Annotated in this window: 53 protein-coding genes; 22 read left to right on the top strand and 31 right to left on the bottom strand. The window is 44.5% G+C overall.

What is annotated here, in order from left to right; translation table 11 throughout:
- Nucleotides 1–260: 260 nt before the first annotated feature.
- Nucleotides 261–710: an Hsp20/alpha crystallin family protein gene (locus AB840_RS08515; RefSeq protein WP_048514408.1), complete on the bottom strand. Its 450-nt coding sequence runs from the start codon at nt 708–710 to the stop codon at nt 261–263.
- Nucleotides 711–1416: 706 nt separating this feature from the next.
- Here AB840_RS08515 and AB840_RS08510 point away from each other — a divergent pair.
- From AB840_RS08510 to arsB, 4 genes are all read left to right on the top strand, one after another.
- The gene (locus AB840_RS08510) at nt 1417–1758 is read left to right on the top strand and encodes an ArsR/SmtB family transcription factor (RefSeq protein WP_048514407.1); all 342 of its coding nucleotides are present in this window, start codon (nt 1417–1419) and stop codon (nt 1756–1758) included.
- Nucleotides 1759–1777: 19 nt separating this feature from the next.
- Entirely contained in the window at nt 1778–2158 is a 381-nt protein-coding gene (arsD, locus tag AB840_RS08505) for an arsenite efflux transporter metallochaperone ArsD (protein ID WP_048514406.1), read from the top strand.
- Nucleotides 2159–2172: 14 nt separating this feature from the next.
- Nucleotides 2173–3924, top strand: coding sequence for an arsenical pump-driving ATPase (gene arsA, locus AB840_RS08500; RefSeq protein WP_143742722.1), 1752 nt, complete (start codon nt 2173–2175; stop codon nt 3922–3924).
- A 76-nt stretch (nt 3925–4000) separates the two neighbouring features.
- Nucleotides 4001–5056, top strand: a complete 1056-nt coding sequence (gene arsB, locus AB840_RS08495; protein WP_048514405.1) for an ACR3 family arsenite efflux transporter — start codon at nt 4001–4003, stop codon at nt 5054–5056.
- A gap of 32 nt (nt 5057–5088) precedes the next feature.
- Here arsB and AB840_RS08490 read toward each other — a convergent pair whose 3' ends face one another.
- The 29 genes from AB840_RS08490 to AB840_RS08350 form a co-directional block, all read right to left on the bottom strand.
- Nucleotides 5089–6654, bottom strand: a complete 1566-nt coding sequence (locus AB840_RS08490; protein WP_048514404.1) for a recombinase family protein — start codon at nt 6652–6654, stop codon at nt 5089–5091.
- Nucleotides 6587–7072 carry a serine integrase family protein gene (locus tag AB840_RS08485; RefSeq protein WP_072061803.1) on the bottom strand — a complete coding sequence of 162 codons (486 nt, stop codon included), beginning with the start codon at nt 7070–7072 and terminating at the stop codon, nt 6587–6589. Before AB840_RS08485 ends, AB840_RS08490 begins: the two co-directional genes overlap by 68 nt.
- 3 nt (nt 7073–7075) lie before the next feature.
- Nucleotides 7076–8635, bottom strand: a complete 1560-nt coding sequence (locus AB840_RS08480; RefSeq protein WP_048514403.1) for a recombinase family protein — start codon at nt 8633–8635, stop codon at nt 7076–7078.
- Between the two features lie 51 nt (nt 8636–8686).
- Nucleotides 8687–8920: an SHOCT domain-containing protein gene (locus tag AB840_RS08475; protein WP_048514402.1), complete on the bottom strand. Its 234-nt coding sequence runs from the start codon at nt 8918–8920 to the stop codon at nt 8687–8689.
- Nucleotides 8921–9089: 169 nt separating this feature from the next.
- On the bottom strand, nt 9090–9476 hold the full coding sequence (locus tag AB840_RS08470; protein WP_456085503.1) for a phage holin family protein: 387 nt from the start codon (nt 9474–9476) through the stop codon (nt 9090–9092).
- 5 nt (nt 9477–9481) lie between these two features.
- Nucleotides 9482–9799, bottom strand: coding sequence for a phage head closure protein (locus tag AB840_RS08465; RefSeq protein ID WP_053078155.1), 318 nt, complete (start codon nt 9797–9799; stop codon nt 9482–9484).
- Nucleotides 9799–10074 carry a head-tail connector protein gene (locus AB840_RS08460; protein WP_022382094.1) on the bottom strand — a complete coding sequence of 92 codons (276 nt, stop codon included), beginning with the start codon at nt 10072–10074 and terminating at the stop codon, nt 9799–9801. The genes AB840_RS08465 and AB840_RS08460 overlap by 1 nt, the downstream gene beginning before the upstream one ends.
- Before the next feature lie 18 nt (nt 10075–10092).
- Complete coding sequence (locus AB840_RS08455; protein WP_048514400.1) at nt 10093–11289, bottom strand: phage major capsid protein; 1197 nt, start codon at nt 11287–11289, stop codon at nt 10093–10095.
- A gap of 14 nt (nt 11290–11303) precedes the next feature.
- Nucleotides 11304–12023 (bottom strand): head maturation protease, ClpP-related, encoded by a 720-nt coding sequence (locus tag AB840_RS08450; protein ID WP_048514399.1) that lies wholly within the window; start codon nt 12021–12023, stop codon nt 11304–11306.
- On the bottom strand, nt 12020–13273 hold the full coding sequence (locus AB840_RS08445; RefSeq protein WP_048514398.1) for a phage portal protein: 1254 nt from the start codon (nt 13271–13273) through the stop codon (nt 12020–12022). Before AB840_RS08445 ends, AB840_RS08450 begins: the two co-directional genes overlap by 4 nt.
- Nucleotides 13270–14871: a terminase large subunit gene (locus AB840_RS08440; protein ID WP_048514397.1), complete on the bottom strand. Its 1602-nt coding sequence runs from the start codon at nt 14869–14871 to the stop codon at nt 13270–13272. The genes AB840_RS08445 and AB840_RS08440 overlap by 4 nt, the downstream gene beginning before the upstream one ends.
- Before the next feature lie 75 nt (nt 14872–14946).
- Nucleotides 14947–15177 (bottom strand): DUF4314 domain-containing protein, encoded by a 231-nt coding sequence (locus AB840_RS08435; RefSeq protein ID WP_234984900.1) that lies wholly within the window; start codon nt 15175–15177, stop codon nt 14947–14949.
- The gene (locus tag AB840_RS08430; RefSeq protein ID WP_048514396.1) at nt 15158–15868 is read right to left on the bottom strand and encodes a hypothetical protein; all 711 of its coding nucleotides are present in this window, start codon (nt 15866–15868) and stop codon (nt 15158–15160) included. Before AB840_RS08430 ends, AB840_RS08435 begins: the two co-directional genes overlap by 20 nt.
- An 88-nt stretch (nt 15869–15956) precedes the next feature.
- Nucleotides 15957–16232, bottom strand: a complete 276-nt coding sequence (locus tag AB840_RS08425) for a hypothetical protein (RefSeq protein ID WP_048514395.1) — start codon at nt 16230–16232, stop codon at nt 15957–15959.
- A gap of 5 nt (nt 16233–16237) precedes the next feature.
- Complete coding sequence (locus tag AB840_RS08420; protein ID WP_327077818.1) at nt 16238–16786, bottom strand: N-acetylmuramoyl-L-alanine amidase family protein; 549 nt, start codon at nt 16784–16786, stop codon at nt 16238–16240.
- Nucleotides 16783–18012 carry a site-specific DNA-methyltransferase gene (locus AB840_RS08415; protein ID WP_048514393.1) on the bottom strand — a complete coding sequence of 410 codons (1230 nt, stop codon included), beginning with the start codon at nt 18010–18012 and terminating at the stop codon, nt 16783–16785. The genes AB840_RS08420 and AB840_RS08415 overlap by 4 nt, the downstream gene beginning before the upstream one ends.
- A gap of 2 nt (nt 18013–18014) precedes the next feature.
- On the bottom strand, nt 18015–18581 hold the full coding sequence (locus AB840_RS08410; RefSeq protein ID WP_048514392.1) for a P27 family phage terminase small subunit: 567 nt from the start codon (nt 18579–18581) through the stop codon (nt 18015–18017).
- 129 nt (nt 18582–18710) lie between these two features.
- Complete coding sequence (locus tag AB840_RS18465; protein WP_234984901.1) at nt 18711–18893, bottom strand: HNH endonuclease; 183 nt, start codon at nt 18891–18893, stop codon at nt 18711–18713.
- A 476-nt stretch (nt 18894–19369) separates the two neighbouring features.
- A complete protein-coding gene (locus tag AB840_RS08400) occupies nt 19370–19645 on the bottom strand; it encodes a type II toxin-antitoxin system YafQ family toxin (RefSeq protein ID WP_048514390.1) in 276 nt (91 codons plus the stop codon).
- The gene (locus AB840_RS08395) at nt 19642–19914 is read right to left on the bottom strand and encodes a type II toxin-antitoxin system RelB/DinJ family antitoxin (RefSeq protein WP_022381610.1); all 273 of its coding nucleotides are present in this window, start codon (nt 19912–19914) and stop codon (nt 19642–19644) included. The genes AB840_RS08400 and AB840_RS08395 overlap by 4 nt, the downstream gene beginning before the upstream one ends.
- Nucleotides 19915–20095: 181 nt before the next feature.
- Nucleotides 20096–20554: an ArpU family phage packaging/lysis transcriptional regulator gene (locus AB840_RS08390; RefSeq protein ID WP_048514389.1), complete on the bottom strand. Its 459-nt coding sequence runs from the start codon at nt 20552–20554 to the stop codon at nt 20096–20098.
- The gene (locus tag AB840_RS08385; protein WP_048514388.1) at nt 20551–21906 is read right to left on the bottom strand and encodes a DEAD/DEAH box helicase; all 1356 of its coding nucleotides are present in this window, start codon (nt 21904–21906) and stop codon (nt 20551–20553) included. Before AB840_RS08385 ends, AB840_RS08390 begins: the two co-directional genes overlap by 4 nt.
- Nucleotides 21887–22168, bottom strand: a complete 282-nt coding sequence (locus tag AB840_RS08380) for a VRR-NUC domain-containing protein (RefSeq protein ID WP_048514387.1) — start codon at nt 22166–22168, stop codon at nt 21887–21889. The genes AB840_RS08385 and AB840_RS08380 overlap by 20 nt, the downstream gene beginning before the upstream one ends.
- Nucleotides 22169–22313: 145 nt before the next feature.
- Nucleotides 22314–22739 carry a hypothetical protein gene (locus AB840_RS08375; protein WP_048514386.1) on the bottom strand — a complete coding sequence of 142 codons (426 nt, stop codon included), beginning with the start codon at nt 22737–22739 and terminating at the stop codon, nt 22314–22316.
- A gap of 16 nt (nt 22740–22755) precedes the next feature.
- Nucleotides 22756–23001, bottom strand: coding sequence for a hypothetical protein (locus tag AB840_RS08370; protein WP_048514385.1), 246 nt, complete (start codon nt 22999–23001; stop codon nt 22756–22758).
- Nucleotides 23002–23014: 13 nt separating this feature from the next.
- Complete coding sequence (locus AB840_RS08365) at nt 23015–23587, bottom strand: DUF2815 family protein (RefSeq protein ID WP_048514384.1); 573 nt, start codon at nt 23585–23587, stop codon at nt 23015–23017.
- A complete protein-coding gene (locus AB840_RS08360; RefSeq protein WP_048514383.1) occupies nt 23580–24719 on the bottom strand; it encodes a DUF2800 domain-containing protein in 1140 nt (379 codons plus the stop codon). Before AB840_RS08360 ends, AB840_RS08365 begins: the two co-directional genes overlap by 8 nt.
- Nucleotides 24709–25047 (bottom strand): hypothetical protein, encoded by a 339-nt coding sequence (locus tag AB840_RS08355; protein ID WP_048514382.1) that lies wholly within the window; start codon nt 25045–25047, stop codon nt 24709–24711. The genes AB840_RS08360 and AB840_RS08355 overlap by 11 nt, the downstream gene beginning before the upstream one ends.
- A 290-nt stretch (nt 25048–25337) precedes the next feature.
- Nucleotides 25338–25850 (bottom strand): hypothetical protein, encoded by a 513-nt coding sequence (locus AB840_RS08350; RefSeq protein ID WP_048514381.1) that lies wholly within the window; start codon nt 25848–25850, stop codon nt 25338–25340.
- A 413-nt stretch (nt 25851–26263) separates the two neighbouring features.
- On the opposite strand from AB840_RS08350, the gene AB840_RS16470 reads away from it, so the two are divergent.
- The 15 genes from AB840_RS16470 to AB840_RS08285 all read left to right on the top strand — a co-directional run bounded on the left by AB840_RS16470 (nt 26264) and on the right by AB840_RS08285 (nt 42075).
- A complete protein-coding gene (locus AB840_RS16470) occupies nt 26264–27097 on the top strand; it encodes an NBR1-Ig-like domain-containing protein (protein ID WP_048514380.1) in 834 nt (277 codons plus the stop codon).
- 2 nt (nt 27098–27099) lie between these two features.
- Nucleotides 27100–27306: a helix-turn-helix domain-containing protein gene (locus AB840_RS08340; protein WP_268776079.1), complete on the top strand. Its 207-nt coding sequence runs from the start codon at nt 27100–27102 to the stop codon at nt 27304–27306.
- Nucleotides 27307–27395: 89 nt separating this feature from the next.
- A complete protein-coding gene (locus tag AB840_RS08335) occupies nt 27396–28997 on the top strand; it encodes a type I restriction-modification system subunit M (RefSeq protein WP_048514411.1) in 1602 nt (533 codons plus the stop codon).
- Between the two features lie 2 nt (nt 28998–28999).
- Nucleotides 29000–29551, top strand: coding sequence for a restriction endonuclease subunit S (locus AB840_RS08330; RefSeq protein WP_053078154.1), 552 nt, complete (start codon nt 29000–29002; stop codon nt 29549–29551).
- A 33-nt stretch (nt 29552–29584) separates the two neighbouring features.
- Nucleotides 29585–30478: an AbiJ-NTD4 domain-containing protein gene (locus tag AB840_RS08325; RefSeq protein ID WP_048514378.1), complete on the top strand. Its 894-nt coding sequence runs from the start codon at nt 29585–29587 to the stop codon at nt 30476–30478.
- Between the two features lie 19 nt (nt 30479–30497).
- A complete protein-coding gene (locus AB840_RS08320; protein ID WP_048514377.1) occupies nt 30498–33779 on the top strand; it encodes a type I restriction endonuclease subunit R in 3282 nt (1093 codons plus the stop codon).
- Nucleotides 33780–33805: 26 nt separating this feature from the next.
- Nucleotides 33806–34738 carry a HamA C-terminal domain-containing protein gene (locus AB840_RS08315; RefSeq protein ID WP_048514376.1) on the top strand — a complete coding sequence of 311 codons (933 nt, stop codon included), beginning with the start codon at nt 33806–33808 and terminating at the stop codon, nt 34736–34738.
- Nucleotides 34728–37115 (top strand): DEAD/DEAH box helicase, encoded by a 2388-nt coding sequence (locus AB840_RS08310; protein WP_078791753.1) that lies wholly within the window; start codon nt 34728–34730, stop codon nt 37113–37115. Before AB840_RS08315 ends, AB840_RS08310 begins: the two co-directional genes overlap by 11 nt.
- A gap of 13 nt (nt 37116–37128) precedes the next feature.
- The gene (locus tag AB840_RS16465; protein ID WP_048514374.1) at nt 37129–37377 is read left to right on the top strand and encodes a hypothetical protein; all 249 of its coding nucleotides are present in this window, start codon (nt 37129–37131) and stop codon (nt 37375–37377) included.
- A 31-nt stretch (nt 37378–37408) separates the two neighbouring features.
- The gene (locus AB840_RS08300) at nt 37409–39187 is read left to right on the top strand and encodes a GmrSD restriction endonuclease domain-containing protein (protein WP_048514373.1); all 1779 of its coding nucleotides are present in this window, start codon (nt 37409–37411) and stop codon (nt 39185–39187) included.
- 87 nt (nt 39188–39274) lie between these two features.
- The gene (locus tag AB840_RS17110) at nt 39275–39418 is read left to right on the top strand and encodes a hypothetical protein (protein WP_159445818.1); all 144 of its coding nucleotides are present in this window, start codon (nt 39275–39277) and stop codon (nt 39416–39418) included.
- Nucleotides 39419–39598: 180 nt separating this feature from the next.
- Nucleotides 39599–40354 carry a restriction endonuclease gene (locus AB840_RS08295; RefSeq protein ID WP_234984902.1) on the top strand — a complete coding sequence of 252 codons (756 nt, stop codon included), beginning with the start codon at nt 39599–39601 and terminating at the stop codon, nt 40352–40354.
- A gap of 650 nt (nt 40355–41004) precedes the next feature.
- Complete coding sequence (locus AB840_RS08290) at nt 41005–41199, top strand: YwbE family protein (RefSeq protein ID WP_048514371.1); 195 nt, start codon at nt 41005–41007, stop codon at nt 41197–41199.
- 101 nt (nt 41200–41300) lie between these two features.
- Nucleotides 41301–41447 (top strand): transposase, encoded by a 147-nt coding sequence (locus AB840_RS17585; RefSeq protein ID WP_200809962.1) that lies wholly within the window; start codon nt 41301–41303, stop codon nt 41445–41447.
- Nucleotides 41448–41751: 304 nt separating this feature from the next.
- Nucleotides 41752–42075 carry a hypothetical protein gene (locus tag AB840_RS08285; protein ID WP_048514370.1) on the top strand — a complete coding sequence of 108 codons (324 nt, stop codon included), beginning with the start codon at nt 41752–41754 and terminating at the stop codon, nt 42073–42075.
- A 152-nt stretch (nt 42076–42227) separates the two neighbouring features.
- On the opposite strand, the gene AB840_RS16060 is transcribed toward AB840_RS08285, so the two are convergent.
- On the bottom strand, nt 42228–42371 hold the full coding sequence (locus AB840_RS16060; RefSeq protein ID WP_200809963.1) for a hypothetical protein: 144 nt from the start codon (nt 42369–42371) through the stop codon (nt 42228–42230).
- A 704-nt stretch (nt 42372–43075) separates the two neighbouring features.
- On the opposite strand from AB840_RS16060, the gene AB840_RS08275 reads away from it, so the two are divergent.
- From AB840_RS08275 to AB840_RS18275, 3 genes are all read left to right on the top strand, one after another.
- The gene (locus AB840_RS08275; protein WP_048514368.1) at nt 43076–43339 is read left to right on the top strand and encodes an HPr family phosphocarrier protein; all 264 of its coding nucleotides are present in this window, start codon (nt 43076–43078) and stop codon (nt 43337–43339) included.
- A gap of 42 nt (nt 43340–43381) precedes the next feature.
- The gene (locus tag AB840_RS08270; protein WP_048514409.1) at nt 43382–44068 is read left to right on the top strand and encodes a PTS transporter subunit IIC; all 687 of its coding nucleotides are present in this window, start codon (nt 43382–43384) and stop codon (nt 44066–44068) included.
- Between the two features lie 73 nt (nt 44069–44141).
- A partial coding sequence (locus tag AB840_RS18275; RefSeq protein WP_048514193.1) for a transposase occupies nt 44142–44301 on the top strand: 160 nt, incomplete at its 3' end.

Below are 44301 nucleotides of genomic sequence, written 5' to 3'. Positions count from 1 at the left end.
AAGATAGGACCGAACACGTCCTTCAGCGCTATCTGCATGTCTTCCTGCGTCTTCGGCTGGTATTGTTCCATGATGAGCTTGGCGATTGCCTGGCCTTTCTCACTCGGGTTTCTACGTTTCTTCATCAGTGCTGTACTCAATTCCTTTCAACCTGCTTTCTGATAGTGTACCGCACCTCGACAAAAAAATGAAGTGCGTAAGTTAGTAAATTGGTTACCGGTAACTTACACACTTCATTTTACACTCCCCTTTATTTTGCCTTATTCAACATCAATTGTAATGCTGTTGTTTGGCTTTTCTTCTTTAGGAACTACAACTTTAAGTAAACCATTTTCCAGTTTTGCTTTAATACCATCTGGCTTGGCATCTTCCAAATAAATTGAACGACTCATAGAACTATAACGTCTCTCTCTGTGGATGAAATTCTTTTTCTTTGATTCACTGTTTTCATCCCTAGTAATAGAAATCATAAGTTTTCCATCGTTAAGTTCAACATTGATGTCTTTTTTATCTATACCTGGCACTTCAGCCTCAATTAGGTATTCATTGCCATTATCTTCGACATCAACTTTGAAAGTGTCATGTGTGAGGGTTCTTCTCAAAGGCCAGTCATTGGAAAAAAAGTCATCAAGTACGTTGTAGAAGTCCTCAAAGCCAGTGTTTGTAGAGATTTCTTTGTTCTTTTTGTTAAAAGGTACTAATCCAGCCATAAATAACAACTCCTTTTCAATTTATTTTTTGTTAGCACTCTCGATTGTTGAGTGCTAATTATTATATAACACAGAATGTTCCACTTGTCAATATATTTTTGAGAATTTTTTTATTTAAATTTGACTTTGATATTTTTCCATAAACGAGAGTCAATCTTGGATATGTTTCCATTTACGAGCGTGGATATGTTCCTAAGTTCGAGAGTAGGTAAAAATAGAACTAAAACGCCGTTTTGACAGCTATCAAGACCTCTCAAAACACGTCGAGTGCGTAGCTTTGATGTCTAGGGCGGGAAAGTAAAAACGATTGGAAGTGTAGTAAATAAGCAGTTCTCACGATTTTGAGATTAAAAGTGAGAAATTCAAAATCGGAGTTTCATCACCCCATGAGAACATATCGACGAAAGTTATTTTTTGATAGTTTAGACGGTGAGTTGGATAAGGGGTTCACGAGTGTATGAGTTGGATGTTTTGAAAAAAAATCCCCGGTGAGTGAGTAGGTTGGATGTGGAATAAATAGAATGTTCGTGTTATAGAACCACAAATAACCGGTTAAGATGAAATCATATTATCTTAACCGGTTATTGTTTTGCCGCAATGTAAAAATTTTAAACAATTACTTGCAAATTTATGTCGAACAGCGTATCATAATCATATAATCGTTTATGCGATTATATGATTATGATACAGAAAGGAGAAGGAGTACATGGAAACATTGGTAGATGTATTCAAAGCACTATCAGATGAAACTCGTCTGCGAATTTTGAATCTGTTGTATGAGAGGGAATTATGTGTTTGTGATGTGATGGAAACATTGCAAATTACACAGGCAAAAGCATCCCGGCATCTTATCTACCTCAAAAATGCCGGGTTGGTCAAAGATCGCAAGCAGGCACAATGGGCATATTATTCGATGCGGAATGATAACAAACCAAAATTCCTTGATAGTTTGGTGTATGACAGTTTACGGACGATAGAATTATATCAAAAAGATATGAACAATCTGCATATCTGGCTGCATCAGAAAAAAGATACGTGTTGTGATTAGGTTAAAGGAGTGAATGATAATGAAGAAAATTGAAATTTTTGATCCGGCAATGTGTTGTTCGACAGGGGTATGTGGCCCTTCCGTGAATCCCGAGTTGATCCGGGTGGCAGCAGTTGTTGAAAATCTGAAAAAAAGTGGGATCCATATTATAAGACATAATTTGTCTTCCGAACCGCAGGCATTTGTACAAAATACGATCATCAATGCAGCATTGAATGTCAAAGGAACGGAAATACTTCCGGTCACTATGGTGGACGGTGCGATTGTTAAGGAAGGTGGGTATCTTACCAATAAGGAATTTGCGGAATATCTTCAGTTAGATCTTGATGCAGTGCAATCAAAGCCGGATACGACACAGAATTCCACCTGTAACTGTGGTTCGAACGACGGTTGCTGTTAAGGAGGAATGCAGTCATGAACATATCATTATATGATCCGGTAAAAACAGCATCAACTAAATACTTGTTTTTTACAGGGAAAGGCGGTGTTGGGAAAACTTCTATTGCCTGTGCTACAGCGGTAGCATTGGTGGATGCAGGGGAAAAGATACTGCTTGTCAGTACGGATCCGGCCTCTAACCTGCAGGATGTATTCGGTGTGTCGCTGAATGATGCTGGTGTTGCTATTGCAGAAGTTCCCGGGTTAGTCGTAGCAAATCTGGATCCGCTGACTGCTGCTGCAGAATACAGGGAATCAGTGATTGGTGCCTATCGCGGCAAATTACCGGATTCAGCCATTCAAAATGTAGAAGAGCAATTATCCGGTTCTTGTACGGTGGAAATTGCGGCATTTAATGCATTTTCTGAATTTCTGACTAATGCGGAAAAAGCAGAAAAATTCGATCACATTATTTTTGATACGGCACCGACCGGACATACGCTCCGTATGCTCCAGCTCCCGTCTGCATGGAGCGGTTTTATCAGCGAAAGCAAACACGGTGCATCATGCCTTGGGCAGCTGTCCGGCTTAGAAGATAAAAAAGAAATGTATAAAAAAGCGGTTCATACGTTAGCGGACAGCCGTCTTACAACACTTATTCTTGTCACCAGACCGGAAACGGCACCGATCCGGGAAGCACAGCGGGCATCCCATGAATTGGAAGCATTAGAAATTCGCAATCAAGTACTTGTGATCAATGGCCTTCTGGAAACATATGATGTGAATGATGCAGTAGAGACCGCTTTATTTAAAAAACAACAGTCTGCATTGCAAGAGATACCCCATAATTTGGTAAAACAGTCCGTCACGATGGTACCATTGCGCGCGTATAATATTACAGGGTTGGATAATGTCAGACAGCTGCTTTCGTATTCTGGTTATACCACTGCTGTGGCCACATTGCAGCGTCCGGATGCGTACGCGCTTTCGGATGTCGTAGATGAAATTGAAGCGTCAAATAAAAAAGTAATCTTTACCATGGGGAAAGGCGGAGTCGGAAAGACAACGATCGCCGCAGCTATCGCTCTTGGCCTACATCGTAAGGGGAGAAAAGTACGTCTTGCTACCACAGATCCTGCTGATCATTTGAACCTTGTCATAGGGCAGCAAGAAGGCATATCTGTCAGCCATATCGATGAAAAAGGTGAGTTGAGAAAATATCAGGAAGAAGTGCTTACGAAAGCGCGCCAGACTATGCCGGAGGATGATCTGGAATATGTCAAGGAAGATCTTCGGTCGCCATGTACACAGGAAATCGCCGTATTCCGTGCTTTTGCCGATATTGTTGCGAAGAGCCGGGACGAAATCGTTGTACTGGATACAGCGCCTACAGGACACACGATCCTTTTACTGGAATCTACCCAAAATTACAATCAGCAGATAGAAAATTCCGGTGGTGCTGTTTCAGATGCAGAAAAGGACTTGCTTCCCAGATTGAAAGATTCCAATGAAACAGAAGTTATCATCGTAACACTTGCGGAAACCACACCGTTTTATGAAGCAAAGCGGTTATTGGATGATCTAAAGCGTGCAGGACTTGCTGTCAGATGGTGGGTAATTAATGCCAGTTATTCGATGGCGGATACAAAAAGTGATTTTTTGAGGGCAAAAGCAACTGCTGAATTACAATGGATCCATGAAGTCGACAACATATCAGATGGTCAGTATGCAATTATTCCGTGGAAACCATTTGAAGTAAAAGGTAACAAGCTGCTGGAATTGCTATAACTACGGGAGCGTATATTCCACATGTCAGTGGAATAATAGCAGGATTATAGATCATTTGAGTTAGGAGAAGAATGTGATGGTAATACAAAAACATGGGTTATCATTTTTGGATCGATTTCTTACATTGTGGATTTTTATTGCTATGGCATTGGGTGTAACTGGGGGATATGTATTTCCCAAGTTGGCCGAGTCGTTAAGCAGTTTCAGTACAGGCACGATATCCTGGCCGATTGCTATAGGCCTTATCATTATGATGTATCCGCCTCTTGCCAAAGTTAAATATGAAGAAATCGGAAAAGTAGTAAATAACAAAAAAATATTTGCATTTTCACTCTTTCAAAATTGGATTATGGGTCCTATTTTAATGTTTGTTTTAGCGGTATTCTTTTTAAGAGATATGCCTGGTTTTGCTATCGGGTTAATTGTTATTGGATTGGCGCGATGCATTGCAATGGTCATTATCTGGAATACACTGGCTGATGGGGACAATGAATATTGTGCAGCGCTGGTAGCACTAAATTCTATTTTCCAGATCCTGTTATATGCTGCATATATCTATTTATTTGTTACGATTATTCCGGAATGGCTGGGAATATCTTGGGGAGGACAGAATATTACGGTATCCATGACAGATGTGGCTGAAAGTGTGTTAATCTATCTGGGAATTCCGTTTGCTGCAGGTTTTTTGACAAGATTTGGACTCATTCGGACAAAAACGAAACAATGGTATGAACAGGTCTTCATACCTAAAATTTCACCATTGGCTTTAATGGCATTATTATATACCATTATTATTATGTTTATGACTAAAGGAAATGAAATCATTAATAATCCAATCAGTGTTGTTCGTATTGCGGTTCCACTTTTGATCTATTTTACGATTATGTTTTTTGCCAGTTTTTATATTTCCTATAAGGCAAAATTTCAATACGATCAAACGGTTACATTAGCATTCACAGCTGCCAGTAACAATTTTGAATTAGCTATTGCAGTCACTGTTGCGGTATTTGGCATTGCATCGGATGAGGCTTTTACTGCTGTCATTGGTCCATTGATTGAAGTACCGGTTATGATTCTGCTGGTTCATGCGGCAATGTATTTAAGGCGAAAGTATTATAATTTCAATACTTGAATACGATTACGTATCTATATGAAGTGCTGCTTTTATTCTTCCACATCCACTGTCACGCCTGATTTGAATGCTACGGTACAGCTATCCTCAAACACCGTAATGGTCTTAATTAGCTGTCGGACGAGGTGCTCATCAAACTGGGTAATGGCAGTGGATTGTGTTTTTAGGAAGGCAGTCATATCATCTATGCGGCTGCGGATTTCATCCTGATTGGCACTTTTCGCCAGTGCTTGCTGTTTTTGTTCACGCAGGTGGTAGATTTCTTCGGCAACATCGTCGTAGCCAGCCTTGGAACTTGCCAGTTTTACAAGCTGTGTCTGCAGTTTTTCCAGCCGGGTATCGATAGCTGCCAGTGTTTCATCATTGTTATGGCTGAGAACGGTTTCAATATTCTGCTGCAGCATGGTAAGAAAATCCTTCTTCCCGCATAGTACCTGATTGATGGCTGTTAGACAGACCTGCTCGAGTGCAGGCTCAGATATAGTGCGGGCATCGCATTTACCTGTATGGTCTACCCGATTGACGCAGCGCCAGACGATGGATTTTTTTCCTCGGTTGTTCCAGTGTATCCGACGGAATATCTCGCCGCATTTACCGCAGCGTATCCGCTGGGAAAAACAATGGTTGCTGCTGTAGGTCAATTTTCTGCCGTTTTTCAAGTGAATAGAACTTCGCCGTACCATTTCTTCCTGCACCTGCAGGAATATGTCGCGGGGAATGATGGCTTCATGGTTATCTTTTACATAATATTGTGGCATGATACCAGTATTCTTGACGCGCTTTTTGGTAAGAAAATCCACCGTATAGGTTTTCTGCAAGAGGGCATCACCCATATATTTTTCATTCTGCAAAATCTGTCTGATATTACTGTCCCGCCATTTGGTGTGGCCAGCACCATTTTTTAACCCGTCCGCCGTTAAGTTGCGGGCGATTTTTAGCATACTGGCACCATCAAGATACTCTCGGTAAATGCGCTTTACAATTTCTGCTTCCTCCGGAACTACGACCATGTGTTTATTTTCATCCTTGGCATACCCAAGAAAATGATTGCAGTTGATTTGTACTTCGCCACGTTGGTAGCGGTACTGCAGGCCCAGCTTCACATTCTGGCTTAGGGATTGGCTTTCTTGCTGGGCTAGGGATGCCATAATAGTAAGCAGCACCTCGCCTTTAGAGTCCATCGTATTAATATTTTCCTTCTCAAAAAAGACGGGAATGTGCTTGTCCTTTAACTGCCGGATGTATTTTAGGCAGTCCAGCGTGTTGCGGGCAAATCGACTGATGGATTTGGTAATAATCATATCAATCGTACCTGCCATGCAATCTTCGATCATGCGATTAAATTCATCCCGCTTTTTGGTATTGGTACCGGATATCCCATCATCAGCGTAGATCCCGGCTAATTTCCAGTCTGGATGATTTTGGATGTAGGTGGTGTAGTGCTCAATTTGTGTTTCATAACTGGTGGCTTGCTCGTCGCTGTCGGTAGAAACCCGGCAATAAGCAGCCACACGGCATTTTGGCTTTTCTTCAGTATGGTTTCGGTGTAGATAAGTTCGTGCCGGAATGATCGTGACATTCCGCGTCTGTAATTCCATATATGGATTCCTCACTTTCTATTAAACTGTAGGCATATTCAGCTTGCTGAAATGGATCAGTATAGGTTTGCGTTTTTTCTGCAAGGGAGAAGGTGGTGGGGTATAGAACCGGTGACGCTTTTTTAGGTTCCCGGATGCGCCCCAGTTTTTTGGCCCGGCTGGTGATTTCCTTTTGTGCCGCAGTAAACGTATCGGCATCAATAATAGCCGGATAATAATCATCACCGATATAATGCGTCGTTTGCAGGATATGGCGGATACCACTGTGGAAGGCGTGGATCGCTGCCTCTTTCGCAGCCGTAGTCAGTGCAGCCCCGGCAAGATAGGCTTGGAACAGCACTCGTATTTTTTCGGCTTCCTCCACATCCACTATTGCTTTGCCATTTTTAATCCGGTACCCAAACGGTGTATGGCTCATAGCTTACACCAGCCTTTCCCGTAGCGTAATGCCGCATTTTAGCTTAAAGCCGATGTTCGTTCGAGAGTAGACCAGAATTTGTTCTACAAATTGTTGGAATACTGCTTCGTCAAAGCCCGTTAGCATTTTCGCCTTACAAGTATACTGCAGTAATTCTCTCGTTTCATGGACCGTTTTATTATCATCATTCAAAAAATCTACAAGGGAATCTTTTTGGTGCAGCCATTGTTCAGCTTCCTGCAGTAGCTCGTTATTTCCTTTCTGGTACATCGCAGGCTCTAGATATTTTTTCGTCAGCAGGTACGCCAGTGTTTTTTGATGCTCGGCATTTTCCGCCAGCTTTGTGTCTAGATCTTGAATGACTGTGATGCTGTCGTCCGAATGGAGGGTACGCAAACTGGCAAGCAATGGTTTTAAAACAAAGGCATGACCAAAGATGAGCTTATTCATCATCGTAACAAAGGCGTATTTCAGTGCCGTTTCCTTGATGTATTTTAATGAGCATTTTGTGGCATCTGTTAAATGGGTGGCGCAGCACCATGCCACATAGGAATTGCGACCGCCTTGGATACGCCGCTTGAAGGTAGCACCACATTGATGACATCGAATGACACCGGAAAATGGATAACGATTCTGGTACTTTTTATCCTGTGGCAGCGCACCTTTTTCTTTACCACGCTGCCGAATGACCTGCTGGGTTGCTTCAAACATGTCTTTGGTGATGATAGCTTCGTGGTGGTGTTCCACCCGGTATTTATCTTTCTCGCCATGGTTATGATGGCGATTAAAATGCGAATCGGTATAGGTTTTCTGGAAAATAGCATCCCCAGTGTAATTCTCGTTTTTCAATATGCCACGAACGGTTGTTGCAGTCCAATGGGTACCGCGTTTAGCCGGAATTTTCTTTGCATTTAATTCCTTGGCAATGGCATCCGTCCCGATACCGGCGAGCGTTTGATCAAACATGGCTTTTACAATTGTAGCCTGCTCCGGCTGCAGTACCAGTTTTCCTTCTATTACATCATATCCATATGGGGCGTAAGCAAGTTTAAAGGTGCCATTCTGGAAACGGCTCTGTATGGACCAGGTGCTGTTTTTGGCAATCGATACCGACTCGTTTTCTGCCAAGCCGCTCAGAATCGATAGCATGAGCTCGCTTTCCATCGAACCGGTATTTAGGTTTTCCTTTTCAAAATAGATATAAACGGTAAGCTCCAGTAATTTACGGACCAGTTCCAGACAATCGGTGGTGTTGCGGGCAAACCGGCTGATAGACTTTGTCACAATGAAGTCTATTTTTTTATGCTCGCAATCATCTATCAGGCGGAGTAGGGCTGGGCGCTTTTCTTTTTTCGTGCCGGTAATACCTTCATCATAATAAATACCGGCAAACTCCCAGTCTGGATTTGCCGTAATATAGGCTTCATAGTGCTTTCGTTGTGTGGCAAGGCTGACTAATTGCTCCTCGCTATCAGTGGATACCCGGCAGTAGGCCGCTACCCGCAGTTTATGTTTTTGCGTAGGAAATACAAGCTGGCCTCCGATTTTTGTCACCGTTTTCATGGATTTTCACCTCCTTGTAGTGTGACATAGTACCTCTATATGCCGGATATATCAAGGAATAGAGGGCAATATAGCCGCTAATACCGGCGAAAATGTTTTTCGGTTTACTGCCGTTATTTTAGAAAATTCATCAGCAGAAAGCAGCCCTTTATGGAATAGGGACTGCAGTATGTGTTGGGCACGGACATAATCGACTTCGTGCTGCAGTTGTTCCTGTGATATTGACCTTGCTTCGGCTTGTAGCTTATTTGCTTCGAGTGTATGGTTGCTTAGTTGTTCGTTCATGGCAAATCATCTCCTTACAGATAGGCCATGAAATAGGGGAAAGTAAACCTATTTTGTTAGCCCTTATATCTGTAGTCGATAAAACAAACTGCTATTCGAACCCAAGACATAAAAAAAGACCTGCCAGAGTGATGAGACTCCAGCAGGTCCATGGTATATATTCTTGTTTTTATTTCCGTAGCTGCTTCAATGCTTCCTGCAGCCGGTCCGGTATGGGAAGTCCCATCCGCGCGGCATTTTCCACAATGGAAAGTCCTTCATTGGATAAGTAGAATAAGATGGTAGCGGTTCGTAACGCGCTGCCGGACCCGAGCATCGTCGCATCCAGCGTATGGGCCACACCGACGAGCACAAAAAGAAGCACCTTCCGGCAGATGCCCATAAAGCCAATCTCGCTGGATAACTGCCGTTCCCGGCAGGCGCATAACACGCCGGTGATATAATCCAGGCAGACAAACGTCAGCAGGGCATAGAGCAGATTGTCAAATCCGCCGATGAACCAGCCAAGCCAGGCACCGACTGCCGCACACCCGATTCGTATTTCATTCCAGGTCATTCTCATCACCCCGCCAGGGTAGCCTTGATTTCAAGATACTGGTCCCCATATTTTACATTATCGATAAACTGGATATTGTATTTCTGATTGCGGAACTTAATAATCCATTTTTCTAAGATATCCGAACGGTACCGAATGACAAACGACACATCCTTTTCCAGATGAACGGCTGCCGCAAAGAAATACTGCCCGCCGTGGATATTGGTCACTTTGGCCCAGGTACTTCCCTTGCTGACCAGGGTGGTGTCATAACCACCTTGTCCATCAGAGACATTCTCCTCCACCATAAACTCGATCCGCTGCTTCATTTCCCCGATATCCATCAGAACACCTCATCCCGATAGGAAAACAGCATGGCCCGCATGAGCTTGATCATGGCATCGAAGTCCGCCGTATCCCGGTTTTCGTACAGATAGGCCACGCCATACAGGATAGCCGTCTTGATGTCCTCCGGCAATGTTGTGTAGTCGCTTAACGGATGCCGCAGTACATTTTCCACCGTCGTCGTGGAGGACTGGATCAGACTGTCGATTAGGGCATCCTCCACATCATTATCAATACGCAGGTATAATTTAGCTTCGTCCCGTGTTACTGCCATGCTGCCACCTTCCTTCTGTTATTTGCTGGCCTGCTTGAGCGTCTTGATGGCTTCCGGCAGAACGATCTTGGCATCGACACGCTGGGAGCCGAGAAAGCCGACCTGACCGGTAACTGCGTATAATTCATTCAGGCGCTTAAAGGTACGGCCCTGCCTGTCGGCAATCCAGTAGTAGGAGAAGTCACCGAACAGCACCGTCTTGGCGTCGGCTGCCATCTGCGGCATATACCGACTGGTGACGACAGGACAGTTCAGAATCTTATCCGGTACATCGGCACTGACGGAAGGCTGCCAGATGTACTGGCCCTGCGTATCCTTCAGCTTCCGGATGGCCTTGACGGTGCTTTCATGCAGCAGCAATGTAGCCGACTTGCGGTACGGCTCGCGGAGCGAATAGTACAACTCGATCAAATCGTCAAAGGTAATCGCCGTAGCAGAGGCGGCAGTCGAGCCATCCGAAGCACCGGCGGCATCAACGAGGATGCCGGACGGACGATCCGTTCCGGTGCCGGTGAGGAAGGCTTCTTCTTCGGCATTGCCCAGCCTGCGGGCGAACTCCTGCGCCATGTATCCTTCCAGGTCGAAGGCTGAATCATTCAACAGTTCTTCGGATACCTTGACGAGCGTACCCAGCTTATGCGCCCCGATGGACACCTGGCCGAAGGTGGTGTTGCTTTCGGTGTAGGCGGCTTCTTCATCCGTCCATGCAGCGGTTCCTTCGCTGGCAACGACCGGAATCTTATGGTCGCCGCTGGCGGTCTGGATCACATGGGCAAGGGAGCGCAGCACATTTTCCTCAGCCAGCATCTGGATCAGCGTCCGTTCGAACTCGTCCGGTACGAGGTAGCCGCCCTGAGGATCGGCTCCTTCCTTTAAGGTGTTTCGGATTTCCGGACGGGACTTGCCGCGCATGCTGTCCCAAAAGGCAGGGGCATAAGCGTCGCTGAACCTGCCATGCTTAGTTACATCCTGCTTTGCAGGCTGGTTGACGATAGCACTTGAGGTCGGCCTGCTTAATTCGAGATCAATGGCCGCCTGCGTTTTCAGTCTGTCGATTTCCTTGCCCAGCGCCATGACATCGGCTTCCATCTTGTCATAGGTGGCAGCATCTTCGGTGGAGAGTGTATCACCGGCTGCCTGCTTTTCATTCAGGAATGCTTTTGCCTGTTCCCAGATATTAGCGCGTTTTTCCTGCAGTTCTAATAATTTACTCATGTTGGTACCTCCATTTAATGTATTAAGAGCGACAGCCGCTGCTGCAGCGACGCTATGGATATAGTTGTTCGATTTGCTGCCGGTGTTGGCTTGGTCTGCTTGGCGATGGCCTTGTTCAATAATGCATTGGTGACCTGCCGTCGGGAAAAAGAATAGCTTCCCATACTGGCAGCGTCATGCATCTGTGTATTGGCATCGTTCGTCAGTACAGTATCGGCAAAACCAAGCTCGATCGCTTTTCCTGCATTCATCCAGGTCTCGGCATCCATCAGATGGGATAGCTGTGTGCGGGAAAGTCCTGTCTTTAATTCATAGGCATTGATAATGGATTCCTTGACCTCGGATAACATAGAGATGGCCCGCTCCATTTCATCAGTATCGCCCATGGCAATGGTGAACGGATTGTGGATCATCATCAGTGCGGTCGGAGCCATATTGACGGTTGTTCCTGCCATGGCAATCACAGAGGCAGCCGAAGCCGCAATCCCGTCGATATTGACGTGGACCTGTCCGGCATAATCCATCAGCATGGCATAGATCTGACTGGCCGCTACACAGTCGCCGCCGGGCGAGTTCAGCCACAAGGTGACATTGCCCTGCCCGGATGCCAGTTCGTTTTTAAACAGCTTCGGCGTTATCTCGTCATCAAACCAGCTTTCCTCGGCAATGGTACCGTCAATGGTAAGAATGCGTCCGGTATCGGCATCGGTATTCCAGTTCCAAAACTTCTTCATGGGGTTTTTCCCTCGCTTTCGGTATAAAATTGTCCTGCCTTGTCCAGCGGCAGCATATTGCCGTTGACCAGATACGTATCGCCGCCTTGCTCGGTGGGGATGCGGTTCATATCCTCAAGCTCCCGGATGTCGTTGGCGGAGAGCCAGCCGTTCTGCCTGCCGATGGCATACCCGTTCATGCGGCTCTGGTAGTCACCGCGCAGCAGACCGTCCACATTAAACTTCGTAAAGACCTGCGAGCGCTCCGACGGCAGTACCAACTGCTGGTTCATGGCCTGTTCCCAACGGACGCACCAGGGATTCAAGGTATATTTGACAAATTCCAGCGACTGCTGCTCGATATTGGAGAAGGTGGACTTTTCCAGATCCCCGACCATATGCGGCGGCACCCGGAAGATACGGGCGATTTCGTCGATCTGGAACTTCCGCGTTTCGAGGAACTGCGCCTGATCCGGCGGGATGGATAACTGCTGGAAGGTCATGCCTTCCTCCAACACAGCCACATTGTGTCGGTTCGTGCCGGAAAATTGGGCATGCCAGCTTTCCCGCAGCTTGACCGGATCCTTCACGATGCCCGGATGCTCCAAGATACCGCCCGGTGTAGCACCATTGGCAAAGAATAACGCACCGTACTGCTCGGCTGCCAGCGATATGCCGATGGCATTCTTGGCCATAGCAATCGGACTGTAGCCGATGAGTCCGTCAAACCCAAGTCCCGGAACATGCAGCACTTCGTCCTGCGATAAGACAATCTGCTGGCAGCGGTTATCTGCACCGAACTCGTCCGAGTCCTTGGAGTAGGTGTAGATAAGCTGACCGTTGGCAGCCCGGCTGACATCCATCTTGCTGGGAAGCAGCGGGTACAATGCAATCGGCTGCCCGGTACCGTTCCGGATAATCTGTGCGTAGGCATTGCCCCACAAGAGAAGATGACTCATGAGCGTTTCCCGGAAGATAAAGCTCGTCATCTCCGGATTGGGGGCATCATGAAGCAACCTATACAGCGGATGATTGATGGTCTTTTCCTTGCCGCCATCCGGTGTATAACGGTATAGATTAAGCGGCAGTCCGGCGATAGCCTCTGACAACACCCGGACGCAGGCATAAACTGCTGTTGTCTGCATAGCTGTCCGTTCCGTCACCACATTTCCGGAGGAGGTCGGGCCGAACAGGAACGTAAAGGCCGTAGACAGGTAGTTCTTCGGCTTGTCGCGTGACTTTTTTCCCCATATACGTTGGAATATACTCATAAAATCAATAACCCCCTTTGGTCATATACGCTTTCACTGTTGTCATTGCCGCAGCGGATGGCACGATCGAGTGCCATAACCGTAGCTACGACACCGTCGATCTTTTCGGTGGATTTCTCCTTGTCCGGCTTGATATTGCCTGCCGGATCGGATTTGATGAAGATATTGTCCATCATCCAGCGCAGTACCGGATGGCCGCCATGGGCGATCTTCTTTTCCAGTGTCAGCTTCATCAGTTCCTTGGTGGGCGGACTCATATCTTTGAACCCCTGTCCGAACGGTACGACGGTAAATCCCATGCCCTCGAGATTCTGCACCATCTGTACCGCGCCCCAGCGGTCGAAGGCGATCTCGCGGATGTTGTACTGTTCGCCCATCGTTTCGATAAACTTTTCGATGTAGCCGTAGTGGACGACGTTTCCTTCCGTTGTGTGCAGGAATCCCTGTTTCTGCCATACGTCATAGGGGACATGGTCCCGCCGGACGCGAAGGGACACGTTTTCTTCCGGTATCCAGAAGTAGGGAAGCACGACATAGTTGTCTGCTTCATCCTGCGGCGGAAATGCCAGTACGAAGGCCGTAATATCCGTGGTTGAGGATAAGTCCAACCCGCCGTAACAAACACGGCCTTTCAGTTCATCCGGCTGTACAGGAAACGCGCAAGCGTCCCATTTGTCCATCGGCATCCAGCGGATCGCCTGCTTGACCCATTGGTTCAAACGAAGCTGCCGGAAGGCGTTCTCCTCGGCAGGATTCTGTCTGGCGGATTCGCAGGCCGCCTTGACCTTGTCCATGCCGACCGTAATGCCGAGCGAGGGATTGGCCTTCTTCCACACTTTGACATCCGTCCAGTCGTCCGTATCCTTGGCACCGTATATCACAGGATAGAAGGTGGCATCAATCTTACGGCCTGCGATAATATCCAGTGCCTTTTGGTGGGTTTCATAGCAGATGGAATGGGTATCCGTCCCGGCTGTGGTAATGAGAAAGTACAACGGCTGCGTTCGGGCATCGCCGGAACCTTTGGTCATGACATCAAACAACTTCCGGTTCGGCTGCGTGTGCAGCTCATCGAAGATCACACCGCTTACGTTAAAACCGTGCTTGCTGTAGGCATCGGCAGATAGTACCTGATAAAAGCTGTGCGTGGGCAGGTAAATGATTCGCTTCTGCGAAGCCAAGAGTTTCACCCGTTTGGATAAGGCCGGACACATCCGCACCATATCCGCCGCTACTTCAAAGACAATGGATGCCTGCTGGCGGTCGGCAGCGCAGCCATACACTTCGGCGCGCTGTTCTCCGTCGCCGCAGCATAAGAGGAGTGCTACCGCTGCCGCCAGTTCCGACTTGCCCTGCTTCTTGGGAATCTCGATGTAGGCGGTATTGAACTGCCGATAGCCGTTCGGCTTTAAGATGCCGAACACATCACGGATGATCTGCTCCTGCCAGTCGATCAGTTCAAACGGTTTACCGGCCCAGGTGCCCTTGGTATGGCAGAGGCATTCGATAAAGGACACGGCATAGTCCGCCATGGTCTTGTTGTATTTGGAATCTTTGGCCCTGAACTTCGTAGATCGATAGCGTTTCAACTTCCGCAAGCAGCGTCACCTCCTTTGCGGCAACAAAAAAGACCGCCGAAGTGGGCAGTCTTGATATACATATGATATGTGTGATTATTTCTTTCTGATTATAAGGCAGCGGTCTATGCCGTACAATACGTTCAACGTGCTGCCGTTGTCCCAATGCACCAGCAGGCTGCCGGTGTCATCCACACCGGCAACCGTTCCCTTCGTACCGATCGGCGGAGCCTGGGAATCGTCCATTTGCGCCAGTACAATCCGCGTTCCGGCAGGATATGCACCGCGCAGGTATTCCAGCCGTTCCTTATTCGGATATCTCATCATTATGTTCCTTTCTGTTGTTTTTAAAGGCCGAGGAACCGGAAAGGTGCTGCAGGAGCAGCTTCCGTTCGTCCTTGTATTCTTTGCCGATAAAACCAAGCCGGAGCAGAAAGCAGCGGAAATCGTATTTCTCGTTGGTGGATGGGTGCTCCGTTGCCAGCACCCGTTTTTGCTTCTTTGCCAGATGGCAGAGCGCCGTAATGAAATGGGTGCAGGCTTTGACCGTATCGGCATCCAGGCAGCCGGTGAACCAAGGGAATAACACTTTATCCTCTGTTACCTGCATCCGCAGCACATCGATTTGAAAAACTTTTAGCATAAGATTGCTCTTGGCCTGGATCAGTTTCTTTAGGTTTTCCAGTGCCGTATCGGTGAAGAAGGAGCGCGGCATGGCAATCACCAAATCGTCTATGTTCTCCTGCTTAGACGCCGAATCGTCAGGTTCTTTCTCTATTGGTTCGGCTGGATCGGTATGGAATCCCATGCTGTCGAGTTTCTCGAGCAAATCCTCAATTTTCTTCTTGTCAATCATGTCATCAAAATTAAGATTGCCGTTGCGGTCAACTGTAAAACAATCAATTTCATAGGCGTAGCTGGGAATCCCCTGATACACTTTGGCGGCTCCGGTAATGGTGCTGATGGCATCCGCCAGTTCCTTACGTGTTTTTCCTTGTGCATGGTACAAAATTTTCATGGTAGAAAACCCCTTTCTTTTTTGTCATGTACATATATCACTCTAACCGGCAACTATAGCAAGGGGTTTATACCACAAATTACACGTATTATTCTTGTACTACCACCATTTTACCGAGCAACTTTCCGGTCAGCCACAGGCCACCGTCAATGAGCGTCGGAAGGAAGCATTGATCGCGGAACTTGCTCCAGCCGGTTTCCTTACCGGCAGATTCCTGCAAGGCGGCTGTGTAGGCATCCGCCACTTCCTTGGCTGCCGGAAGCACCGTCGTATTCAGCCAGGAAATGGTGGCGTTCTTGACATCCTCCTGCACCGAGTCCAGAATGTGTTCCTTGAGTTCGTTTTTAATCGTTTCAATATCCATTTTTTCTATCTCCCTTCAAAATCTGTTATGCCGCGGGCAATGGCCCGGGCGAAATCATCCGCGTTATTCGTAAGCAGCGCGGCATCATTGTCATTATCAATAAAAGCTGTTTCCACCAGAACGGCGGGCATTGTGGTATCTTTCAGCACGATGAGATTGGGCCGCTCCTTCAGGCCACGATCCACCGTGCCGAGACTCTGCACGATCTGCGACTGGATGCAGGCGGCAAGTTGCGGAGATAGACCGCTATCGTTGGCATAGATAAGCGTTTCTGTACCGCGGGCGTAGCCGCTGTCGGAGTTGCAGTGCAAACTGACGAATACATCAGCAGACCATGCATTTGCCGTATCCACCACGCAAGGCAGATCCGGTGTTTCTCCTGCCAGATTATCGCTTTGCAGGAGCTGCACCTCACAGCCTGCCGTTTCCAGATATGTTTTGACGAGGCTGCCGATTGCAGCCGCCACATCACATTCCCGCAGTCCGGTGTTTGGGTTTACTGCACCGCTGTCCCGTTCCCGGTCATGCCCGGGGTTGATAAATACACGCATCATGTTGCCTCCACTTCAGTATAGGTATACGTTTTTCCATTCCGTGTCACGGTTACCTGTTCGCTCGAGCCGACCTGTTCGATATACCGTTTCACAATGACATCACAGAACTTTTCATCCAGCTCCACCATGTAGCAGCGTCGCTTCGTTTGCTCACAGGCCAGCAGCGTCGAACCGCTGCCGCCGAACGGATCCAGCACAGTGCAGCCGGTCATGCTGGAATTTAGGAGGGGATAGGCTAAAAGCGGTATCGGCTTCATGGTGGGATGGTCCGTATTCTTCTTCGGTTTATCAAACTCCCAGATAGTGGATTCCTTCCGTCCGGTGTACCATTCATGCTTTCCTTTCTTCTTCCAGCCGTACAGCACTGGTTCATGTTGCCACTGGTAAGGCGAACGTCCCAGCACCAACGACTGTTTCTTCCAGATGCAGCAACCGGATAAATAAAAACCGGCATCCGAGAAGGCTTTTCTGAAGTTAAGTCCTTCGGTGTCGGCGTGGAATACATAGATGCTGGCATCGTCTGCCATGACGGTGTGCATGCAGGTAAAAGCGGCGAGCAGGAACTCATAGAATTTGTCGTTCTGCAGATGGTCGTTCTTGATTTTTCCCGCTCGGCCTTCGTAGTTGACGTTGTACGGCGGGTCAGTGACCACCAGATTGACCGGTGCTCCCTGCAGTAATCGCTGGTATGCTTCCGGTTGGGTGCTGTCGCCGCAAAACAATCGGTGTGTTCCCAACTGCCACACATCACCTGTCTTGGAGAATACTGGCTTTTTGAGTTCGGCATCCACATCAAAGTCATCATCATGCACACCATCCTTTATATCGTCCTTGAACAGGTCATCCAGTTCTGCCGGATCAAAGCCGGTAAGCGATACATCAAAGTCGCTGCCCTGCAGATCGGTAATGAGCAGCGCTAATTTATCCGTATCCCAGTCACCGCTGATTTTATTGAGGGCGATGTTTAAGGCTTTCTCCTTTTCGGTGTCCATGTCGATCACGACGCAGTCGATTTCCGAAATACCCTCCTGCTGGAGCACCTTTAAGCGCTGGTGACCGCCGACCACGTTGCCGGTGCGCTTGTTCCAAATGACAGGCTCGACGTAGCCGAACTCGTCCAGCGAACGCTTCAGCTTTTCATATTCCGGATCTCCCGGCTGCAAATCCTTTCTCGGATTATAGGCTGCCGGGATAAGGTCTTGTATGTTCTTTTTGATCAATTCCATAATTATTTTCCTTTCCGTGCCTGCAACAGGTGTTCCATCATCGTATCCTGCGGACTTCCTACAAATGCTGTGGTACAGTTCTGCTTGACGATATCGAAAATCTCATACCAGAGCAGGTTCGCCTGCTTCTGGAATGACTGGCTCATCTGCACAAATGGACTGGTAATCGCACCGCCGGTCGTGGGGTGCTTGCCGAGCAGTCCATAGGTGCTGATGGCTTCTTCGCACTGGATATACCGGGCGAATGCCTGGGCATAGGCTTCCAGCAGCCGGGGATTGACGAGCCGTTCGCAGCCGCGGTCCTTCAGCCATTGCCAGGTCTGGCGAAACAGGTCATCTGCACCGAGCGGCTTGCCGTCCCGCTGCCGGGCCGACAAATAGTCACTGGGATTCGGCATATCCTCGCCGGTGAGATCTGCGGCATCGTTTAACTCGGCACCTTCTAAGGCAGGCGTCGGCAGGTCGATAATGGTGGCTGCTTTTCCCTTGTCGATTTTATCTGCCAGCGCCTCCGGCTTATCTCCGGCGCGGATTCGTCTGCCACCGCGATTAGTTCCGTCCTTGGCCATGGCTGTTCAACTCCTTTCCCATGCGGTAAATCCCCCGTTTGAACCGCAATTTTTGTGCGTGTGACCCCAGCACCGGTCTAGCATTTGGGCGCGCCAGCGATTTTGACCGCCCCTCCTGGAGGAACGTAGTCACTCGTAGCGGTATTCCTTTTTGGCATGATGCCAGCGGTCGTCCATCTCGGCGGTTATCTTCGAGTGGCACGGCTTGCACAGCGCCATAAGGTTATCCTCGTCGTGAGTGCCGCCGCGGGAGAGGGGACGGATATGGTGCACCTCCGTTGCCGGTGTGGTTTTGTGGTTCTTCAGGCACATCTCGCACAAGGGATGCTTTCCAATGTAGCGGTCCCGGATGCGTTTCCATGCTCTGCCGTATCGTTTCTTGCTGACGGTACTGCGCTCGTACGTGTCATAACGTTTGTCCATTAATTTTTGATGCTGCTCGCAGTACCGGTTCACGGTCAGCTCCCTGCAGCCGGGGTAGGCGCACGGCTTTTTGGGTTTCCAAGGCAAAGCACTCATCTCCAGACATAGCAAAAGCCTTCAAGGGATTGCTCCCACGAAGGCTTTTCACATTCTTTCATGCTATTAGTATACCATGTAAAGCAGACAAATGCGTCCGCGATTTTGGACATCAGGCCTTCCCAAATAAAAGCAAGGCAAGGTTCTCATCTCCAGACATAGCAAAAGCCTTCAAAGGATTGCTCCCTCGAAGGCTTCTCTTACACTTTTAGGCTATTAGTATATCACACGTTAAGCAGGTACATGCGTCCGCGATATTACTCATGCTGCTAAAATAATTGGGAATGGCTGCCCAAACGATATAGCAGAAGAACAAGTACATCATCTTTGGTTTCATAAACGAGAAGCCAATCTGGATCAATATGGCATTCCCGGCAACCTTTGTATGTTCCACCTAAATCATGGTCTCTATATTTTTCATCCAATTGTTTTCCTTGGGCCAATTGCTCAATGACAGAGAACAGCACATCTATATCTTTGTTCTGCTTCTTTGCCAATTTCAAATCTTTCTTAAATTGAGTGGTGAATTTTACTTCGTACTTCATTTTTCAAGGGCCACACGCAAATCTGTCATATTGGTATACCCTTTTACTTTTTTATCAATGGCGATTCGTTTGCCTTCTTCAATGGCAGATCTAGTTGTTGCATTAGGAACGTCAAGAGTGAGACGGAAGGGAATGCCATTTTCTCGTATCGTTGTTTTTAAGAATATGTTTACCGCCGTCGTCATATTCATTCCCAGAGCATTGAATATTTTCTCAGCCTGATTTTTGACTTCCTTATCCGTCCGGATATTCAAATTTGTATTTACCATATTCAACACCTCCATTTCTGTCTTGAATATAGCATTATTTTTGGCTGATGTCAACACAATGTCAATATAATAAACACATAGCAAAAGCCTTCAAAGGATCGCTCCCTCGAAGGCCTCTCTCACACTTTCATGCTATTAGTATACCACGTCAAATGAATAAATGCGTCCGCGATTTTGGACATCATGTCTTTCCAAACAAAAGAATGGCAAACTTAGCTAATGCACGATTCTTCCTTTTGTAGGCAGAGGACCGTTCGATGTGAAAATGATCAGCGATGGCATAGACAGCGCTCGTTTGTGCATCCTCATCAGCATAGAAGGTTTGCAGTACATATTGCTCGTCACTGCTTAGTTTCTCCCATGCGGGCTGAAACCATGCCATGTACTCCAACGCCTGCCGGTAACGTTCCTTCAGGATGTCGATGTCTGCCAGACCGGAGATGATATGATCTTCTACGGCATGCGGGTTGCTGGAGTGCGGCATCCCATTGAAACCGGACGGATGCAGGCTGGTCATGGCAGCATATGCCTGCTTGATATCCTCGCTGGTATTTTCGATGATGAACTGCATGCTGTCGTAATCCCGGATGGCATCAATAGCACCGCTTCGTTTATTCAGATACTTCCAGATAACACTCATAGGCTGCCTCCTTGCAAGCTGGCCCGGACTGCATCAATCAGTGCAGCCTGGGTTTTGTTTTTTTCTTTCAATGATTTCATAATGGTTTCATCTATGGTTCCGGCAGTCAGAATGTGATGAATGACGACCGTATCCGTTTGTCCTTGCCGCCAGAGTCTGGCATTCGTTTGTTGGTATAATTTCAAGCTCCAGGTTAGTCCAAACCAGACGAGAGTGGATCCGCCTTGTTGCAGGTTTAGACCATGTCCGGCAGAGGCGGGGTGGAGAATAGCAACAGGAATAACACCAGCGTTCCAATCTGTTATATCTTGTGAAGTCTTGATTTCTCGTACCGTAAACCGTTGCTGGATCCGTAGCAGATCATGCTTGAACCAATACGCAATCAATACGGGTTTGTCATTGGCACCTTCAAGAATATCCTCCAGGGCATCGAGCTTTCGGTCATGAATGGGAATGATTCGTTTTTCCTCATCGTAGACGGCACCATTTGCCATCTGGCATAGCTTGTTTGATAAGGCAGCCGCGTTTACGGCATCAATTTCTTTCCCATCTAGTGAAAGCACAAGCTGGGAACACAAGGTATCATACATGTTTCGTTCCCGCTTCGAGAGTTGTACACTGATTTCATTTCGTACTAATGCTGGCATAGTCAGATACTCCTTGCTTTTCATGGAAATGGTGATGTCTGCGATACGCCGATAGATTTCTTCTTCCGCACCGGGTTTTGGTTTGTAAGAAAAGATCATCTGCTGATTCCGCTTATCCGGTTGGAAGAATTCACTCCGGTAGTGGGTGATAAAGCGACCAAGCCGCTGTCCCATATCCAACAGGCGAAACTCTGCCCAAAGATCCATCAGGCCGTTTGAAGAAGGTGTACCGGTTAGTCCTACGATTCGTTTTACCTTGGGACGAACTCTTAACAAGCTCCGAAACCGTTTTGCTTGATACGATTTAAAAGAGGAAAGCTCATCGATTACCAGCATATCGTAATGAAAGGGGATGCCGGAATCTTCTATCAACCAAGGCACATTCTCACGATTGATAATGTGGATATTGACCTGCTGCAAGAGTGCGGCTTTTCGTTCCGTAGCCGTACCAATAGCAACGGCATACGTTACATCATGCAGATGGTCCCATTTCTGGATTTCTGCTGGCCAAGTATCTCGTGCTACACGCAGGGGTGCAATCACTAATACGCGATGGACGTCAAAACTGTCATAGATTAATTGCTCTATGGCGGTTAAGGTAATGACGCTTTTTCCCAATCCCATATCCAGCAAAATGGCAGCCGCTGGATTTTTTAGGATGAAGTTTGTGGCATAGGTTTGATAATCATGAGGTTTGTATTGCATCCAGCATTCCTCCTAGTTGCGTACTATTGTCGATGCAGTATACCGGAAAACCAAGTGCTTCTAACTGGCGCTTCCGATGTACCTGTAGCGGACGCATTTTCTTTCCGGGTGCTTTAAGCTCCACAAAGGCAATGCGTCCATGGGGCAGCAGCACCAATCTATCCGGCATCCCGTCATATCCGGGGGAGACGAATTTGGGACAGATACCACCTTTATGTTTTACAGCATGTACAAGCTGCTGTTCGATTATTTTTTCTCGCATGATTTCCTCCGTCAGGGTGTTTAGTATCGACTTTTCATCAAGATGTGTGACACCCCCGACACCTGGTTACTATAACTTCCTATAGGGGTTAATTTTTAAGGGCCTATAGAGACTTTAGGGTAGGAGGTGTCGGAGGTGTCACGCTTTAGTTTAAAATGGCTTTTTCTGTCAGCCGTATTCCGCGAACAAACCGGCCTTGGCGATTTCTGAACCGTACGATTCCGGCTTGTTCAATGGCAGTATAAAAATCGGCAGAATTTCGCACATAATCACCGGTAACATTACAAAAGTTTCGATACGCAGTATAAAAATCACCGGATTTTTCCTGATAGGCTTTACCAAGCTCACAGCACTCATCCAGGAAATGGCCGAGCCAGTCGTTGTTTTCACGATACGAGCCGATGGCTTCCCGCACACAAGCTGGTGTGGTAAGCTGAAAATTTTTTTGAATGATCTTCTGTGCCCCTTCAATGATCCAAGTCAGGACATACTCGCCTGCATTTTTCAGCAGGTAGTCTGCATAATTTTTGATATCGTTGTTTCCTTCAATGCGAGCGTTAAAGGGTATCACAATGAGCCTGCCATGCTTATTTGTCTAAGAGTTTCATGCGCTTCTCGTGGTATTCGAGATCACGCGCGGCCTGTTCCGCTTCCCGCTTGTCGCGTTCCTTGCGGTATTCGATATCGCGGGCAGTAGATTCCTGCTCACGCTTTTCACGTCTGCGGTCGTAGAGGAAGTTCTGGATTGTTGCAATCAGGATCACAATGCTGAAGACCAGCCAGATAGCGATAATTGCAGTTAAGAGGATCGTCTGAAAGGTTGTCATAGTCATAGTCGCGCCTCCCTTAATTCAGAAAGTCTTCATCGTCATCAGTGACGAAGTCAGACTCAGCACTTGCCTTGCCGCCAAGAGGCTCGCCGTCACGGATCTTCTGCAGGTTATTGAGGCCGCAGGCGATTCCCTTGTTGCCGGAAGAGTTGAAAGCATAAAATGTGATGCTGGCTCTGCCATAGACGCCGGAGTACACTTCGGAACGGGTCAGGATGGGATTCAGGTCTGCATCCACAATACCGGGAGCAGAGGTGGCATTGGCGTTTACAAAGTAGGCGTTCTTATAGGCCTCATCGTCCGGGCGCTCCGCATCGCCGTCACGCAGCGGGGTTTTCAGGACAGAGAGCGCAGGGACGGTCTTGCCGTTGCCCTTGAGCTTTGCTTCGCCTTCCTTATAAGCGGCTTCAATGGCAGCCTGAATCTTGGCGATGGTCTTGGTATCAGACTTTGGGATAATGAGGCTCACGCTGTACTTCGGTGTGCCGCCGTTGATGGACTTCGGTTCCCAGACGTTTGCGTAGCTCCAACGGGTGTCGGTACCTGTGATAACCTTCATGGGATTTCTGATTTTCATATTCTTACTCATAATGTTTTTCCTCCATAAAATCATTTTTTGCTGTGTTCATGGCCGGGCGTTTATCGCTTTCCGGCGCAAGAGTGGGTTTTCCCTGCGGCTTTTCGATGTAAGCCGTCAGGAGTTCATCGAAGCGGGACTTTCCGAGGAGCTTCTGCATGGCAGTGACGCCGAGCAGCTTCTTTTCATACGGATCAAATCCTGCTTCCTCGACCGTCTGGATAACAGCGGCCTCGTTACTGTATTTACGGTTGGAGCGGCCTTCGACCAGCTTCCAGCCGTTCCATTCCTTCCCGGAGAGCGCCTGCTGCAGGGCATATTCCTTGATGTCAGATGCCCAGCTGATCAGCTCGTCCACCTTGTAAAGAATGACTTCGATTTCGGTGTCCGTCAGGAGCGGCGGGAGTTTGAAATCGTACTGTGCCAGCTGCAGATTGGCTTCGGCTCTGGCGCGGCACTCGTTTCTTGCCTTACAAAAGCCGCACCATTCTCCGCAGAGAAAGTTACCGTCCCCGGCAAATGCAAGCTCTGCTGTGGGTTTCAGGACTTCGTCTGCCCAGCGGTACAGATTGTCCTTACTGATATCGAAGGTGCTGACATTTTGCCGTCTTGGCTGGTAGATGGTCATGCTGACCTGATCGATGTCGTAGATGTCATCAAAGAGTTCAAGAGCCCCGAGGGCGTAGCACTTCATTTGCGGATTCTCTTCAGCGGAAACAAGAACGCCGAGGCCGTATTTGAAATCAATAACCCGGAGCGTGCCATCTGCGATGACGACGCAGTCGGCGGTACCGAAGCCCTGTTCTACCCAGCGGGAGAAGTCAACTCGCTGCTCAATCAGGACAACCGGATCAGCGCAGGTCTTCTTTGCGGCCTCGACCTGCTCCAGCACGAATTCGGCATAGCCGCTGGTGCAGTCGTCCATCTCTTCGGAATACCAGGAAAGTCCATCTGTCGGATCGTCTGCCGGGAGCCCCAGCACTTTCTTAAGCTTGAACTCCGCGAGTGCATGAGCATCAGTGCCTTCCGCTGCGTAGTCGCTTCCTTTATCCTCGTAGGTTTCGCAGAGCCGTGCCGATGGCGGACAGTGAATCCATCTGTCAGCGCCGGATGCGGAAAGGATCGCGTGCTGCTTACTTGCCATTTCCGATTGCCTCCGCGTCCTTCATAAGGGCTTCATAGTTTGCCGGGTCGATAGCGGAGAGCTTTGTCGCTCCGTATTTCTGGAGCAGGTCACGCACCTCAGCAGTGTGTCCGGCGCGGGATTTCCCGGCGAGAACGGATCTTACGTCCTCCAGCTTTAATTCCGGCTTGGGTTCTTCTTTTGTAGCAGCAGATTTAGAAGTTTGCTGCTTATCAGAATTGTCTGTACTGGAGAACTGCTGGTAAAGCCAGTCGGCTGCGTCGTTAATAGCGGCAGCAGCACTGCGGAGCTCTTCGATTGTCTGTTTCATGTCTGCTATTTTGCTCATAGGTTCTTTCTCCTTTCTCGGATTGTCTTTGCTCGGCAAGAATTGAAAGATTTCTTGCCAGTCGGGCGGATACGCGGCTGATGGAGTTCAGAAGCTGAATCTCCTCGCGGACGTTCCCGCCAGTGTCTGTGTAACTTGTTTGCATCGTGTTTACCTCACTTTCTGAAGGTCTTTTCTCTGTCCTTCAAGTTCCACTGGAGATGAGCAGGCAATTTGAGCGGAGAAAAAATAAAAAAAATTCCGACCACCATCCTGATGAGGGATAGTGGCCGGAATTGCTGCGGTTTGGATTATTTGCCGTCTCTGATTTTTCTTAAATCAGTACGGTACTTCTTCATTTGATCCGCGAAGGTTTTCTGCGGGCGACCGAGTTCCCTTGCAATAGCACGGTCAGAGATACCTTCCGGATGATCCATCCAGAGTTGAATAATGGTATCCGCTTCCGGATCAAGTTCGCGCAGGCGTGCAAAAAGCTGCTCCAATAATATGCGGTCAGAAATGAGTTCCTCGATTGGAGTGTTGTTGTTCGGCAGATAGTCGTACATATTGCCGTTACCGTCCGGATTTGTAACGTCAAGAGAAAGGGTGTCCCCTGCTGCATGGTATTCGCAGTCGATGCAGTCACCATCGCATTTCCATGCATAATGGTAAGGACACATGCACCTGCCGTGATCCTGTTCCTTGTGACGGATGCGGTCGGCTTCCTTATAGAAAGCGTCGTGCTGTTCTTTTGAGACGGGCACCTTTTCGCCGGTGCTGCGGATGAAGATGAAATAGGTCTTCTGATTTTCATTGTTTGCCATGATTTGGCTCCTTTCGTTGTAGAAACGGAGCCAGGCTATGGCCGAAAAAAGGCGCGAAGAGGCCACCCGGAATAGAGCACAAAGCTCCGTTTCGAATAGGCCAGCAAGTTCGCGCCGCTGGTGTTGATATTTAGTTGTTCATCAAGTCTGCTGCGAACGGTTCTTGATCAGAGAACCAACTTCATTGATGATTCGATATCTGTCGGTTAGAGTGAAATAGTGTTGAATAAAGCTTTATAAATATTGACTAATGTTAATTTACACTGTATAATTTATACATTAAATTGGGTTTAGTCTATTTCACTGCCTCCATCCATCTGTTCATAGGATACTTTTTGAGGATGGGACTTACATCGGGCTACGAAGGGACTAATGGGACTAATTAGGGACTTTTTGAAAGACGGGGTCAGAGAATGGACTTTTCACAGTGCAGCAAGAAAATTTATCCTTACTGCAAAGGAATACAAAATCAGAGCATTTTTGTGGCCAAGCTATTCAGGGCTGGTGGAAGTAAGAACTTTTCCGATTCTCCGTATGATAGCCACGAATATGAGAAGAAGCTGATCAGCGGTACAAAACCGAAACCTCTAACAGACAAGTTGAAACAAACGTTTCCTTCCCCTGTTGACGTCGCTGGAATAGAAGCCTTCTTCATGGAATGCATAGATGAAGACCGTATTCCCGAAGCTATGAATGCCTACGGGATACCAGATACAATTGAACCTGACAAGAATTGTTTATCTGCGGCACTTGCGAGGCAATATCAGCTATTGTTTGAAAGCCCAGACATTGATGTGGAAGACATTATTTCAACAGAATATAGAAGGCTGCTCGCGGATGAACCAGAAGATGACTTGATACAGTTCAAGCCTCTCTATAAAGGGGACAGCGCATCTGCCTATGGCGGAGAGCAAGAATATCAGAAAAATACTGATAATTCCTTCCGGCATGTCTGGGAGCTTAGGAACACAGGAACTGTAACTTGGGAAGGACGGAAGCTTGTTTTTATAAAGACGTATAAGACCGGGCCACTTGCGGAGCAGACAGTTATACAGATTCCGAAGATGGAGCCGGGAACGCATAAAAAAATTGCCGTGGTCATGCAGACTCGCGGCAAGGAAGGAAGATTTTGTTGTCACTTTGAAATGCAGGATTCAGATGGCAAGAACTGTTTTCCAAATCACAATAGTATGTTTGACATTAAAGTGAAAATTGATTTTATACCAGATGTAAATGCGGAGGTATGAGCGTGAGCGAAAACATCGAAAAATGGACGAATCTCAAAGACGTTCAGGAATATCTCGGAGTAGGGCGCGAGACATTATTGCAGTGGATCTCGAAGCGCGATATGCCAGCATATAAAGTTGGCAGGCGCTGGATGTTTAAGCTGTCAGAAGTAGATGAGTGGATTCGTTCTGGTGGCGCGGCAGATGACACTGAAAAGAAGGGTGAATAAAAAACTGCCTGGTAATAAGAATGTGTAAGTTGCAAATTATAGAAAATGAGCATTCATTGTTCGTGGGTGCCGGAAATGAGGACAATTTAATGGCAAGAGTAGCAAAAGCAAAAAATACAGAAGTTTCGCTTGAAACAGTTCTGTGGAACTGCCGCGTGGCGCTACGTGGTATTGGCAGCACAGAGAAAAATAGAGATGCAGTAATCGGACTGGTTTTCTTGAAATTTGCTGGAGATAAATTTGAAAAAAGACGCAAACAAATTGCAGAAGAGCATAAAGACGACGATCCCAAACTGATTGAAATTCTTCAAAATAAAGTGTCTTCGTATAACGCAGAGAATGTTTTCTATTTGAAAGAAACAGCTCGCTGGTCGTATATCGTGAAGAAAGCATCTTCGGACGACATTGCCGTTATCATCGATCAGGCTATGGCAGATATTGAAGACAGTAATCCGGCATTAAAGGGAGCTGTATCAAAGAACCTGTATGCTACTCTTGGCGCAGATAAATCGAAACTTAAGAGTTTGATAGACGAAGTTAATAAAATTGATGAGCATAGATTTCAACAAGAGGATCTTATCGGTCGCGTATATGAGTACTTTCTTCAGGTATATGCCGCTTCCGGTACAAAGGAAGATGGTGAGTTCTATACTCCTGCCTGTGTCGTAAAGTTAATCGCGGAGATGATTGAACCTTATAGCGGAACAGTTTATGATCCCTGCTGTGGCTCCGGTGGAATGTTCGTACAGTCTCTAAAATTTGTAGACAGGCATCATGGAAACAGAAAGAAAGTCTCCATCATCGGGCAGGAAAGCAACCCGGATACTTGGCGACTTTGCAAAATGAACCTTGCCATACGAGGAATCGCGCATAATCTTGGTGAAAAGAATGCCTCTACTTTTACGGAAGACCTTCACAAAGACAAGAAAGTGGACTTTATCATGGCGAATCCGCCTTTTAACTTGAAGGGGTGGAGAGCAGAGGATGAACTGACTGATGATCCTCGCTGGCACGGCTATACAGTACCTCGTGTTGCTAATGCAAACTACGCATGGATTCTTCACATGATCTCAAAATTGGACGTTACTCATGGGATTGCAGGATTTCTTCTGGCAAATGGTGCTTTGAATGATCCAGATGAATATGAAAATCGTAAACGCTTAATCGAGAATGATAAGATCGAAGCTATTATCGTTTTACCTCGTGATATGTTTTATACGACAAATATTTCTGTCACACTTTGGATCGTTAATATGAATAAAAAGGCTACTAATTGGCATGGAAGGCAACTTCGTGATCGAACTGGCGAATTTTTATTCATTGATTTGCGCAGTTGGGATCAGAACATCGAAGAAATAGTTATTGATAAAGGGAAAAGGAAGAAAAAAACAATTATTAATGATGATCAGATAGCGCAAATTAAAAAAATATATACTGATTGGCAAAGCGAAGATTCTAGTTTGTATAGTGATATACCAGAACTTTGCAAATCAGTTAAATTGGACGCGGAAAATGGGGTTCGTGAAATGAATTACGCCTTAATGCCAAGTAAATATATTGAGTTTATTAATCATGATAAATTGATTGATATTGATAAAGAAATGTCGGCACTTTCAAGGGAGATTCATGCTGCGTTACAGGAAGAAAAGGAAACTGTCAGACTTTTAGATTTAGCAGCAACAGAGGTGTAAAAATGATAGATAAAAGAAGTGTTTCAGATTTAATTAAATATGTCGATGAGAGAAATTCAGATGGTAAGATTACTGACTTTTATGGAATAAATATTCAAAAAGAATTCATGCCAACACTGGCAAGCACTGATTCTATTGATCCGAAAAAGTATAAAATTGTTCGTAATAACAGATTCGTTTTCAGCGGGATGCAGACTGGAAGAGATAAATGTATAAGAATAGGACTATATAAGGGGAATGCAATAGTAGTTTCACCAGCATATCAGACCTTTGAAATCAAAAATGAGAATGAAGTTTTACCAGAGTATTTCTTTATGCAATTTTTAAGTGACGAAATGGACAGATATGGTTGGTTTATTAGTGATAGCAGCATTCGTGCAAATCTTGATATTGATAGGTTTGGTGAGATTTCTATTGAGCTGCCAGATTTAACTATTCAACAAAAATATGTTGATATTTATATGGCAATCCGTAGGGTACAAAAAATAAATTCAAAAATAAAGCAGATTTGCCCTGTACTTGTAAGAAGTGCTATTAAAGAGGCAGAGAAGTAAGTAATTTTGAAATGTGAAGAGGTGAATTGAGGAATGATATTCTCTCAGCGGTATAAAGACTTAATCGAAGTCGGTAACGGTGAATCCAAGGATCATATCTGCGGAGAAATCGAGTTCGAGGTAAAACAAAAAATTGCAAAGATTCTTGAAAATTTTCGGGAACCGCAGAAGTATCATCCAAGCCGCTATGACAGCTGGGAGGAAACAACTGACGCGCTTGAAATTGCTGCAAAAAAGTTGAATGAGATTATCGGAGCTCCGGTTGCAAATTTGGCAGCGACGGATTTCAGTCCCATCGTGGATGTTAGTGTTGCTATTGGCTCTATGTTTACGCCATACTTGTTTGACTTAATAGAGCTCCAGTATGATGCCTTGTCCGAAAATGAAAAGGAACCCTTCCGGCAAGAAGTTAACGAGACTTTTCGTGCAAATGAAGTGCCATGGATTATTACCGATGGCGTGATGATAAAGATCGACGCCAAGCAGTTCGAACTGGATTTAAAGCGTAAGACGCTGGAACAACTGCATGAGCTAAGGGATTCTGCACCAGTATTTCAGTCAGCTTATGATGAGTTGATAAAGGCAGTGGAGTTCCTCGAGAAGGAAGACTATGCCGAGGCAATTACGAATGCTGGGAAAAGCTATGAGAGTATTATGAAAATCATCTGCGGAGCTGATAAGGGCAATGCGGGAGAGCTTACAAAGCAAATTGTGAGTGATGAACATTTAGATTTGCCAGATAGTATCAGCGGCGAGGGCTTCCGACAGAATGTACTTATGACACTTCCCTATATCAGAAACAACATAGGAGCGCATGGCTCAGGAATGAATACAGCAAACATTCAAAAGTCGCTTGCCAATCTTGCTGTAAATATGGCCGCAACTCTTGATGCCTATCTGGTTGATGAATATAGCACTGAAGACTAATTGGAAGGAGGCGTTCCTGGTGGATTATATTTTTGAAAAAGGAAAATTTACAGAGGATGAACTCGAACAGGCAATTATTGAACTGTTCCAGCAGCAGGGCTATACTTATGTGCCCGGCGAAAGCATTCACAGGCGGTACGAAGATGTTCTTCTAACAGAAGATTTGCGCTCTTTTTTAGTGTCGCATTACAACAATGATCTAAGTGAAATTGAGATTCAAAAGATCATTAACAAGTTGAGTCTTATCAACTCAACGCCACTGTATATTGGAAACAGGGACTCGTTTCGTCTTGTTACAGAAGGATTTGATCTTGGACGTGATGACCTCTCCAAAGTTGCTCTTCATGTGGATTATATTGATTTTGAAAATCCGGAGAACAATATTTTCAAGGTGGTTAATCAGTATTCGGTGCAAGATAAACGTTTGCGTCGCCCAGACCTTCTCGTTTTCATCAATGGTATTCCTATTACAATTTTGGAGTTTAAAACGGCTACCGAAGAAGATACGACTATTCATAACGCATGGGAGCAAATTACAATTCGTTATTGTCGAGACATTCCAAAGCTAATGAAGTATTGCTTCCTTTCTGTCATTAGCGATGGTGCAAATAACCGTATGGGTAGTATTTTCACGCCGTATGAGTATTACTATGCATGGAATAAAGCCAACGATAAAGATAAAGTTTCAAATGGAATTAGCTCTCTTTATACGATAGTAGAAGGCGCATTTGCCAAAGAACGTATATTGAAATTGCTCAGGGATTTTGTGTTTTATCCTGATGACAGTAAAAAAAGCGAAGCTATTGTTTGTCGCTATCCGCAGTATTTTGGTGCGATGAAAATGATAGCAAATGTCAAAGTTCATATGCGCCCTGAAGGTGATGGAAAGGGTGGTACCTATTTTGGAGCGACCGGCTGTGGAAAAACATATACTATGCTTTTCCTTTCAAGGTTAATTGCGCTTCGGGACGACAACACATTTCATAATCCTACAATTATCATTATTGCTGATCGTGAAGACCTCGACACGCAGACATCAGAACTTTTCGTGACAGCAAAAAAATACCTCCATGAAGATGATGTTCGCAGCATCGAAAATCGTCAGGATCTTCACGATACTCTTAATGATCGGCCAAGCGGCGGCGTCTATATCACGACAATTCAGAAATTTTGTGAGAGTACAGGTCTCCTTTCTGACCGCAGCAATATCATCTGCATATCCGATGAGGCTCATCGCACCCAGACTGGTGTTGGAGCAAAGCTTAAAAAGACGGATAAGGGCGTTTTTACAACATATGGCTTTGGACATTATTTACGTACCAGTTTTCCAAATGCAACATACTGTGGATTCACCGGAACGCCAATAGACGAAACTATCGCTGTTTTTGGAGATGTTGTTGACAGTTATACAATGAAAGAATCCAGCGATGACGGCATCACCGTGCGCATCGCTTATGAACCGCGCCTTGCTCGTGTCATTCTCTCGGATGAGCAGGCAAAGGAAATAGAAAAATATTACGAGCAGTGTGCTGAGGAAGGATCTACAGAAGAGCAGATCGAGGAAAGCAAGCGCGCTATGAGCAAAATGAACGCGATCCTTGGTCATCCAGACAGAATAAAAAAATTGGCAGTGGATATTGTAGGACATTATGAATCTCTTTGTGCTGAAAAGCCGGAGATTGTACAGAAGGCAATGATAGTCTGTGCAGACAGAAAGATTGCTTTCCATGTATTAAAGGCGATTGAATCCTTGCGGCCAGATTGGGCAGTCAAGCGTAAAGCGGAAAATGAAGACGAACTAACGCAGGAACAGCTTGATAAGCTTGAGGCGCTTCCGAAGATAAATCTTGTTGCTACGCAGGGACAGAATGATGATAAAGAACTGTATGACCTGTGTGGCACCAAAGAACACCGAAAGATGCTGGACAAACAGTTCAAAAATACAGATTCAAATTTCAAGATTGCTATTGTTGTCGATATGTGGATTACTGGATTCGATGTCCCATCACTGGCGGTCATGTACATTGACAAGCCTTTGCAGAAACATACTCTGATTCAGACCATCTCTCGTGTAAACCGTGTCTTTGACGGTAAAGATAGAGGTCTCGTCGTCGATTATATTGGAATTAAAAACGATATGCTGGAGGCCGTAAAGAAGTACGGCAGCCCGCAAGACAGTTCTATTGATGAGCTAAATATTACATTGTCAATTTTCCGAAATCATTTGTCTCTTATTGATGAATTACTTAGTGGATTTGATGCGTCAAAATTTTACAATGGTTCTCCGCTTGATAGGCTTAATTGTTTGAATGAAGCAGCGGAATTTGTTCAGATGAAAAAGGATACTCAGACTCGTTTTATGGGACTCTCCCGAAGACTAAAAAGCGCATATATTATATGCTTTCCTTCGGGTGAACTTACGGATGAGGAGACATCTAAAGCACAGTTCTATCTTGCCATTCGCTCTATTATTTACAAGCAAACACAGGGTGACGCTCCGGATGCTGAGATTATGAATCATGTTGTAGAGGATATGGTTCGTGAGGCTATAACCTGCACTGGCATAGAGAATATTGTGGACGAGCATAAGTCGGTAGATCTCTTCAGTGATGATTTTCTGAAAGAACTGGAAACAGTAAAGTTGCCGATTACCAAGTTTAATGCTCTTTTGAAGCTCCTACGTAAGGCGATTTCAGCTTATGGTAAAACTAACAAGGTAAAGGCCGTTGAATTTGATGAACGTTTGCGGCAGGTTGTTGATGCGTACAATAGCCGTGACAAGCTCATATTTACAAGCGAAGTCGTATCTGATTTTGTTAATGATCTTTCTGATCAGCTTATTAAAATCATGAATGATTTAAATGATGATAAAAGATCATTTGAAAAAATGGGAATCTCTTATGAAGAGAAAGCTTTCTATGACATTCTTGTTAAAGTTCGTGATGCTCATGGATTCCCATATGCTGATGAAAAATGCATTATTCTTGCCAAAAAGATAAAAGGGCTTATTGACGATAAATCTCAATATGCAGATTGGTCTACTCGTGAGGATATCAAAAACCAGTTGAATATGGATTTAACTGTCTTGCTTTATAAGAATGGGTATCCACCAGAGTGGGATGAAGAGGTATTTGAAAAAGTCATGGAGCAGGCTGAAAATTTCAAACAATACAGTTCGCCGGATGGAGAAGAATTACCTGTATCGGAGGAAAATACTCTAATTAAATATGACTTTGAAGCAAAGCAAAAGCCAGCATCTATGGTTGCGGAAAATCCTGAAGTATATGGAAATAATAATTGAAGCATTTTTTTGAGGAGAGTGATCACATGCTGCAAAAGTCAATTAATGATAAGAAATTTAATGATGTGTTTGTTGAAGTCCCCTATTTGGAGACTTTAGGGCAGCATGCTAACGAACAGTTGCGTCTCTTCCGAATGAAAGAAGTTATTAGTAACAGATTTTCAAAAACTTCTTTGCAGGAATTTCTTGAATGGAACGTTGGCCAGTATGTATTTTCGCGTTCACAGATTGAACAATTTGAACTGGAAGGAAATGTATTCAGCGTTGGTATGGAAGCGCTTGATCTTATGCGTAAGAGCGGACATGCTGATGAAAGAGGTACAGGAAATGAAGTCGGAGAAATCCTGCTATATGCTTTTCTGGAATCAGTTCTCGGAGCTCCAAAGATTTACAGCAAGGTTGAGTTGAATGTATCGGTAAGGTCTGATGAAAGCGTAAGCGATGGGATGCACTTGCTTAGCCTTGGTGGTGATGAACATACCTTATCATACGAAATGGTGTTCGGAGCATCAAGTGTGATTGGCGATCTTGGAATAGCTATCGACAAGGCTTTTGAACGTGTCCAACAGATCGAAAAACATGCTTCTACGGAGATACATATTGTTGATAGTACAGTCTTTGAACTTCCTGAGAAAGACCCGGTCGCGCAGCAGCTAAATGAAATAATAACACCCAGACCTGATAAAACAGTCTGTCGCGATACAGCATACGGTTTGTTTCTTGGTTATACCCTTGGATTAGATCCCAATAAATATAGCAGTCAGGAATATCGGGATCTTGCTGATAAGAAGATTACCGCTGGTGTTTCTAATGCATTGCCACAAATTAAAGAAAAAATTGCAGAGCTTGGTCTTACCAACAGATCGTTTTATGTTTATATTCTTCCATTCGATGATGCCGAGGATGACAAAAAATCAATTATGAAGAATGTCATGAGAGAAGGTGAAAATGATGCCTGATGAGAAAAATTTTGGGTATAGCTATTTCACCAAATTGAATGAAAATCAATATTTGAGGACATTGTACCATGATATTCTTTTTAACTATGCTATTCGGTTATTTAACTTTGATAAAAGCAGAATGAAGGTTTTTTCTCTCGCGGACGCGCTTTCTTTTGCAGACCTTCTTTCAAAATCAAATCATCCCGCACTATCAGATTCTCAGAAGGAATGGGCACAGGAAATTGTAACAATGCTGTCTGAGTTATATCCGGAGGACAGACGAGTATCTTATGTTACAGGTTCAGTGTTGAGTACGATTAATAATTATCGTGGGAAGAAACTTCTGAATTCAACTTTTGAAGGGGTAGATGTACGAGAAAGGATTTTTTCGAGGTTCAAGCGTGAACTGCTATCTATTCCTGCCGACCCAGACAACGCTTTCATGACAGCTCAACGAAAAATTTATGATCATATCACCGACAGATATTATAGCTTTTCAGCACCAACATCAACTGGAAAGTCCTTTATCATGCGTATTTTCATGAAGCAGCAGATTTTAGAAGGTAAGAAAAATAACTTTGCACTTATTGTTCCAACAAAAGCACTTATCAATGAAGTGCGCATAAAAGTTACTGAAGACCTAGGTACGAATTTAAAAAAGTATGGATACCACATTGTCACCGCTGCTGGTGATGCGGCACTTCAAGTGGAACCGAAATTGCCTGAGGAGTGTCGCAATTATATTTTGATAATGACGCCAGAACGTCTCCTTTATTTGCTTATAAATGAGAAGAAGCTACATATAGACTATTTGTTTATTGACGAAGCTCATAAGGTATCAAGTGATGACAATAGAAGTCCATTCTATTATCAGGTAGTGCAGATGCTTGCAGAAAATTCACCTAATACCCATGTAGTATTTGCATCGCCAAATGTTCCTAATCCGGAAATCTATTTGAAACTAATAGGTGAACTAGATGCTGAGTCATTAAAGAAACAACATCTTACTACTTCACTTTCACCGGTTACGCAAATAAAATTCCTGATTGATCTCGAAAGTAGCGAAGTGAGTGTTTATGATGAACATGCTGAAGAACCTATTTCTATAACTTCGGTAGCGTTGCCGGATGCTGACTTGACGGATGTACTTCTTCGTTTTGAACGTGACAACGATGGGAATCAGACCCAGTCGATTGTATATTTTCCGTCCACAAGGAAGACTGTAACAGCTGCAAGAGATTTTGCTGCAAACAGAGTGGAACAAACAGATAACAAGCTTCTTATGGAATTATCAAAAGATATCTGCAATGAAGTTCATGGTGACTACTATCTGGCTGAGCTTGTCAAAAAAGGCGTGGCATATCACATTGGATATTTACCTTCATCGATTCGGCAGCGGATAGAGAACCTGTTTAAAAGCGGAAATATTACAGCCTTATTTTGCACCAGTACACTTGTTGAGGGCGTCAATTTGCCAGCCGATAATTTGTTTGTTACAGATTTTAGAAACGGCTTAAAGAATATGAAACCCGTTGACTTTAGAAATTTGATCGGCCGTGTAGGGAGATTAGACTATAGTTTATATGGGAATGTATTTTTAGTTGCATCAAACGAAAAAGCAAATGAAAAATATGTGAGTTTGCTGAGGGAGAAAATACCAGAGCAAACACTTTCTGTGGAAAAGCAGCTCACAAAGCCGCAGAAAAAGCATGTTATTGAGACATTACTCTTAGGTACAGTTGAACTAACAAAATACCCTGAAAAGCAGAGCGCCGATTCTTATGATATGATGAGAAAATTTGCGATCATTCTTTTGAACGATATCATGAAGAATCGTAACAGTAATGTACGCCGTGAATTTACCGCTTTGATGAAGCCAGGAGAAGAAGAACAGATTCGAGCTGCATTCTCTAATCAAGAATTTCAACAGGATGACGATATAACGGTATCTGTTGATCAATCGGAATCATTATATCAAGCAATAGCATTTAACGGACTGGAATTTCCTGAAATTGACGCTGACGGAAAATATGATCGTGATGAATTGATGGCTTTCCTCGAGCGGTTATGTAAGATATTTAAGTGGGAAGTATACGAGTCAGATACGTTAGGGCATGTAGGTAAATATTCACACAAACATGGAAAGCTAAGCTGGTATGCAGTCATTCTTGGTCAGTGGGTGCAAGGATATGGCCTAAGTCAGATTATGAATCAGGCATTGCAACATAAGCGAAACCATCCTAAAGATGCTCTATATGTAGACAGAACGTATATTGATTATAATGATTCGCGTGAACACAGAAATATAGTAATTTCTGAGGTTCTATCAGTGATAGATGATGTAATACTGTTTCGACTCTCAAATTATTTTTTTGAAAGTGTCAAAAGCATATAAAGAGATTAAAGAAGTGGATCAGGTTGAAAATGATTGGTATGAATTTGTTGAATACGGATCGACAAATAAGCAAGTTATTAGTGTACAACGACATGGATTCACCAGAGAATCTGCAATATATATTTTGAAACATCCGGAGTATGTAGCAAATCCGGAGCCGGAGTTGAAACTTAAAAGGAGCATAGAGACTTGCGGAAACAGAGGTGTCTGCGATGATATGGATTTGGTGAAATACAATTTGCCGGATCTATTTGTGGATTAAACGAAAACATAGATGAGGAAGGTACGAACACATGGGAAAAGAACTATTTGACAACATTCCGAGCAAAGTAGGAGACCTGCTCAGTGATGTAAGAAACGGAAAGGTTGGCCTTCCTGATCTTCAGCGTCCTTTTGTATGGAAGGATAGTAAGGCTCGTGATTTGCTGGATTCAATGCTGAAAGGATATCCGATTGGCTATATCATGCTTTGGCAGTCACCGGAAGACTATGCGACAGTAAATCATATTGGAACGAATGACAAGGCCTATATTCAACCGGATTATCTTGTAATTGACGGACAGCAAAGACTGACAGCCTTGCTTGCGGCAATATCCGGCATCAAGGTTAAGGATAATAATTATGCCGAGAGACAGATCAGAATTGCCTTTAATCCACTCACAAGAGAATTTGCGGTCTGGACAGAGGCTTATGAACGCAATCCAGAATGGATAAGTGGAATTAGTGCGGTATTTATCGCGGATGCTAATCACGATGTTCCGAAGTTCCGCAGACAGTTTATCAAGGACTGTAATTCTGGTCGCCAAAAGAATGGGAAAGCTATCTTGACTGATGATGAGGAGGAAATCATTGAAACTAACATTAATGAGCTACTTAATCTGTCAATCTACACGCTTCCCACACTTCGAATCAACGCCAAGGCAACAGAAGAAGATGTGGCAGAAGTCTTTGTACGTGTCAATTCCGGCGGGCAGAAATTGACCGAAAAGAACTTCATAGAGACTCTGCTTGCCGTTTATGATAATGATGTTCATGACAAGATCGATAAATTTTGTGCCGATTCTCGTATTCCGAAGGATGGCACAGCTTATAACTTTATCCTGAAGGTTGATCCTTCGCATCTTATCCGTATGGCTGTAGCAGTCGGCTTCCGTCGTGCTCGTCTGCGCTATGCTTATATGCTCATGCGAGGAAAAGACCTCGAAACAGGTATTGTTACGAAAGAGGAAATGGACGCAAATCTTACCAAGTTCAAGAATGCGTTGGATGAAGTGACAAACTTGAACAACTGGCATACCTTCATGGGATTATTCGCAGAAGCCGGATATGTGAATGGCAACATTGTTGCTTCTTCGAATGCTGTTGTTTTCTGCTATGTTCTTTATCTCCTTGGAAAATACGATTATAAGGTTCAGCCGATCACGTTGCAGAAGATCATCAAAAAATGGATTTTCATGTCCACCATTACATATTTCTACACCGGCTCTACAGAATCCGAGGTTGAGAAGCAGTTCGCCGATCTGAGAAACGTCAAGACAGCTGATGAGTTTGTTTTGTATTTGGAAGGTGTTATATACACAAAGTTTACTGATGACTATTTCAATCTTACGCTTCCTGCGGATCTTATGAGTGCAGCAGCCACATCTCCTGCTTGGTTCGGATACATCGCCGCGCTGAATGTTCTGGGAACACCGATGCTCTTCAGTACGACGACGTTGGCGGCTAAACTGCTACCAGGTGCAAGCGGTGATAAGAAGGCTGTAGACAAGCACCATATCTTCCCTAAAAACTACTTGACTGGTATTGGATACACAAGTGATCGTGACCGGAATCAGATAGCGAACTTTACATATTTAGACTACAACACAAACATTGATATTTCGGATTATCCGCCCGCTGATTATGTAGAGCGTTACCGTCAGAAACTTGGTGAGGATGGGTATAAAAAGACCTGCGCTGAGAACGCCCTCCCAGTTGATTTTGAAAAGATGTCCTATCCGGACTTCCTCGAGCAGCGTAGACAATTGATGGCTGAGATTGTGAAACAGGCGTATCAGAAGCTGTGTGAATAAACCTTTTTAGGTTTCCTATACATTTTAAGTATAGTAAACATTTTAATTTTAGCCTGTTAGGGGTTTCGGAAGGAGGTTCAGATAGCCATGACAGCAACAGCAACGAGGGCTTCTTGTGCCTCTTTTTCATACCGGTTCCGGGCAGCAGAAAGCCGGAAAGGCCCGCAGAATAAGGCTGTTCCACGGGCATCTGCGTACATTTCCGGCAAAAGCACATTGTATCAAAGATAGCGTCTTAATAGATCAGACCTGTGGTTCAGGCGGATTCTTCTATAAGGGATACAACTTTGTTGAGCTCTACAATCCTTCAGCAGATGTTCTACTCTTTGTGCGGGCGTCCAATGCAGAGATTTATGCTATGCGCCTTTCCTATGTAGCCTTGTAATTTGATAAGGAGATGATGGTTGTTTGATGGAATTACTGGAAGATGTTTTTATTCGCTGCGAACAATGCGGAAGAATAATCGGAATTCATAAAGAAGATTTTGATTTTGAATCCTATGTGTATGACCACGGTGAAAATGGCATGGGAGAAGAAATTGAATATAGACATGATGGCTTCATAGAATGTGATGGTTGCGGAAACGAGATATCATTCAGAATATCCGGTTATGAATATCCTGTTGGAGCCTTTAACTATGAGGACTCTAAGATCACAGGTGGCAGCTTTGACAAAGAGCCACACATGGGCGTGATATATAGTAGGGATGATTTTGACCCAAATGATGCTTATCCTGAATATTCAAGAGTAGAACAGTTGATTATGGAAATCGCTCAAGACCGCGATTTGATCTACAATATTTCTCCAAGAGAATTTGAAGAAATTATTGAAAGAGTGTTTCAGGATGAAGGTTTTGAAACGACTTTGACTCAGCAGACCAGGGATGGTGGTAGAGACATAATTGCTACCAAGTTCGAGATGGGAAAGCCTGTGGTTTTCTATATTGAATGTAAAAGATACGGAAGGCAGAATTCCGTAGGTGTCAGTATAGTGCGCTCTTTGTATGGCGTGCAGTCTGCAGACAGAATAAATAAGGCTATTCTGGTGACAACTGGTCACGTTACACGCGGTGTTCGCAAGTTTGTTGAAGACCAGAATACGTTAATGAGTGTCATTGATATTGAAGAAATACACGAGCTTATTAGACGGAGCGCAAGGAAAATATAGAGCTGAAAAAATCGATGAGGGTTGAGACGGTGGGATTTCCGACTTGTTTCCACGGAGCGGAGTGTTGAGACGGTCAGGAAAAGCATTGGATCGCATATAGATAAGTAGGAACAAGGGCATTGACCTGTTCCCGATAACGAACGCGGTTGAGAAAATGGCGATTTTCAGGTAAAAATGCCCTTGGAGCAATTCCCGTATACATACGGGGCTAATCCGACATCAATCAGAAGCAATCGAGCCACTCCGTTCTCGCAAAAACATCCAAGTCACCATCTCAAGGATAAAATTGGACATATTCCCAAGAACGGACAAAAGCACAATATGCCGTGGACTTGTTTCCAAGGACGAATAGGTGTCAAAAACACACTGAAAATATATTCAAAACATCCAGATGAGCTCTTGGAACCACGTTGAGGCAGTGGCCTTGCTCGCTAGGAGCTGAAAGCGACGCAGGGAGCAACTGGCACTGCCCATGTCAGGGTTGCCCAAGAACGCAAGCCGAAGGTGCGGCGCGATTGGCAGCAACCTACGACGGAGATAGTGGTCTTGCTCGCTAGGAGCTGAAAGCGACGCAGGGAGGAATTACACACGGAAAGTCCCGCTTGGTTTTGTATCAGAAATCATCCAAATAATAAAGGAGTGAAGATTTTATGAAAAATAGTACTATACGTAAAGACGTGTCACCGGGTACGCATGTCATGGTGGTAAAAAAGGAAGATCAGAGAACGGGTATGCTGACAGAAGGTATTGTGAAAGATGTTCTTACCAATTCAGCGAATCACCCTCGTGGTATTAAGGTGCGACTTGAAGATGGCACAGTAGGCAGGGTACAGAAAATTTTCTAGGATGAATGCAGTAGTTTTTTATGCAGCTGATGTAATACAATTGTAGTTTACACCTCAATCTCCAGGAAAGATGTATAATCAAAGAGAAAGAGGGAAGATAAATGACTAAAAAACAACAAAAGTATGATGTTGAATATAAGATTCAGGTCATAAAACTGGTTCAGGAAATCGGATCGGTCAAGGCGCACACACTCGGCAAACTGCCATACGCCTTGCCGAAAAACTGGCAAACTTGCGTAAACAGGTGAAAAAGCAGGATACAGAAATTCGGCGCCTGAAAGAAGAAAGCGAGTTTTTGGAAGAAGACAGCGCTTTTTTCGCCGCCAGCTGGCGGAAGTCTGCAAGAACTAGAGACTGATGTTCACAAACAGAAAAACAGAGGATGGCAATAACAGTGGGAAACTTTCTTTTTATTACCGGATGTTGGGCGTAAGCCGCCAAGGGTTCTATATACATATGGGTGTATCCGCATGTATCGGGCAGGTTGCACGAGAGATACCTATGACAATTGAATGGGAATGAAAAATATGATAGTAATGGGAGGCGGAGGCTTTGCAAGAGCAGAAATTTACAAAGAAGGACTGGACGCTTTTTAAAAATAAAATTGCTGATTGGCAGGAAAGGTATATAAACAAGCTCAATAAAGAATACATAGAATTATTAAATGAAGACGCTAATCCTTCCGATACGTTTTGGAGGCTGGATAAGAAAATAAAAGAGGATAAGAAAAAAATGGGTGTTCAATTAGAAATGAGTCGGGCAAACCTTATTTATAATATTATTTCACTTATCAATGAAGGTGTAATTAACCGCGAAGATCTCGAAGAATTCAGTGATGAGCTGAAGAAAATTGTATATTCCTATGTTGAGAGATAGTTTGTAATGTATTAAGTTCAATAAAGTATCGCTTTATACTAAGGTCTTATGTCAAAATTTAGTACAAAATAAAATGAGAAACGTATCCTCGGTTTAACTTGCTATCAAGGTATCTTTTTTCTGATACTGCTGATATAATTTTTCATATTCATTTAGGACATATAATCGCAGTGATTGTGAATCCGTACCGTATTGTAAAATATTTCCAGATATTCAAATACCAGCGCATATGCATGTCGGTAATCGCGGATACGGAACCGATTCAGCCCTTCCCGTTTAATTAATGTATACTGCATAAATCAAAAATCCGCATAAACACTAACTTTATAGTTGCTTTTAGAAAGATAAAGTGCAAGGTTTTTGCACAAATAAACCTAAAACTCATGCACTTGGAAAAAATGGAATTTTAAATTTTTTGCAAATATATCCTCTATAATGGATGATAACTATGCTATTATATGGATTTTGCTACCTTGAAATTCACTTTTTATGAATAAATTATTTGTGCAGTAGTCATTATCTAAATGATAAAGAAATGTCATATATGGAACGAATCGTATAAAGAAATGAAAAATTTGACAAAAAATAAGCCTTAAAAGGCATAACTGTGGAGAATTCTATGTATGATTTGGTGGAGGAAGTGTCAAACTCCTAATTGTTTAATTTATATGCGAATAAGGCATGAATACAATGCAAAAATATGTTGACTAATTGTAAATGCATGATATAATGTGTTTAAGATGAATTTAGTAAGTAGATTCGAGTAAGAAAACAAAATAGTATGGTGCTGAAGCAGGTAATGGAATTCGGCATTAAAAGATATATTTTTTATTTATCTTTTAATGCCGAATTTTTTTTTGTTTTTATAAATAATGAAGGAGGTGCAACATCAAATAATAATAAATGGGGAAGATCCCTATGTAAAGCCATCAAATTTTTTTTGGAAATTATTTTATGGGCACGATAGAGAAATTACGAATTATACGAGAAGGAGATTGTTATGAAAGTGAACGTTACCGTTACGAATGAGAATGGGTTGCATGCACGTCCCGCTGTATTAATTGCCAAACGAGCATCTGAATTTAATGCGGATATTTACTTAAAAGCAAATGGTAAATCGGCAACAGCAACTAATGTATTAGGTATTATGGGGTTAGGCATTACCTGTGGTGTAGATGTAACTATTGAGACTTCAGGGGATGAAGAAATTGCTGCTGCGTATACAATTGCAGGCATGATTGCTGCAAAAGATGTGTACAGATAATTAGAGTGTCCGAAAATAAGTGAATACATCGAGGTGAATATAATGGAATTTTTGAACCAAATATTAGCATTAGGTCCTACTGTTATGATGCCGATTATATTTTTTATATTGGGTGTTTGCTTTCGCTTGTCTATTGGCAAAGCGTTTAAGGCAGGAATGTTAGTTGGAGTAGGATTTACGGGTATTAATTTAATTGTTGCGATGTTATTGAATAGTTTAGGCCCAGCTTCACAAGACATGGTTGAACGATTTGGTGCGAGTTTGACAGTTATTGATGCGGGGTGGGCAACGAGTGCAGCTATTGGGTGGTCTTCTCCATTGATTCCGATGGTTGTGCCCGGAGCTATTATTTTAAATATTATTTTATTAGCCATTAAGAAAACACAAATTTTAAATATTGATATTTTTAATTATTGGTTGATTTTGCTTCCTGGATCCATGATTTATTATGAAACGGGAAGTTTGATTTTAGGAACTGCAGGCTCACTAATTTTGTATTTGGTTGCATTTATTATTGCTGATAAGACGGCTCCAGCTATTCAGCAAATGTATCATATCAAAGGTGTTGCTTTTGTTCATGCGACTTGTGGGATATATGTGCCGATAGGAATTCTTGTTAATGCTATTATTGAACGAATTCCAGTTTTGAATAAAATTAATCTTAGTCCGGAAGGCGTTATTGGAACATTAGGAGTTTTAGGAGAACCCATTACTATAATGGTCTCATAAATTAAGACATTTTTTGAACACGTTTATAATGAACCTGATATACTGTAGATAACACTCGAAAGAAGGTTCATTTATGTCTCGAAAAAGAAGAAATTTTACAGCAAAATTAAAATCGGATCTTGTTCTTGAACTGCTAAAGGGCGAGAAAGATCTCAACTCGATAGCTACCGAAAATAGCATACAGCCAAATCTTTTGCGAAATTGGAAAAAGGAATTTCTCGATAAAGCCTCTG

The organism is Megasphaera cerevisiae DSM 20462 (assembly GCF_001045675.1).
GTDB classification, from domain to species: Bacteria; Bacillota; Negativicutes; order Veillonellales; family Megasphaeraceae; genus Megasphaera; species Megasphaera cerevisiae.
Note: the sequence above shows the minus strand (reverse complement) of the source record. Positions and strands in the feature narration are given on the sequence as shown.

Coding starts and splice junctions, on each gene's coding strand:
- AB840_RS08315 (WP_048514376.1), top strand. CDS start 33,806: ATGCTGCAAAAGTCAATTAATGATAAGAAATTTAATGATGTGTTTGTT.
- AB840_RS08445 (WP_048514398.1), bottom strand. CDS start 13,273: ATGAGTATATTCCAACGTATATGGGGAAAAAAGTCACGCGACAAGCCG.
- AB840_RS08330 (WP_053078154.1), top strand. CDS start 29,000: ATGATAGATAAAAGAAGTGTTTCAGATTTAATTAAATATGTCGATGAG.
- AB840_RS08420 (WP_327077818.1), bottom strand. CDS start 16,786: ATGATGCGTGTATTTATCAACCCCGGGCATGACCGGGAACGGGACAGC.
- AB840_RS08390 (WP_048514389.1), bottom strand. CDS start 20,554: ATGAGTGTTATCTGGAAGTATCTGAATAAACGAAGCGGTGCTATTGAT.
- AB840_RS16060 (WP_200809963.1), bottom strand. CDS start 42,371: ATGCAGTATACATTAATTAAACGGGAAGGGCTGAATCGGTTCCGTATC.
- AB840_RS18465 (WP_234984901.1), bottom strand. CDS start 18,893: ATGTGCCTGAAGAACCACAAAACCACACCGGCAACGGAGGTGCACCAT.
- AB840_RS08515 (WP_048514408.1), bottom strand. CDS start 710: ATGGCTGGATTAGTACCTTTTAACAAAAAGAACAAAGAAATCTCTACA.
- AB840_RS08510 (WP_048514407.1), top strand. CDS start 1,417: ATGGAAACATTGGTAGATGTATTCAAAGCACTATCAGATGAAACTCGT.
- AB840_RS08450 (WP_048514399.1), bottom strand. CDS start 12,023: ATGAAGAAGTTTTGGAACTGGAATACCGATGCCGATACCGGACGCATT.
- AB840_RS16470 (WP_048514380.1), top strand. CDS start 26,264: ATGGACTTTTCACAGTGCAGCAAGAAAATTTATCCTTACTGCAAAGGA.
- AB840_RS08270 (WP_048514409.1), top strand. CDS start 43,382: ATGGAATTTTTGAACCAAATATTAGCATTAGGTCCTACTGTTATGATG.
- AB840_RS08395 (WP_022381610.1), bottom strand. CDS start 19,914: ATGGTAAATACAAATTTGAATATCCGGACGGATAAGGAAGTCAAAAAT.
- AB840_RS08425 (WP_048514395.1), bottom strand. CDS start 16,232: ATGGATATTGAAACGATTAAAAACGAACTCAAGGAACACATTCTGGAC.
- AB840_RS08490 (WP_048514404.1), bottom strand. CDS start 6,654: ATGGAATTACAGACGCGGAATGTCACGATCATTCCGGCACGAACTTAT.
- AB840_RS08400 (WP_048514390.1), bottom strand. CDS start 19,645: ATGAAGTACGAAGTAAAATTCACCACTCAATTTAAGAAAGATTTGAAA.
- arsD (WP_048514406.1), top strand. CDS start 1,778: ATGAAGAAAATTGAAATTTTTGATCCGGCAATGTGTTGTTCGACAGGG.
- AB840_RS08475 (WP_048514402.1), bottom strand. CDS start 8,920: ATGAACGAACAACTAAGCAACCATACACTCGAAGCAAATAAGCTACAA.
- AB840_RS17110 (WP_159445818.1), top strand. CDS start 39,275: ATGACAGCAACAGCAACGAGGGCTTCTTGTGCCTCTTTTTCATACCGG.
- AB840_RS08310 (WP_078791753.1), top strand. CDS start 34,728: ATGATGCCTGATGAGAAAAATTTTGGGTATAGCTATTTCACCAAATTG.
- AB840_RS08335 (WP_048514411.1), top strand. CDS start 27,396: ATGGCAAGAGTAGCAAAAGCAAAAAATACAGAAGTTTCGCTTGAAACA.
- AB840_RS08385 (WP_048514388.1), bottom strand. CDS start 21,906: ATGCAATACAAACCTCATGATTATCAAACCTATGCCACAAACTTCATC.
- AB840_RS08435 (WP_234984900.1), bottom strand. CDS start 15,177: ATGATGAGATATCCGAATAAGGAACGGCTGGAATACCTGCGCGGTGCA.
- AB840_RS08415 (WP_048514393.1), bottom strand. CDS start 18,012: ATGGAATTGATCAAAAAGAACATACAAGACCTTATCCCGGCAGCCTAT.
- AB840_RS08465 (WP_053078155.1), bottom strand. CDS start 9,799: ATGGATATCGGGGAAATGAAGCAGCGGATCGAGTTTATGGTGGAGGAG.
- AB840_RS08295 (WP_234984902.1), top strand. CDS start 39,599: ATGGAATTACTGGAAGATGTTTTTATTCGCTGCGAACAATGCGGAAGA.
- AB840_RS08360 (WP_048514383.1), bottom strand. CDS start 24,719: ATGGCAAGTAAGCAGCACGCGATCCTTTCCGCATCCGGCGCTGACAGA.
- AB840_RS08370 (WP_048514385.1), bottom strand. CDS start 23,001: ATGACTATGACAACCTTTCAGACGATCCTCTTAACTGCAATTATCGCT.
- AB840_RS08325 (WP_048514378.1), top strand. CDS start 29,585: ATGATATTCTCTCAGCGGTATAAAGACTTAATCGAAGTCGGTAACGGT.
- AB840_RS08380 (WP_048514387.1), bottom strand. CDS start 22,168: ATGCGAGAAAAAATAATCGAACAGCAGCTTGTACATGCTGTAAAACAT.
- AB840_RS08365 (WP_048514384.1), bottom strand. CDS start 23,587: ATGAGTAAGAATATGAAAATCAGAAATCCCATGAAGGTTATCACAGGT.
- AB840_RS08410 (WP_048514392.1), bottom strand. CDS start 18,581: ATGGCCAAGGACGGAACTAATCGCGGTGGCAGACGAATCCGCGCCGGA.
- AB840_RS08350 (WP_048514381.1), bottom strand. CDS start 25,850: ATGGCAAACAATGAAAATCAGAAGACCTATTTCATCTTCATCCGCAGC.
- arsB (WP_048514405.1), top strand. CDS start 4,001: ATGGTAATACAAAAACATGGGTTATCATTTTTGGATCGATTTCTTACA.
- AB840_RS08470 (WP_456085503.1), bottom strand. CDS start 9,476: ATGACCTGGAATGAAATACGAATCGGGTGTGCGGCAGTCGGTGCCTGG.
- AB840_RS08485 (WP_072061803.1), bottom strand. CDS start 7,072: ATGAGCCATACACCGTTTGGGTACCGGATTAAAAATGGCAAAGCAATA.
- AB840_RS08300 (WP_048514373.1), top strand. CDS start 37,409: ATGGGAAAAGAACTATTTGACAACATTCCGAGCAAAGTAGGAGACCTG.
- AB840_RS08455 (WP_048514400.1), bottom strand. CDS start 11,289: ATGAGTAAATTATTAGAACTGCAGGAAAAACGCGCTAATATCTGGGAA.
- AB840_RS17585 (WP_200809962.1), top strand. CDS start 41,301: ATGACTAAAAAACAACAAAAGTATGATGTTGAATATAAGATTCAGGTC.
- AB840_RS08275 (WP_048514368.1), top strand. CDS start 43,076: ATGAAAGTGAACGTTACCGTTACGAATGAGAATGGGTTGCATGCACGT.
- AB840_RS08355 (WP_048514382.1), bottom strand. CDS start 25,047: ATGAGCAAAATAGCAGACATGAAACAGACAATCGAAGAGCTCCGCAGT.
- AB840_RS08480 (WP_048514403.1), bottom strand. CDS start 8,635: ATGAAAACGGTGACAAAAATCGGAGGCCAGCTTGTATTTCCTACGCAA.
- arsA (WP_143742722.1), top strand. CDS start 2,173: ATGAACATATCATTATATGATCCGGTAAAAACAGCATCAACTAAATAC.
- AB840_RS08460 (WP_022382094.1), bottom strand. CDS start 10,074: ATGGCAGTAACACGGGACGAAGCTAAATTATACCTGCGTATTGATAAT.
- AB840_RS08290 (WP_048514371.1), top strand. CDS start 41,005: ATGAAAAATAGTACTATACGTAAAGACGTGTCACCGGGTACGCATGTC.
- AB840_RS08430 (WP_048514396.1), bottom strand. CDS start 15,868: ATGAAAATTTTGTACCATGCACAAGGAAAAACACGTAAGGAACTGGCG.